The 56,751-nt window shown below is 62.8% G+C and carries 55 protein-coding genes (2 of these 55 only partly in view); 12 read left to right on the top strand and 43 right to left on the bottom strand.

The genetic code is table 11. From position 1 onward, the window contains the following. The 12 genes from NO932_RS05930 to NO932_RS05875 form a co-directional block, all read right to left on the bottom strand. Window positions 1-1,490 carry the 5' portion of an ABC transporter ATP-binding protein/permease gene (locus NO932_RS05930; RefSeq protein ID WP_309210169.1) on the bottom strand. Its footprint begins 403 nt before the window's first position, so 1,490 of the gene's 1,893 nt are visible here — the first part of the coding sequence; the start codon lies at window positions 1,488-1,490; the stop codon falls past the left edge of the window. 95 nt (window positions 1,491-1,585) lie between these two features. Beyond that, the gene (locus NO932_RS05925) at window positions 1,586-1,912 is read right to left on the bottom strand and encodes a metalloregulator ArsR/SmtB family transcription factor (RefSeq protein WP_309161967.1); all 327 of its coding nucleotides are present in this window, start codon (window positions 1,910-1,912) and stop codon (window positions 1,586-1,588) included. A gap of 85 nt (window positions 1,913-1,997) precedes the next feature. Continuing rightward, a complete protein-coding gene (locus NO932_RS05920; RefSeq protein WP_309210168.1) occupies window positions 1,998-4,226 on the bottom strand; it encodes a LysM peptidoglycan-binding domain-containing protein in 2,229 nt (742 codons plus the stop codon). 216 nt (window positions 4,227-4,442) lie between these two features. Continuing rightward, window positions 4,443-6,029, bottom strand: a complete 1,587-nt coding sequence (gene cimA, locus NO932_RS05915; protein WP_309210166.1) for a citramalate synthase — start codon at window positions 6,027-6,029, stop codon at window positions 4,443-4,445. A 26-nt stretch (window positions 6,030-6,055) separates the two neighbouring features. Beyond that, the gene (locus NO932_RS05910) at window positions 6,056-6,430 is read right to left on the bottom strand and encodes a VOC family protein (protein WP_309163635.1); all 375 of its coding nucleotides are present in this window, start codon (window positions 6,428-6,430) and stop codon (window positions 6,056-6,058) included. A 2-nt stretch (window positions 6,431-6,432) separates the two neighbouring features. Beyond that, entirely contained in the window at window positions 6,433-6,897 is a 465-nt protein-coding gene (locus NO932_RS05905; RefSeq protein WP_309210164.1) for a GFA family protein, read from the bottom strand. Next, entirely contained in the window at window positions 6,894-7,394 is a 501-nt protein-coding gene (locus tag NO932_RS05900; protein ID WP_309210163.1) for a GFA family protein, read from the bottom strand. The genes NO932_RS05905 and NO932_RS05900 overlap by 4 nt, the downstream gene beginning before the upstream one ends. Next, a complete protein-coding gene (locus NO932_RS05895) occupies window positions 7,391-7,870 on the bottom strand; it encodes a GFA family protein (RefSeq protein WP_309210162.1) in 480 nt (159 codons plus the stop codon). The genes NO932_RS05900 and NO932_RS05895 overlap by 4 nt, the downstream gene beginning before the upstream one ends. After that, entirely contained in the window at window positions 7,863-8,243 is a 381-nt protein-coding gene (locus NO932_RS05890) for a DUF559 domain-containing protein (RefSeq protein ID WP_309210161.1), read from the bottom strand. Before NO932_RS05890 ends, NO932_RS05895 begins: the two co-directional genes overlap by 8 nt. 212 nt (window positions 8,244-8,455) lie before the next feature. Beyond that, a complete protein-coding gene (gene cysS / locus NO932_RS05885) occupies window positions 8,456-9,853 on the bottom strand; it encodes a cysteine--tRNA ligase (protein WP_309210160.1) in 1,398 nt (465 codons plus the stop codon). Between the two features lie 372 nt (window positions 9,854-10,225). Next, complete coding sequence (locus tag NO932_RS05880; RefSeq protein ID WP_309210159.1) at window positions 10,226-10,981, bottom strand: ABC transporter permease; 756 nt, start codon at window positions 10,979-10,981, stop codon at window positions 10,226-10,228. Window positions 10,982-11,008: 27 nt separating this feature from the next. Beyond that, complete coding sequence (locus NO932_RS05875; RefSeq protein ID WP_309210158.1) at window positions 11,009-11,971, bottom strand: ATP-binding cassette domain-containing protein; 963 nt, start codon at window positions 11,969-11,971, stop codon at window positions 11,009-11,011. A gap of 179 nt (window positions 11,972-12,150) precedes the next feature. Here NO932_RS05875 and NO932_RS05870 point away from each other — a divergent pair, with 179 nt between their 5' ends. Further along, window positions 12,151-12,924 carry a TetR/AcrR family transcriptional regulator gene (locus tag NO932_RS05870; RefSeq protein ID WP_309210157.1) on the top strand — a complete coding sequence of 258 codons (774 nt, stop codon included), beginning with the start codon at window positions 12,151-12,153 and terminating at the stop codon, window positions 12,922-12,924. A gap of 4 nt (window positions 12,925-12,928) precedes the next feature. Here NO932_RS05870 and NO932_RS05865 read toward each other — a convergent pair whose 3' ends face one another. Together NO932_RS05865 and NO932_RS05860 are read right to left on the bottom strand one after the other, a co-directional pair. Then, window positions 12,929-13,810, bottom strand: coding sequence for a siderophore-interacting protein (locus tag NO932_RS05865; RefSeq protein WP_309210156.1), 882 nt, complete (start codon window positions 13,808-13,810; stop codon window positions 12,929-12,931). Between the two features lie 66 nt (window positions 13,811-13,876). After that, complete coding sequence (locus NO932_RS05860) at window positions 13,877-14,884, bottom strand: fumarylacetoacetate hydrolase family protein (protein ID WP_309210155.1); 1,008 nt, start codon at window positions 14,882-14,884, stop codon at window positions 13,877-13,879. Between the two features lie 159 nt (window positions 14,885-15,043). Here NO932_RS05860 and NO932_RS05855 point away from each other — a divergent pair, with 159 nt between their 5' ends. Continuing rightward, window positions 15,044-16,126: a DUF2865 domain-containing protein gene (locus NO932_RS05855; protein WP_309210154.1), complete on the top strand. Its 1,083-nt coding sequence runs from the start codon at window positions 15,044-15,046 to the stop codon at window positions 16,124-16,126. Here the strand turns inward: NO932_RS05855 and gltX are convergent. From gltX to rpiA, 7 genes are all read right to left on the bottom strand, one after another. Then, window positions 16,071-17,399 carry a glutamate--tRNA ligase gene (gene gltX / locus NO932_RS05850; protein ID WP_309210153.1) on the bottom strand — a complete coding sequence of 443 codons (1,329 nt, stop codon included), beginning with the start codon at window positions 17,397-17,399 and terminating at the stop codon, window positions 16,071-16,073. The genes NO932_RS05855 and gltX overlap by 56 nt on opposite strands. Next, on the bottom strand, window positions 17,396-19,066 hold the full coding sequence (locus tag NO932_RS05845) for an NAD+ synthase (RefSeq protein WP_309210152.1): 1,671 nt from the start codon (window positions 19,064-19,066) through the stop codon (window positions 17,396-17,398). The genes gltX and NO932_RS05845 overlap by 4 nt, the downstream gene beginning before the upstream one ends. A 126-nt stretch (window positions 19,067-19,192) precedes the next feature. Then, window positions 19,193-20,125, bottom strand: coding sequence for a hypothetical protein (locus tag NO932_RS05840; RefSeq protein ID WP_309210151.1), 933 nt, complete (start codon window positions 20,123-20,125; stop codon window positions 19,193-19,195). Window positions 20,126-20,255: 130 nt separating this feature from the next. Then, window positions 20,256-21,632: a class II 3-deoxy-7-phosphoheptulonate synthase gene (locus NO932_RS05835; RefSeq protein WP_309210150.1), complete on the bottom strand. Its 1,377-nt coding sequence runs from the start codon at window positions 21,630-21,632 to the stop codon at window positions 20,256-20,258. A 333-nt stretch (window positions 21,633-21,965) separates the two neighbouring features. Beyond that, a complete protein-coding gene (gor, locus tag NO932_RS05830; RefSeq protein WP_309210149.1) occupies window positions 21,966-23,345 on the bottom strand; it encodes a glutathione-disulfide reductase in 1,380 nt (459 codons plus the stop codon). Window positions 23,346-23,450: 105 nt separating this feature from the next. Continuing rightward, entirely contained in the window at window positions 23,451-24,035 is a 585-nt protein-coding gene (locus NO932_RS05825; RefSeq protein ID WP_309161990.1) for a DUF2059 domain-containing protein, read from the bottom strand. A 28-nt stretch (window positions 24,036-24,063) separates the two neighbouring features. Further along, window positions 24,064-24,768, bottom strand: coding sequence for a ribose-5-phosphate isomerase RpiA (gene rpiA, locus NO932_RS05820; RefSeq protein WP_309210148.1), 705 nt, complete (start codon window positions 24,766-24,768; stop codon window positions 24,064-24,066). 110 nt (window positions 24,769-24,878) lie between these two features. Here rpiA and moaA point away from each other — a divergent pair, with 110 nt between their 5' ends. Both moaA and NO932_RS05810 read left to right on the top strand, forming a co-directional pair. Continuing rightward, complete coding sequence (moaA, locus tag NO932_RS05815) at window positions 24,879-25,901, top strand: GTP 3',8-cyclase MoaA (RefSeq protein ID WP_309210147.1); 1,023 nt, start codon at window positions 24,879-24,881, stop codon at window positions 25,899-25,901. 14 nt (window positions 25,902-25,915) lie between these two features. Continuing rightward, a complete protein-coding gene (locus tag NO932_RS05810; protein WP_309210146.1) occupies window positions 25,916-26,515 on the top strand; it encodes a hypothetical protein in 600 nt (199 codons plus the stop codon). A 6-nt stretch (window positions 26,516-26,521) separates the two neighbouring features. Here the strand turns inward: NO932_RS05810 and NO932_RS05805 are convergent, their stop codons facing one another. Next, window positions 26,522-26,998 carry an Lrp/AsnC family transcriptional regulator gene (locus tag NO932_RS05805; RefSeq protein ID WP_309161995.1) on the bottom strand — a complete coding sequence of 159 codons (477 nt, stop codon included), beginning with the start codon at window positions 26,996-26,998 and terminating at the stop codon, window positions 26,522-26,524. Window positions 26,999-27,315: 317 nt separating this feature from the next. Here NO932_RS05805 and NO932_RS05800 point away from each other — a divergent pair, with 317 nt between their 5' ends. Further along, window positions 27,316-28,839, top strand: a complete 1,524-nt coding sequence (locus tag NO932_RS05800; RefSeq protein ID WP_309161996.1) for a HAMP domain-containing sensor histidine kinase — start codon at window positions 27,316-27,318, stop codon at window positions 28,837-28,839. Between the two features lie 224 nt (window positions 28,840-29,063). Here NO932_RS05800 and NO932_RS05795 read toward each other — a convergent pair whose 3' ends face one another. Then, window positions 29,064-29,747 carry a glutathione S-transferase family protein gene (locus NO932_RS05795; RefSeq protein WP_309210145.1) on the bottom strand — a complete coding sequence of 228 codons (684 nt, stop codon included), beginning with the start codon at window positions 29,745-29,747 and terminating at the stop codon, window positions 29,064-29,066. 80 nt (window positions 29,748-29,827) lie between these two features. Beyond that, window positions 29,828-30,844, bottom strand: coding sequence for a nicotinate-nucleotide--dimethylbenzimidazole phosphoribosyltransferase (cobT, locus tag NO932_RS05790; RefSeq protein ID WP_309210144.1), 1,017 nt, complete (start codon window positions 30,842-30,844; stop codon window positions 29,828-29,830). Between the two features lie 64 nt (window positions 30,845-30,908). On the opposite strand from cobT, the gene NO932_RS05785 reads away from it, so the two are divergent. From NO932_RS05785 to NO932_RS05775, 3 genes are all read left to right on the top strand, one after another. Next, entirely contained in the window at window positions 30,909-31,691 is a 783-nt protein-coding gene (locus NO932_RS05785; protein WP_309210143.1) for an adenosylcobinamide-GDP ribazoletransferase, read from the top strand. A 16-nt stretch (window positions 31,692-31,707) separates the two neighbouring features. Then, window positions 31,708-32,394 (top strand): TIGR02281 family clan AA aspartic protease, encoded by a 687-nt coding sequence (locus NO932_RS05780; protein ID WP_309210142.1) that lies wholly within the window; start codon window positions 31,708-31,710, stop codon window positions 32,392-32,394. A gap of 189 nt (window positions 32,395-32,583) precedes the next feature. After that, window positions 32,584-33,207: a class I SAM-dependent methyltransferase gene (locus NO932_RS05775; RefSeq protein ID WP_309210141.1), complete on the top strand. Its 624-nt coding sequence runs from the start codon at window positions 32,584-32,586 to the stop codon at window positions 33,205-33,207. A gap of 2 nt (window positions 33,208-33,209) precedes the next feature. Here the strand turns inward: NO932_RS05775 and dusA are convergent, their stop codons facing one another. From dusA to NO932_RS05715, 12 genes are all read right to left on the bottom strand, one after another. Further along, window positions 33,210-34,205, bottom strand: a complete 996-nt coding sequence (dusA, locus tag NO932_RS05770; protein ID WP_309210140.1) for a tRNA dihydrouridine(20/20a) synthase DusA — start codon at window positions 34,203-34,205, stop codon at window positions 33,210-33,212. Window positions 34,206-34,300: 95 nt separating this feature from the next. Next, window positions 34,301-35,467: a mandelate racemase/muconate lactonizing enzyme family protein gene (locus NO932_RS05765; RefSeq protein WP_309162008.1), complete on the bottom strand. Its 1,167-nt coding sequence runs from the start codon at window positions 35,465-35,467 to the stop codon at window positions 34,301-34,303. Window positions 35,468-35,496: 29 nt separating this feature from the next. Next, window positions 35,497-36,225: a GntR family transcriptional regulator gene (locus tag NO932_RS05760; RefSeq protein WP_309162011.1), complete on the bottom strand. Its 729-nt coding sequence runs from the start codon at window positions 36,223-36,225 to the stop codon at window positions 35,497-35,499. Between the two features lies 1 nt (window position 36,226). Further along, window positions 36,227-37,738, bottom strand: coding sequence for a tripartite tricarboxylate transporter permease (locus NO932_RS05755; RefSeq protein ID WP_309210139.1), 1,512 nt, complete (start codon window positions 37,736-37,738; stop codon window positions 36,227-36,229). 31 nt (window positions 37,739-37,769) lie between these two features. After that, the gene (locus NO932_RS05750) at window positions 37,770-38,240 is read right to left on the bottom strand and encodes a tripartite tricarboxylate transporter TctB family protein (RefSeq protein ID WP_309210138.1); all 471 of its coding nucleotides are present in this window, start codon (window positions 38,238-38,240) and stop codon (window positions 37,770-37,772) included. Between the two features lie 46 nt (window positions 38,241-38,286). Further along, on the bottom strand, window positions 38,287-39,243 hold the full coding sequence (locus NO932_RS05745) for a tripartite tricarboxylate transporter substrate binding protein (RefSeq protein ID WP_309210137.1): 957 nt from the start codon (window positions 39,241-39,243) through the stop codon (window positions 38,287-38,289). Window positions 39,244-39,426: 183 nt separating this feature from the next. Next, window positions 39,427-40,113, bottom strand: a complete 687-nt coding sequence (locus tag NO932_RS05740) for an RES family NAD+ phosphorylase (protein WP_309210136.1) — start codon at window positions 40,111-40,113, stop codon at window positions 39,427-39,429. Further along, window positions 40,110-40,520 (bottom strand): MbcA/ParS/Xre antitoxin family protein, encoded by a 411-nt coding sequence (locus NO932_RS05735; RefSeq protein WP_309162022.1) that lies wholly within the window; start codon window positions 40,518-40,520, stop codon window positions 40,110-40,112. The genes NO932_RS05740 and NO932_RS05735 overlap by 4 nt, the downstream gene beginning before the upstream one ends. A gap of 92 nt (window positions 40,521-40,612) precedes the next feature. Continuing rightward, entirely contained in the window at window positions 40,613-41,194 is a 582-nt protein-coding gene (locus tag NO932_RS05730) for a DUF6969 family protein (protein WP_309210135.1), read from the bottom strand. Continuing rightward, window positions 41,194-41,610, bottom strand: a complete 417-nt coding sequence (locus tag NO932_RS05725; protein WP_309210134.1) for a hypothetical protein — start codon at window positions 41,608-41,610, stop codon at window positions 41,194-41,196. The genes NO932_RS05730 and NO932_RS05725 overlap by 1 nt, the downstream gene beginning before the upstream one ends. After that, window positions 41,607-42,821 carry a YeeE/YedE family protein gene (locus NO932_RS05720; RefSeq protein WP_309210133.1) on the bottom strand — a complete coding sequence of 405 codons (1,215 nt, stop codon included), beginning with the start codon at window positions 42,819-42,821 and terminating at the stop codon, window positions 41,607-41,609. Before NO932_RS05720 ends, NO932_RS05725 begins: the two co-directional genes overlap by 4 nt. An 87-nt stretch (window positions 42,822-42,908) precedes the next feature. Then, a complete protein-coding gene (locus NO932_RS05715) occupies window positions 42,909-43,811 on the bottom strand; it encodes a sulfurtransferase (RefSeq protein WP_309210132.1) in 903 nt (300 codons plus the stop codon). Between the two features lie 224 nt (window positions 43,812-44,035). Between NO932_RS05715 and NO932_RS05710 the strand changes: the two genes are divergently transcribed. Then, the gene (locus tag NO932_RS05710) at window positions 44,036-44,971 is read left to right on the top strand and encodes an AEC family transporter (RefSeq protein WP_309210131.1); all 936 of its coding nucleotides are present in this window, start codon (window positions 44,036-44,038) and stop codon (window positions 44,969-44,971) included. A 13-nt stretch (window positions 44,972-44,984) separates the two neighbouring features. Here the strand turns inward: NO932_RS05710 and cfa are convergent, their stop codons facing one another. Further along, the gene (gene cfa / locus NO932_RS05705) at window positions 44,985-46,100 is read right to left on the bottom strand and encodes a cyclopropane fatty acyl phospholipid synthase (RefSeq protein WP_309162033.1); all 1,116 of its coding nucleotides are present in this window, start codon (window positions 46,098-46,100) and stop codon (window positions 44,985-44,987) included. 90 nt (window positions 46,101-46,190) lie between these two features. Continuing rightward, window positions 46,191-46,448: a hypothetical protein gene (locus NO932_RS05700; protein ID WP_309210130.1), complete on the bottom strand. Its 258-nt coding sequence runs from the start codon at window positions 46,446-46,448 to the stop codon at window positions 46,191-46,193. 178 nt (window positions 46,449-46,626) lie between these two features. On the opposite strand from NO932_RS05700, the gene NO932_RS05695 reads away from it, so the two are divergent. The 3 genes from NO932_RS05695 to NO932_RS05685 all read left to right on the top strand — a co-directional run bounded on the left by NO932_RS05695 (window position 46,627) and on the right by NO932_RS05685 (window position 48,789). Then, window positions 46,627-47,001: a YciI family protein gene (locus NO932_RS05695; RefSeq protein WP_309162037.1), complete on the top strand. Its 375-nt coding sequence runs from the start codon at window positions 46,627-46,629 to the stop codon at window positions 46,999-47,001. Next, window positions 46,998-48,263 (top strand): RNA polymerase sigma factor, encoded by a 1,266-nt coding sequence (locus tag NO932_RS05690; protein WP_309210129.1) that lies wholly within the window; start codon window positions 46,998-47,000, stop codon window positions 48,261-48,263. The genes NO932_RS05695 and NO932_RS05690 overlap by 4 nt, the downstream gene beginning before the upstream one ends. 127 nt (window positions 48,264-48,390) lie before the next feature. Continuing rightward, window positions 48,391-48,789, top strand: a complete 399-nt coding sequence (locus NO932_RS05685; RefSeq protein WP_309210128.1) for a VOC family protein — start codon at window positions 48,391-48,393, stop codon at window positions 48,787-48,789. Between the two features lie 1,279 nt (window positions 48,790-50,068). Here the strand turns inward: NO932_RS05685 and NO932_RS05680 are convergent. The 5 genes from NO932_RS05680 to NO932_RS05660 form a co-directional block, all read right to left on the bottom strand. Continuing rightward, window positions 50,069-51,616 (bottom strand): carbon-nitrogen hydrolase family protein, encoded by a 1,548-nt coding sequence (locus tag NO932_RS05680; RefSeq protein ID WP_309162042.1) that lies wholly within the window; start codon window positions 51,614-51,616, stop codon window positions 50,069-50,071. Between the two features lie 150 nt (window positions 51,617-51,766). Continuing rightward, complete coding sequence (locus NO932_RS05675) at window positions 51,767-52,792, bottom strand: TRAP transporter substrate-binding protein (protein ID WP_309210127.1); 1,026 nt, start codon at window positions 52,790-52,792, stop codon at window positions 51,767-51,769. 129 nt (window positions 52,793-52,921) lie between these two features. Further along, window positions 52,922-54,061 carry a PQQ-dependent sugar dehydrogenase gene (locus NO932_RS05670; RefSeq protein ID WP_309210126.1) on the bottom strand — a complete coding sequence of 380 codons (1,140 nt, stop codon included), beginning with the start codon at window positions 54,059-54,061 and terminating at the stop codon, window positions 52,922-52,924. 91 nt (window positions 54,062-54,152) lie between these two features. Beyond that, window positions 54,153-54,863 carry a D-lyxose/D-mannose family sugar isomerase gene (locus NO932_RS05665; protein WP_309210125.1) on the bottom strand — a complete coding sequence of 237 codons (711 nt, stop codon included), beginning with the start codon at window positions 54,861-54,863 and terminating at the stop codon, window positions 54,153-54,155. Between the two features lie 21 nt (window positions 54,864-54,884). Continuing rightward, window positions 54,885-56,751, bottom strand: the 3' portion of a protein-coding gene (locus NO932_RS05660) for a glycoside hydrolase family 2 protein (protein ID WP_309210124.1). Its footprint extends 605 nt past the window's final position; 1,867 of the gene's 2,472 nt are visible here — the last part of the coding sequence; its start codon lies off the right edge, out of view; it ends in the stop codon at window positions 54,885-54,887.

Raw genomic sequence — 56,751 nt, 5'->3', positions numbered from 1 at the left:
CGCTCGCCCACCTGCGTGTCGTAGCCATGCGGCAGGCTTTCGATGAAGGGGCCGATCTGGGCCATGTTGGCGGCAGCTTGCACCTCCTGATCGGTGGCATCGGGGCGTCCGTAGCGGATGTTGTAGGCGATGGTGTCGTTAAAGAGCACCGTATCCTGGGGCACCATGCCGATGGCGGCGCGGAGCGATTGCTGCGTCACCTCGCGGACATCCTGGCCATCGACGGTGACCCGGCCCGCCGTCACGTCATAGAAGCGGTAGATCAGACGCGAGATCGTCGATTTGCCCGCGCCCGAGGGACCGACCACCGCAATGGTCTTTCCGGCGGGCACCGTGAAGCTCACCCCTTTGAGGATCGGGCGATCGGAATCGTAGTGGAAATAGACGTCTTCGAAGGCAAGGACAGGCCCGGAAATCGCGAGTGGCGTGGCGCCGGGATTGTCTTCGATCTCGGGGTTTTGGTCGAGAAGGCGGAACATCTCCTCGATATCGGCCAAGCCCTGGCGGATCTCGCGGTAGACGAAGCCGATCTGGTTGAGGGGGCGGTAGATCTGCATCATGAAGGTGTTGAGCAGGACGAAATCGCCCACCGTCAGGTCGCCGTTCATGACGCCGAGGGCAGCCATCACCGAAAGCACGATCATGCCGAGCCAGAAGATCACCCCCTGGCCGAAATTGAGCCAGCCGAGCGACGTCCAGATGCGGGTGGCGGCGCGTTCATAGCCCGCCATGGCCCGGTCGTAGCGGCTCGCCTCCAGGTTCTCGTTGCCGAAGTATTTGACGGTTTCGAAATTGAGCAGGCTGTCGATCGCCTTTGCGTTGGCGTCGGTGTCGCTCTCGTTCATGTCGCGGCGGATGGCAATGCGCCAATTGGATGCCCGGACGGTGAAGATCATATAGGCTGCAACGACGACCGCCAGAACCAGCACATAAGCCCAGCCGAACAGCCAGCCGAAGATGACGCCGACGATCAGAAACTCAACGAGCGTGGGCGCTGTGTTGAGCATCGTGAAACGCACGATGGTTTCGATGCCCTTGGTGCCGCGCTCGATCACCCGGCTCAGCCCACCGGTCTTGCGCTGCAGGTGGAAGCGCAGGGAAAGCCGGTGCACATGGGTGAAAGTGCGGTAGGCAAGCTGGCGCACCGCATGCTGCCCCACCGACGAGAACAGGATGTCACGGAGCTGCTGCAGGCCGGTATCGATGATCTGGCCCACGCCATAGGCGACAACCAGGATGATCGGCACCGAAAGCCCCAGGATCAGGGCCGCGTCCGGACCCGATGTGCCCAGCGTATCGATGATGCCCGCATAGGCGAAAGGCACCAGGGTGCTCGCCACCTTGGCGAGCAGCAGCGCGCCGATGGCAAGGACAACGCGCATGCGCAGATCGGGCCGATCCGCGGGCCACATATAGACCCACAGATTACGGATGGTCGAAACGATGGCGCCCTCGTCGGCGCTGACGGTGGATTTTGGCTCCTGGGCCATGGGGGGCTCCGGTGAGGGCTGGAGCGCTTCCAGAAAGCGCGGACAAAAATGTTCCAGCCTCTGTCAGCCAGACAGAGGCCAGGTGAGGAAATCGATCAAGACGCAGCCAGGAGCGAGCGTTCGCAGCTTTGATCCTGCGGGGTCAGATCGGCAAGGTAGCCGGTGAAAGCCGTGTTGAACGCGGTAAGCCGATCGGTGCGCACCCGATAGTTGTTGCGCGTTCCCTGGGCCTTGCGCTCGATGATGCCGGCATCGAGCAGGACCTTGAGATGCTGGGAAACCGTGCTCTGGGCCAGCGACAGGCAATCCGTGACGTCATTGCAGCAGCAGTTCTCGGGCCGCTGGGCCAGAATGCGCAAAATCTCGAGCCGCACCGGGTGTCCCAGGGCGCGCATCATGGTGGCAATATCGTCTTCGTTCATCGGCGCTGCTTCCATCGTCAGATTACGATAAGTGAAAGCGCGCGCCGATGCAAGGCGAGGCGCACGTTCCTCCCGCCATCACGGGCTACCGGACGGCGGAACTCTCCGTCTCCTCTTGCCCGACGACCTGATCGGTGTCGGGAAGATCGAAGACCTGGCCGGGATAGATGAGGTCCGGATCGCGGATCTGGTCGTTGTTGGCTTCGAAAATCTGCGTGTAGCGGATGCCCTCGCCATAGACCCGGCGGGCGATGGTCCAGAGATTGTCCCCCGACCGGATGATCGCCAGCCCGGACGTGGTGCGCCCGGCCTCGTCGGTTACCCCAACCAGGGTGGGGACCTCCCCGGCGCTGGGCTCGGAAGGCTCCGCCGGCGCCTGTGCAGGTTCGGCGGGCGCCTGTGCGGGCTCGGCGGGCTGTGCCGGTGCCTGTGCGGTTTCCTGCGGCCCGGAAAGTTCGGGCGCAGCATCGATCGGAGGCGAGACCGGCTGTTCAACCGTTTCAGTATCGGCGGGAGCCTGACCTTGCGCCACGATCTGTTCGGCGGGTTGCTCGACGGCCGCTTCGCGGGTGGGCTCCTCGGGCGAAGGCTGCTCGGTAAGTTCGTCCGCAGGTTGCTCGGCCAGAGGTTGCTCGGCGGCGGGTACCTCGGCCGCAGCTTGTTCGGCAGCGGGTTGTTCGGCGGCGGGTTGCTCTGCCGCAGGCTGCTGGTCCGCCTGAACGGCCTCAGCCTCCTGCTCGGCGACGGCGAAATCCTCCTCGACCGCTTCGGGAAGATCGAGAACGAAATCGACTTCGGCACGGGCGACCACGGTTCCGTCCTCGGCCAGCATATCAATGCGCACGCGTTGACTTGCCTGGTCCAGAACGCCAATCGCTTCGACCAGCCAACGCCCATCGGCAACCTCGGTGCTTCCCACCACCTGGTTGTCGACATAGAGCCGCACGGTCATCCCGTCAGTCCCGGCGCCGGCAAAGAAGTTGCGATCGCCATCGATCTCCACAGCATCGATGCTCGGCTGGATGAAATCCGGGGCCGGTTGCGCAGTCGTTGCAGGCTGCTCGGGCTGAGGAGACGGCTGTTCGACGACGGGCACTTCAGCCACCTGCTGCTCGCCGGCCGGCTCGTCGCTCGGCCGCTCCTCAGGTGCGGGAGCTTGCGGTGCCGGCTGTTCGGTTGCTTGCTGCTCCGAAGCCGGATCATCGACAGGCTGCTGGTCATCGGCCTCGCTCTCTGACACACCGACTGCAGATTCGGGCTGCTCCGGCGCTGCATCGTCCGGCTCGATAGGAGCTTCAATCTCCCCGGTCTGCGGCTCGGGCTCAACAGCATCGGCGGGCTCAGGGACACCGGCAGGTTCAGAGGCTTCGACCACTGTCTCGGGCTGAGCCACCTGCGCATCCTGTGTTTCGTCTGGAACGTCTTGCTGAGCAGCACCCTCACCGGCAGGCTCTTGGACGTCGGTTTCCGGCGCGGCCATGGGCGCGACGGGCGCCGCCGGCGCGGGAGCCTCTGGCGCAACCTCATCGGCCATTTCGGCGGGTGACGGCATCTCCACCTGCGGGGTGACGCCGCCGGGCGTGGGTTGCGGGGCCGCCGTCGCAGCGGTTTCGCCAGCAGGCGTGCCGGGCGTTTCAGCGGCGGGTTCGGCGGGGGCCGGAGCGTTCGTCTGAGGAGCGACCTGTGGCGCGGGCGGCGGTGTTTCTGCCGGGGTGGCCGGCACATCGGCCTCCGCGACGTCCATCGTCTCGGGTTCGTCGGCCGGCGCAGCGGCTGCGCCCTCGGGCGCTTGGGCAGCGGCTTGGGGTTGCTCCAAACCCTGCAGGATCTGGCTTGCCTCGCCCGGTTCGGACGCAACCACGATCGGCTCGCTCGCTAAATCGTCCTGCACGACAACGACTACCGATTCCTCGGCGTAGGTGTCGGTCTCCACATCGAGAATGCGCAGTTCCACCCCGCCGGGAGGCAGCGGCTCGTCAGTCACAAAAGCAAAGTCGCCGCTGGGTTCGGCGATTTCGGTGCCGATCTGCTCCTCATCGGCAAAAATGCGCACTTCACCATCGGGCGTTGCAGTGCCGGCGATAACGGCGGAGCCGTCCGGCTCGACGCGCACCAGCCCGAAAGCGGGAAGCACGGCCTGGGAAACGCTGGTCGCAGTCTCTTCCGAGTTCGTCGGCTGCTCACCATCGGCATCGGCCGCAGCGGCCGGCGCTGTCGAGGCGGTTTCCTGATCGGCCTGAGCAACCGCCACCTCCTCTGTCGGCGTGGAGTCGGCGGCTGGCGTCAAGCCATTGCCAAAGAAGGTCTCGCCCATGCAGGCGGAGAAATCGTCGCTCTGGAGGCAACTGTAGGTCCCAGGCCCGAGGACCACGCCGATAACGATGATGCCGGTCGTAGCCGCTGCGCCGATGGCGAGAGCAATGGGAGAAAGGGGACCGGCCAGTGGAGCCTCCGTTACGTGTTACCGGGCCGCCGCGTCGGCCTTAGATTTCGATTCGTTTTATCTTCGCAGTCGTTTGAACTATAACGACTATGCAGTCTTCATCAACTTATAGGTGAAGGACTCATATAGCGCCTCGAAAGACGCATCAATGATATTGGGGGAAACGCCCACGGTGAACCATCTTTCCCCCGTCCCGTCCCGGCTTTCGATCAGCACACGGGTGACCGCGCCCGTGCCGCCGTCCAGGATACGCACCTTGTAGTCCACAAGTTCAAGATCGTCGATACGGCTCGAATACTTGCCGAGATCTTTGCGCATGGCGAGGTCGAGCGCGTTGACCGGGCCGTTGCCCTCGGCCACCGACATCAGGATATCCCCCTCGACATCGATCTTGACCACCGCCTCGCAAACGGTAACCAGTTCGCCGCGCGCATTGTGCCGGCGTTCCACCGCCGTGCGATAGCTGGTGACGTCGAAAAAGCGCGGCAGCGAACCCAGGAGCTTATGGGCGAGCAGGCAGAACGAAGCCTCCGCCCCATCATAGGAATAGCCGCGCGCCTCGCGTTCCTTGACCTGACGCAGGAGCTTGTCGAGGCGCGGATCGTCCTTGGCGAGTTCGATGTCGAAGCGCTTGAGCGAGGTCAAAAGGTTCGATTTCCCCGCCTGCTGGGAGACCATGATGGCGCGCTCATTGCCCACCGTTTCGGGGGCGACGTGCTCATAGGTCGAAGGGTCCTTGGCGATGGCGGAGGCGTGGATGCCGGCCTTTGTCGCGAAGGCCGAAACGCCCACATAGGGCGCGTGCCGGTTGGGCGCGCGGTTGAGGATCTCATCGAAAGCGCGCGACACGTGGGTGAGCGTTTCGAGCTTTTCGGGCGTGACGCCGGTTTCGAAACGCTCCGAAAAGAGCTGCTTGAGCACCAGAGTGGGAATGATGGTCATGAGGTTGGCGTTGCCGCAGCGCTCGCCCAGCCCGTTGATCGTGCCCTGGATCTGGCGCACCCCTGCCCTCACGGCCGCCAGCGAATTGGCCACCGCCTGGCCGGTATCGTCATGGGCGTGGATGCCGAGCCTGTCGCCGGGCGCCACCGTCAGCACATCGGCGACGATGGCTTCGACCTCCGAAGGCATGGTGCCGCCATTGGTGTCGCACAGCACCACCCAGCGCGCGCCGGCCTCGAGCGCGGTTTTCACGCAATCAAGCGCATAGGTCCGATTGGCCTTGTAACCGTCAAAGAAGTGCTCGCAATCGACGAACGCTTCCTTGCCGCCCGCGATCGCCGCTCGGATGCTTTCGGCAAGGCTTTTGAGGTTTTCCCTGGTCGAAATGCCCAGGGCGAGCTTGACCTGATGGTCCCAGGCCTTGGACACGTAGCAGACCGCATCGGCGCCCGAATTGACCAGATCGGCGATGCCGGGATCGTTCTCGACCGAGCGCCCCGCCCGCTTGGTCATGCCGAAGGCGACGAACTGGGCCGCCTTCGTGCGCTTTTGGGCGAAGAACTCGGTATCGACGACATTGGCGCCGGGATAGCCGCCCTCGATGTAATCCAGCCCCAGCCCGTCCAGCAGTTTCGCAATGGCGATCTTGTCCTCAAGCGAGAACTCGACGCCCGTGGTCTGGGCGCCGTCGCGCAAGGTGGTATCGAAGAGGTAGAGACGGTCTTTAGTCATGAGGCTTGAAAAATCGCTTTAAAAAGTCAGGCGGGCGCGTGGCACACCGCCTCGATGTTGTGGCCGTCGAGGTCGTAGACGAAGGCCCCGTAATAGTTGGGATGGTAAATCTCTCGGATACCCGGCGCTCCGTTGTCGCGGCCGCCGGCCTCAAGCGCAGCGGCATAGAAGGCGTCAACCTCGGCGCGGGATTTGGCGGCAAAGGCGAAATGGAGGTTGCCGGTGCAACGGCCGCCGCTGCTGAGCCAGAAATCGGGCTTGTCGGCGCCATAGCCGGCGATCATCCCCTGGGGAATGGGAAATTCCGCCAGTTTGCGATAGCCCAATGGCGCCAGCGCCTTGTCATAGAAGGCGCGTGACTTTTCGTAGTCGGCAACGCTCAGTCCGAAATGGTCGATCATGCTCATTTGGCTCCTCCCTTAGGCCAATGGTCAGTCTCGTGGTCGGGGTGCTGGTGAGAATCGGTGCGTTCATCCATGCGCTCCTCCCGCAGCAGATGAATATTTCCAAACCACGGCATGCGCGATTCCACCCCGCCCTGATATTCGGGCGCGATCCGCTCGGGATGGTCAAGCGTTGCGAGCGCAATGTCGATTGTATTGGCGTAGCGGTGCTTGAAGGTCAGCGGCGTGCCGCACCTGGCGCAAAAGCCGCGCATGGCGTTGGCCGAGCTTTCGAAATGTGCCGGCTCGCCGCGCGTCCAATGAAGCTCCGCCTCGGGCACGGACGCCCAGGTGACCGCCGGCGCGCCATGGGCCTTCTGGCACATGCGGCAATGGCAGATCTCGGGGTTTTCGAGCACCTCGGCCTGATAGCGGATAGCCCCGCACTGGCAGCCGCCCGAGAAGGTCTGGCCGTGCGTGGTCATGTCTCCCTCCCAGTCGGCTGCCATTGGGAGGTGTCATGGTCGGGGTGCTGGTGGTTGGAAGCCTTGATGGCCGCTGCCCACTCCTCGCCTTCGGCTTCGGTCGTGCCGCCATCCTCGATCTGGGTGATGGTTTTGAACCAGGCGACCTGCCCTTCGGACCCCGTATTGGCGTGGGGCGGGAAATTGTCGGGATTGTCGAGCGAGCCGATGGTCAGATTGGTGCGGCCATTGTTTACGTCGTGATAGAACAACGGCGTGCCGCAATTGGCGCAGAAGCCGCGCTCCACATGTTCCGAGCTGCGCCATATGGCCGGCTCGCCGCGCGTCCAGATCAGCTTGTCGTCCGGCGCGGCGACGAGGGCGGCGAAGATGTTGCCCACCGCCTTTTGGCACATGCGGCAATGGCACAGATGCGCGTTATCGAGCATCTGGCTCGTGTGGTAGCGCACGGCGCCGCATTGGCAGCCGCCGCTCACCTCCATATCGATGCGGTTCATAGCTCCTCCTCTTCTTCCTCTCGCGGGGGCCAGTCAGACGTATCGTGGTCGGGATGCTGATTGGAATGAATGCCGGCCATGAAGTTGCGCCATTCCTCGCCGGGATCCTCGACCAGCGGCAATTGGCTCAGGCTTTCGAAAAACGGCACCTTGTCGTGCGGGTTGACCTGGATTTCGGGCGGTACGCGCTCGGGCTGATCGAAGGCGCCGATGGCCAGTTCGAGCCCGAACTTGGTCTGATAGGCCAAGGGCGTTCCGCAATCGGCGCAAAAGGCGCGGCGGGCTGCATTCGAGCTTTGAAACCATTTGGGCTCGCCCCGCGTCCATGTGCCGTCATGGGCGGTGACCAGCGGTCCGAAAAAGCTGCCGAACGCCTTCTGGCACATGCGGCAATGGCAGATCGAGCCGCGTCCGTAAAGCTTGGTGGAAAAGCGCACGGCACCGCATTGGCAGCCGCCGGTGAGTTCATCAGCCATGATGGGATTCCTGCAGATTGTGCCAAAGGGCATCGAGCACGGCTTCGCGTTCGGTGACTAGTTGGTTGTTCCAGACACGGAGGACGCGAAAGCCTTTCGAATTCAGCCATGCGTTTCGGTCGGCATCCAACTGCTCGCCGTGTTGGCTTCCATCGAGTTCGACGATCAGGCGCGAGGCGTAGCAGACGAAGTCGGCGATATAGGGACCGATCGGGACCTGGCGGCGGAACTTATATGCGGCCAGCCGCCGGTCCTTGAGAAGCATCCACATCTGGCGCTCGGCTTCCGTGGGATTGCGGCGCATGGATTTGGCGAAGCCGCGATTTCGTTTTGGAATCTGATGCCGCCAGTCAGCGCCGGCGGGTTTCAGCAACGCTGCGCACCCCTCATCCGACCTTTCGCTTCGCGAAAGCCCACCTTCTCCCTCAAGGGGAGAAGGGAAGCCTGTTGCGGGCTCCCGGGTCAATTGCAACGGCGATTTTAAAGCAGGTGCCGCAACAAGAGCCCCCCTCTCCCCTTGAGGGAGAGGGGCCGGGGGTGAGGGGTGCGCTGAGGTTGCCGGGCTCGCAGGAGCTTGCAGGCGTTTCACCGCGCTACCTCCCATTTCGTCTTCCGCTCGCCCGTTTCGGGGTCCTTGTAATCCATCAACTGGATGCCTTGTTCGAGCAGTTCGGCGCGGATGGCGTCGGCTTTGGTGAAATCCTTGGCTGCGAGCGCGGCGAGGCGTTCGGAGACTTTTTGCGCCGTGGCCTCGTCGCCCTCCTGCCGGATCAGGCTATCGAGGGGGAAGCCGAGGAAGGTGAGCGTTGCGGCGAGGCAGTGAGCGGCGGAGGTTTCGCCGCGATTGGCTTTGCGCGCCATGGCGTCCAACACGGTCGCGGCGCGGGAAAAGTTGAGGTCGTCGGCCAGTTCGGCGAGCGTCGCCGCGTCCGGAGGCGTGGCCCCGCTCGCCCGGGCAGCACGCTGCCAGCCGACCAGGCGGTTTTCCGCCTCCTCCAGCCTTGCGACCGAAAAATCGATGGGCTCGCGATAATGCGTCATCAGCATGGCTAGCCGCAGCACTTCGCCCGGCCATTTGCGGCCGCCGAATTTTTCAGTCTCCAGCAGGTCGTGGATGGTGATGAAATTGCCCTCGGACTTGCTCATCTTGCGGCCTTCGACCTGCAGATAGCCATTGTGCATCCAAATATTGGCCATCATGTCGGTGCCGTGGGCGCAGCGCGACTGGGCGATTTCGTTTTCGTGGTGGGGGAAAATGAGGTCCAGCCCGCCCCCGTGGATGTCGAACGTCTCGCCCAGCAGCTCTTTGCTCATGGCCGAGCACTCGATATGCCAGCCGGGACGGCCACGGCCCCAGGGGCTGTCCCATCCCGGCTCGTTTTCGCTGGACGCTTTCCAGAGCACGAAATCGGCCGGATTTTCCTTGTGGCTCTCCACGGCGACCCGCGCTCCGGCGATGTTGTCCTCGAGATTGCGGCCCGAGAGCTGGCCGTAATCGGGCATGGAATTGACACGGAACAGCACTTCGCCACCGGCCTCGTAAGCATGGCCGCGCGCGATCAGGCGCTCGATGATTTCGATCATTCCCCCGATGTGCTCGGTGGCGCGCGGCTCGACCGAAGGCGGCAGGCAGCCGAGCGCGGCGACATCTTTGTGGAACTGGCTTGCCGTGGTTTCGGTCACCTGGCGGATGGCCTCGTTGAGCGGCAGATCGGGGAAATCGCGCAGGGCGCGCGCGTTGATCTTGTCGTCCACGTCGGTGATATTGCGCACATAAGTGACATGGCTTTCGCCATAAACGTGCCGCAGCAGCCGATAGAGCAGATCGAAGACGATCACCGGGCGCGCATTGCCGATATGGGCGAAATCGTAAACCGTAGGCCCGCAGACATACATGCGCACATTGGCCGGATCGATGGGGACGAAGTCCTCCTTGGTCCGGGTGAGCGTGTTGTAGAGCTTAAGGCTCGGCTCTTGCGACATGAAATGGTCCCCAGGCGTAAGCGTATGTCACGCTGGCAGCGGGTCCACTCCTACAAGTCGGGATGATGAAAACCGCGCCGCCAACACTTGTTAGCGGATAATGATGCAGCCGATAATGCAGATCTGGCCGACGGTCTTCATGGCGCGCACAATGGACGCGAAAATCGGGCAAATCAAGCACGAAAAAGGGGACGGCGCCGACACGCCGCCCCCAGAACGGAGACCTTGGAGCAGTCTGAAAATGGTTGCCATCCGAAGGCGGATGACGCGGGGGCGCCGGGCGATTCCCACACCTTGACCCTGCCATGTAAAAATCGGCGCGGCCACTGCCTCACGGACTTGTTACGCCAAGGCCTTGCGGCTCGCAGGCAATCACAGGCTCGCCCGCTTGATGGTGGCCGCGCCGACGGCATGGCCCACGACCGCCACGACGCCCGAGACGAGCGCGCCCCAAAGCACAGTTGTGGAAAACAGTTCGCCCATGAACAAAGCGCGTTCAGCTTCAACCAGATAGGTCAACGGGTTGAAGCGGCTGGCGATATAGAGCCAGTCCGGCGCCATCTGCATCGGCAGCAGCACGCCGCCGAGCAGCATAAGCGGCAGGGAAACCGAGTGGGAGACGAGATAGAACAGGCTCCCATCGTTCTTGGACGCAATGGCCAGGGCGTAGGACAGCGACGCCACGCCGACGCCGAAGACAAGCAGGAACAAGAGCCCCACCAGCATGGGCAGAGGGTGCAATTGCAGCCCGAAGGGCACCGCGACGACGATCAGGATCAGCGCCTGGATGAGGAGCGGCGCCAGTTCCTTGAGAGCGCGACCGACGAGCAGCGCCGGACGGCTGGCGGGCGTGGCCAGGAACCGCTCGAAGCTGCCTGAGAACAGTTCTTCGGTCAGCGCCCAGCCGCACGAGACGGTGGTAAACAGCACCAGCATCACCACCATGCCGGGGACGAACCATTGGAGCGCATTGCCCTCGCCGGCGATCGGCATGGTGCCCAGCAGCGGCACGAACAGGCCGAGATAGAGCAGCGGCTGGATGACCCCGAAGATCATATAGTACCAGCTTCTCAACGTCGGCCCGATCTCTCGGCGGAAGGAGAGGACGGTGTCGGAAACAAAACTCATTGCAGGACCTCTTTCGATCGGATTTCGTCAGGCAGCGACCGCGTTCTCGCGCAGCGAGCGGCCGGTGAGGCCGAGGAACACGTCATCGAGGGTTGGCCGGCGGACATTGGCGGCGGCGATATCGATGCCCTTGTCCTGAAGGGTACGCAGAAAAAACGGCAGCACCGCCTCGCCATCCTTGACCGTTACCGTCAGCGCCGTGCCATTGGGGAGGATGTCGCGCGCCTGCGGCAGGTGCTGGGCGATTTCGGCGGCGGTCGTCACCTCGCCCGGACTGGTCAGGTCGACGCGGATGGCATCGCCGGCCAGATCGGCCTTGAGCCGCTCGGGCGTGTCGTCGGCGATCATCGTGCCGTTGTCCATGATCATCACGCGTTCGGCCATGGTGTCGGCTTCATCAAGATAGTGGGTGGTGAGGAAGATGGTCATGCCCGTTTCCTCGCGAATGCGCAGGATGTGCTCCCAGAGATTGGCGCGGCTGTGCGGATCGAGCCCGGTGGTGGGTTCATCCAAGAACAGGATGGCCGGCGTATGCATCAGACCCAGGGCCACATCGAGCCGGCGCTTCTGGCCGCCCGAAAGCGAAGCGCAATCGCGCTTGGCCAGCGCTGTGAGTTCGAGCATTTCGAGCAGTTCGTCGGCGCGCTTGCGGGACGCCGCCTCGCTCATGCGCTGCGCCCTGCCCTGAATGACGAGTTCGTCGCGCACGCGGTGATAGGGGCCGGAAGCGGTCTTCTGGCCGACATAGCCGATCTTGCGGCGCACCAGCGCCGGCTCGCGGGCCACGTCATGGCCGGCCACATTGGCGCTTCCCGAACTCATGGGGAGCAGCGTCGTCAACATGCGCACCGATGTGGACTTTCCGGCACCATTGGGACCCAGAAAGGCGACAAGCTCGCCTTCGGCGACATCGAGGCTCAAGCCTCTCACCGCCTCCACCGGACCGGTCTTGGTCTTGAACGTTCGTGTAATGTCGCGGGCATGGATCATCGCTAAGCTCCGGGTTGACTTGCGGTGGGCAAAGCCTAACCAATCCCCCCGACAAAGCGTGTCAGCAGGCGATCGGCGGCAGACTGGATCGATAGGGCGGCACAGCGGACTTAATGCTGTACAGTGAACAAGGTTTAGCATAACTTTGTTCGGTGTAAAGAGTTTTATTTGGAGAATGAATGGCACAGGACATCGCCGGCCGGGGTGACCCGGTAAAGCTGCTGGAGCTGATGTGGGGAAAGGACAAAGCGGGACGCCGTGGCCCCAAACCCAAGGTCGGGCTCGAGCAGATCGTCCGGGCCGCGGTCGAAATTGCCGATGCCGAGGGCATCGAGGCCGTTTCGACGCGCAAGGTGGCCGAGGCGGTGGGGATTTCACCGATGTCGTTCTACACTCACGTCCCGTCCAAGGCCGAGCTTCACGACCTGATGCTCGATCATGTAGCCGCGCCGGGCAACAACGCGCCGCCCGACTGGGACGAGATGGACTGGCGCGCCCGCATGACGGTGATCGCCGGGGCAATGTGGGGATTTTATCTCCAGCACCCCTGGGTGCTGCAATTCCAGACGCATCGTCCGGTGCTGGGTCCCAACACCCTGGCCTCTTATGAGGTGGCGCTGAGCGCAGTAGAGGGGATCGGGCTCGATGAAATCGAGATGGACCTCTCGGTGACGGCGCTCATGGATCTCGTGGCCGGGGCGGTCCGCAACGCGGCGCGGCAGAAGTTCGTCCACGAAGCCACGGGCATGAGCGACGATGAGTGGTGGTACAAGATCGAACCGTTCCTTGAAACGCTCGACTACAGCCCCTACCCCATCTCCTCACGCGTTGGCCCGATCACCGGCGCCGAGTACGGGCCGGGCGATCCCGAACGCGCCTTCAAGTTCGCCCTCGAGCGGTTCCTCGACGGCATGGAGGTGATGCTGGCGCGCAAACGCGGGGAGAAGCCCTGAGGCGTCAGAGGCCGTGCGTCTCGAGGATGTTGTGCCAGGTATCGGCAATGTCGTCGGGGTCGCGATCGGATGCCCAGAGGGCATCGATCTCTTCCCTGACCGCAGGATCGAGCGCGTCCCAACGGCTGCGCCAGACTTCCTTGTTGTCGAGCCAGTAGCGGACGACACTGAAATTGCGCCCCGTGAGCTTGAGATCATTGCGGATGTGGCGCCTGATGGCGCGTGAGGCCTGCATTTCGCCGGCCATCCAGATATAGCCCTCGCCCTGGGGCAATTGCAGCGCCCGCAGATTGGACAAGAGATTGCTGGGCCCGATGCCGTTGCCGCTGCCATAAAGCCAGCGCATCTCCACATGTTCCCCAACGGGGAGCTCCTGGCGGTGGGCAGCTTCGGCGACCTCGACGATCGCTATGGTTTTGATGTGAGCTGGCGTTTCTTCGGCGATCCGGCTAAGCGCCGGCAGTCCGGTGGCGTCGGCCAGGAGCACCTGCCAGGCCATCGCCTCGGGCGGCTCGTAGCAGAAGCGCGCCTTGCCCAGGACGATGCAATCGCCCGGTTGCGCTTTTTGCGCCCATTCGCTCGCCAGCCCGCCGTCATGCACGACGAAATCGATATCGAGCTCGCGCGCTGCCTTGTCGATGCGGCGGATGGAGTAATATTCGGCGTGCGGTTCCTCGATCCCCTCGGGGAACACCGCCCGTCCGGCGTCATCCTCTTCCGGCACTGGCAAGTCGCCGGTCATCGGATCGGGGAAGAAGACGCGCACGAATTCGTCGGCGACGCCGCTGTCCTTAAATTCCTCGATTTCTTTGCCGGCGAGGGTAACCCTCACCATGCCGGAGGTGACGGAGCGCCGGTGGGCCACACGGGCTTTGACAAAGGACATCGGAGGGCTCCGCAGGCGCACGTTGAAATCCGCGCTTGCGTAGCAAAGCTGATAACGAGCGTCAACTTAGCGGTTGAGTGGCTTGACCGTCTGCTCGATCGAACCGAACACCGACCGGTTCTCGGCATCCACCGCGTTGATGCGCACGGTGTCGCCAAAGGCGAGGAATGGGGTGCGAGCCTTGCCCAGCATGGCCTTTTCCGCCGTGCGCGCCTCGGCAATACAGCCAAAGCCGATCCCGTCATGCTTCAACGGCAGGATATCGTCATGGGCGTTGGCCACGGTGCCCGAGCCGATGATGGTGCCATTGCCCAATTCGCGTGTCTGGGCTGCAGCGACGATCAGGTCGGCGAAGTCGAAGCGCATGTCCTTGCCGGCATTGGGCTGGCCGTAAAGGCTGTTGTTGACGTGAACGCGGACCTTCAGGTGCAGGCGATTGTCGCGCCAATTGTCGCCCAGTTCGTCCGGGGTGACGAAAACCGGCGAAAAGCTGGTGGCCGGCTTGGCATGGAAAAAGCCGAAGCCGTTCTGGAGGTCTCCCGCCACCAGCCGGCGCAGCGAAACGTCATTGCAAAGGCCAACGAGACGAATCGCGGCGCTGGCCTCGTCCTTCGTGGGACGCATGGGGACATGGGCGGTGACCACCACAACTTCCGCCTCGAAATCGACGGCCAGATCGTCCTCCGGCACGATGATGGGCGCATTGGCGGCCACGAGGCTGTCCGAGCCGCCCTGATAGAGCAGCGGCCGCTCGTCCTGAAGCTCGGCGTCCTTGCTGCCCTTGAGCGAACGGACACGGTCGAGATGCACCATATAGCCGGCGCCGTCGATCCACTGATAGGCGCGCGGCAGGGGCGCGAGCGCTTCGGAGGGCTCGAATGGCATGCCGGCGATTTCGCCATTGTTGAGCTGTTCGCTGACCGCGCGCAGGATTGGCGCGCAGCGATCCCACTCGTCGAGCGCTCCCTGAAGATTGGGCGCGATGCGGCCGGCAGAGGCGAAACGGGTCAAATCCCTGGAGACGATAACCAGGTGTCCGTCGGGACGGCCGTTGCGCAGGGTGGCGAGCTTCATGGGTGGAAAAGACCGGGACGTGATTGGCGTTGAGGGCTAAGATGGCGCATAGCTCGTTCCAGTTAAAGCCTCCACGTCGTCCCAAAAGCCTGATAGGCAGGATCGGATAGGTCGCGGCGGCGTTTGATGAACACCATGACTTCAGATCGTTGTTTCTTTATGGCTTTCACCCGTTTCCTGCTCGTGCTTATGGCGACCTTTTCGGCCGTTCTCGGGAATGTCTCGGTGGCAATGGCGCAGACACAGAACTGCGCCCAGCTCGCCGCCATCCTGCGCGGCATCGAAAACAACGAGATGTTCATGAGCTACAATGGCATCGTGGGAGAACTGCAACGGCGCCAGGGCGAAGTCAATGAGGCCGAGGCGTTGTGGAGCCGCAGCGGCTGCCAGCAGATTCTCAATTCCGGCCAGGCGCTGAGCGGGCAATGCCAATCGATCGCCCGGACCATCACACTGGGCCGCAGCCAGGTCGAGCAGTTGACCTCCATGGCGCGCGAGGGCCAATCAATGGCCCAGAACTACCAGCAGATGATGAATGACTTCAACCGCGCGGGCTGCGATGCCGGCCAAGCAGGCGTCATGGCCAGAGGGAACCTGCTCGACGGCATGTTCGGCGGCGGCCCGGGCTATATCAATCAGCCCTCCCAGCCCTGGAGTACCCAGCAGACGCGCCGCACCGTGTGCGTGCGCACATGCGACGGCTTTTATTGGCCGATCAGCTTTTCGACCACTGACGATTATGTGGCCCAGGATGCCATACGGTGCCATGAAATGTGCCCGGGCACGGAAGTGGCGCTGTTTTCCTACCGTAATCCGGGTGAAGAGCCCGAAGACATGATTTCGCTCTCGGGCACGCCCTATCGCGCAATGCCTTATGCTTTCCGGTTCCGTGAGGAGATCGACACCGATTGCTCCTGCCAGACGCGGGAAACCGTCGGCACAGTCGCCCTTGCCGAAGAGCAGGGTGAGCAATCCCGCGCCGTGATCGATTTCGGCGACCTTTCCTTCCCGCTGCCCCAGCGCGACCCTCGCGGCGATACCGTGGCCGCCGTGGTGGCCGAAGCGATCTATGTCCCCCTGCCCCGCCCGCGGCCACGCGCCGACGGTACGGCCGAGGCAACGGTCGCGCAGCAGGCCGAAATCGACAGTCCCGACATGCGGATCGTGGAATTCGGCGACAGGGAAGTCAGGATAGTCGGGCCAGAGACGCCTTACGTCCCAGAACCGGAAGAAGAGCCTTAAGCTCGGGCCCTTCGGTCTTGCCCGTCAGCGCCAGCCGAAGCGGCAGGAACAGCGCCTTGCCCTTGCGGCCAGTGGCCTGCTTGAGCGAGCCGGTCCACTGCCCCCAGGTGTTTTCGTCCCAAGGCTCCTCGGGCAAAAACTCGCGCGCCGTGGCGATAAAATCCCGGTCTTCGTCGGTGACGACCGGCTTGGCGTTGACAACGATATCCTCGTAAAGCGGCCCCAGCTCGGGAAGACGCGAGACATTGTCGCGCAGGGCAAGCCATGCCGCTTCGGTAAGCCCCTCGAGCTGCGGGAAGCGCTCACGCACCGCCGCGAAATCGTAGTGGTGAACCAGCCTTGCGTTGAGCGTATCGAGTTCCGCCGGATCGAAACGGGCCGAACCGTGGGAGATCATCGAAAAATCCAGCCGCTCGGCAATGGCATCGAGGCTCGCATAGGGTTCCACCGGCAGGGAAGTCCCGGTCAGCGCCGCGACGATGGCGACAGCGAGAGGTTCATACCCCTCCTCGCGGAGCTGGGCCAGCGAGAGCGAACCGAGACGCTTTGAGAAACCCTGCCCCTCGGCGTCGGTCAGAAGGTTATGGTGCGCGAAGGTCGGCACGGCGCCACCGAGCGCCTCGAAAATCTCGATCTGCGTGCCGGTATTGGAAACGTGGTCTTCGCCCCGGATGACATGAGTAACGCCGAGATCGATGTCGTCGACCACAGAGGGGAGTGTATAAAGATAGGTGCCATCCTCGCGGATCAGCACCGGGTCGGACATCGACGCGGTATTGACCGTCTGCTCGCCCTTGATGAGATCGGTGAAGGTCACCGGCCGGCCGTCGAGCTTGAAGCGCCAATGCGGCTTGCGGCCTTCGGCTTCCAACTTGGCCTTGTCCTCATCGCTGAGGTTGAGAGCGGCCCGATCGTAGATCGGCGGCTTGCCCAGAGCGCGAGCGCGCTTGCGCTTGCGGTCGAGTTCGTCGGCAGTCTCGTAGCACGGGTACAGGCGCCCAGCGGCGATCAGCCTGTCGCGCGCGGCGTCATAGAGCCCGAAGCGGTCGGACTGACGCACCTTGAGGTCGGGCGCGATGCCGAGCCAAGCCAGGTCCGTTTCGATGCCTTGCGCAAATTCCTCGGTGGAGCGCGCCGTGTCGGTATCGTCGAGCCGCAGCACGAACTTGCCGCCATGGCTTTTGGCGAACAACCAGTTGAGCACAGCCGGGCGGGCATTGCCCAGGTGCAGACGGCCAGTGGGAGATGGTGCGTAGCGGACAGTAACGCTCATCGGGCAATGCTCCCGTCACGATAACCATTGGTGATGGGGTATTTCCGCCCGATGCCGAACGCCTTGGGCGTTAGCTTGGGCCCGGGCGCCGCCTGGCGGCGCTTGAATTCGGAAATGTAGATCAGCCGCTCCACGCGCTTGACCAATTCGGGATCGAAGCCCCGCGCCACGACTTCGGCGGCCGACATTTCTTCCTCGACCAGATCGGAAATGATTGCGTCGAGGACCGGATAGGGCGGCAGCGAGTCCTGATCGGTCTGGTCGGGGCGCAATTCCGCGCTGGGCGCCTTCTCGATAACTTCGGGCGGGATGACGATGCCGGCGGGGCCAAGTACGTCAGTGGGCTGATAGCCGTTGCGCCATTTGGCCAACTCGTAAACCTGTGTCTTGAGCATATCCTTGATCGGATTGTACGCCCCGTTCATGTCGCCATAGATCGTGGCGTAGCCCACCGCCATCTCGGACTTGTTGCCGGTGGTGATCAGCAACGAACCCAGCTTGTTGGAAATGGCCATGAGGATCGTGCCGCGCATACGCGATTGCAGGTTCTCCTCGGTAATGTCGGGTTCGCGTCCGGCAAAAAGCGGGGCGAGGTTTTCGTTGACCGCATCGACGGGCGCGCCGATCGAAACGATGTCATAGCGCACGCCCAGCGTTTCGGCGCAACGCTTGGCATCGCGCAGGCTCGCCTCGGACGTGTAGCGGTAGGGCAGCATGACGCAATGGACGTTTTCGGCCCCCAGCGCATCGACGGCGAGCGCGGCGACCACGGCGGAGTCGATGCCTCCGGAAAGCCCCAGCACCACCGATTTGAAGCCATTCTTGTGCACATAGTCACGTAAGCCCAGCATGGCCGCATGCCAGGGCGCCTCATTGACAGGCACGAGTTCGGTAACGTGCCCCTTTGCGCAACGCCAGCCGGCCTCGGTCTTTTCCCAATCGGAGATCACCATGTCATCGACAAAGCTCTTGCCCTGGAAGGCGAGCGAGCCGTCGGTATTGATCCCGAAGCTGGCGCCGTCGAATACCAATTCGTCCTGACCGCCCACCTGATTGGAATAAAGGATCGGCAGGCCGGTTTCCCTGACCCGCTGGCGCACGAGGTCGAGCCGCACCCGCTGCTTGTTGCGCCAATAGGGCGAACCATTGGGGCAGAGCAGGATCTCGGCGCCCTTTTCGGCCAATTTTTCGCAGACCGGCTCATGCCAGACGTCTTCGCAGATGGGCACGCCGACGCAGATGCCCTTGATGGTTACTGGCTCAGGAAGCTCGCCGGGCGTGAAATAGCGCTTTTCATAGAAGATATCGTCATTGGGGAGCTCGACCTTGTTCCGCCGGTCGATGATCGCCCCGTCCTCGGCGAGAATGACGCTGTTGTAGAGCTTGCCACCGGCGCTCCAGATGGTGGGCAGCAGCACCGAGACGTTGAGACCCTTCGTATCCCTGGCAAGTGCCTTGGCCGCCTCCATCGCTTCGGTCACGAACTGGCGCTTGAACAGCAGATCCTCGGGGAAATAGCCCGTGAGGTAGAGCTCGGTGAACATCAGGATATCGGCGCCCGCCGCCTCAGCCTCAGCCAGCGCCCTGCGCGCGGCGGCAAGGTTATCGGCAACGGCGCCGACCTTGGGATTGAGCTGGGCGAGGGCAATGCGGAGGGTGTCGGTCACGGGCAACCTTCAAGATCGGAAAGGCGCGGCCAGACTTATAGCGCGCGAGGCGCGAGAGCAAGGCGGGCAAAGCAAAGCCGGGCAGCGAAACTGCCCGGCTCGAATGCATGATTGCGAAATGCGTTCCTAGAAGGTGCCGGTCAGTTCGATCACCGGACCCCAGCGGAAGAGTTCTGTTTCACCCTCCAGGATGTAGCCCTGAGCATTGCTGCCGTCGGCATCGCGCGTCTCAAAATAGGTTTCGGTCGGCCCAGTCAGATAATAGCCGCGCAATCCACCGCGAATGGCGAAATTCTCATGCGGCTTGAACCCAACCATCGCTTCCAGCGCACCACCCCAAAGATGTCCCGTTATGTCGGCCGCCGAGCCCTGCCCACCGGCAGGGGTGGTGCCGATGTCGAAAGCACCATAGGTGCCGTTCAGCGCAGCATAGGGGATAGCGGCCGCATCGACGCGGATGTCGAAAACGTCGTTGAACTCGGCGCGCCCGGTTATGCCGAGGCGCAGGCCATGAACTTCGAGAAGGTTGGCCGCGCTGTCCCCGCCACCCGAGGACGTATAGTATTCGCCTCGCCCGATATCGAGGGACTCATTGAGATATTGGTAGCCGATGAAACCGCCAGCACTAAAGCCCTCGCCCTTCAGCGGAAGATAGCCGAAATCAGCGCCGCCATACGCGATGGTGCCGGAATCGGTGGATTGCGGCCCGCCGCTGGTCGGAGTTTCATAGTCGCCATCGATTATCGCTGCATAGCCGATATTGCCCTGCACGTAAGTGCTGGTCGAATGGTCATCGATCCTGCCGTGGAGTTCGACGAAATGGCTCCCGTCATCGGCGGAATAATCGAGCGGCCCAATAGAGGTCCGCTGCCCGCCCACCCCATAGAAATACCGAAGCCCCGCCTCGAAATCGAGGCTGTCTTCCATTGGAGCCATATCGGCGGGATAAGCAGGCCGGAAAAACGTATCAGGACCTGTGGGCCAATCGGCGGCGGAAGCCTGCCCGATTGCGCCCATGGCCATAGCAGCCATGGCGAAGCCAGTAAAAACGCGGGACATCAAGCCCTCCGAACCCCAAAACTATTCATCGGCAGTTATGGCGTCGTTAGGGTTAATGTTGACTAAAGACCCAAAGCAAAAGGCGCTACCCGAAAGCAGCGCCTTTTGCGTTCAACTGTATCGGGGGTTCTTAGTATCCGACTGCCTTGGGCGTTTCCTGCGTACGCTGGCCCGCCAGTTCTTCGGCTATGAGGAAAGCCAGTTCCAGCGCCTGGCTGGCATTCAAGCGCGGATCGCAATGGGTGTGATAGCGATCCGACAGCGAGGCTTCGGTCACCGCCGAAACGCCGCCGGTGCATTCGGTGACGTCCCGGCCCGTCATCTCCACATGTACGCCGCCGGCGATGGTGCCCATCTGGCGATGGACGTCGAAGAACGACTTCACCTCCGACAGAATCCGCTCGAAAGGCCGCGTTTTGTAGCCAGAGGAAGCCTTGATGACGTTGCCGTGCATCGGATCGCAGCACCAGACCACGGTGCGGCCCTCGGCCTTCACCGTCTCGATCAGGCGCGGCAGGTGCTCCTCGACCTTGTCGGACCCGAAGCGGGCGATCAGCGTCAGCCGCCCGGCCTCGTCCTTGGGGTTGAGAATGTCCATCAGGCGCTTGAGATCATCGGCCGCCATGGAGGGCCCGCACTTCACCCCGATCGGGTTCTTGATGCCGCGGAAATATTCGGCATGGGCATGATCGGGATTGCGGGTGCGATCGCCGACCCACAGCATGTGGCCCGAGGTCGCGTACCAGTCATTGGTGATCGAGTCCCGGCGGGTCATCGCCTGCTCATAGCCGAGCAACAACGCTTCATGGCTGGTGAAGAACTTGGTTTCACGCAGCACCGGCGTGTTTTCCGGGTTGAGCCCGAGGGCGCTGAGGAACTCGATGGCGTTGTCGATCTTCTTGGCCACCTCTTCATAGCGCGGATACCAGTTGGAATCCTTCATGAAGCCCATGGTCCACTCATGGACACGGGCGAGGTTGGCAAAACCACCGGCCGAGAAGGCGCGCAGCAGGTTCAGCGTCGCCGCCGACTGGCGGTAGGCCTCGAGCTGGCGGTTGGGATCGGGAATGCGCGCTTCGGGGGTGAAATCGATGCCGTTGATGATATCGCCCCTGTAGGAAGGCAGCTCGACGCCGTCGATCGTTTCGGTATCGGAGGAACGCGGCTTGGCGAACTGGCCGGCAATGCGGCCGACCTTGACCACGGGCTTGGATGCCCCATGGGTCAGAACCACCGCCATCTGCAGGAAGACGCGGAAGAAGTCGCGAATGTGGTCGGCGTGATGCTCGGCAAAGCTCTCGGCGCAATCGCCGCCTTGCAGCAGGAAGGCGCGGCCTGCGGCGACTTCGGCCAGATTGGCTTTCAGATCGCGCGCCTCGCCTGCAAAGACCAAGGGGGGAAACGAAGCGAGCCGGGCCTCGACCGCCTCGAGCTCTGTCTGGCTCGGATAGGTCGGGACCTGCAGGATCGGTTTCGTCCTCCAACTGTCAGGTGTCCACGTGCTCATCGTTTCACTCGCTTAAAAAGGGTTTCGCCCACCCGGCCGGGCCGGAGGGGGTTAGGCGGCATACCAAGCCGGGCGCCGCATGCCAAGTATTCTATAGTATTGTGATCGGAGTGTCGGGGTGAATTCGGTCCACCGGGACGATGGTTATAGCCGAAAGGCTGCGCACCCCTCATCCCCGGCCCTTCTCCCTCAAGGGGAGAAGGGGGCTCTTTTGGCCCATGTCAGTTCTCTTGCCGAAATGCTGCAACGTGCTCCCCTTCTCCCCTTGAGGGAGAAGGTGGCCGCGAAGCGGTCGGATGAGGGGTGCGCTGAGATCGCGGCAATCCACAACCTCTAAGGATTGCACTTCTCCCCATCCACCACGCGATAGCTGGGCGATTTGAACGTCACAAGCTCCTCGGCGGCCGTCGGATGCACGGCGATCGCGTGGTCGAAATCGGCCTTGGTGGCGCTCATGCCCAAGGGGATGGCGACGAGCTGGATCATCTCCCCTGCCCCCGGCCCGACAATGTGGCACCCCAGGATCCGCCCGCTGTCGGTCTCGGTGATGAGCTTGAGCATCATCTTGTCCTGCTTGTCCGAAAGCGTATTCATCATCGGGCGGAAGCGGGTGAGATAGACGTCGATCGAGCGGTGGCGCTCGGCGGCGATTTCCTCGGTCATGCCGACCGTGCCGATCTCGGGCTCGGAGAACACCGCCGTCGGGATCAGGTGATAGGGCACCGTGGTGGGCGTGTTGTTGTAAATGGTCTGGGCAAAGGCCATCCCCTCGCGGATGGCCACCGGCGTCAACGCCGCGCGGCCGGTCACATCGCCAACCGCAAAGATCGATGGCACGGACGAGCGGGAATATTCATCCACGACCACCGCGCCGGTCTGGTCGAGCTGGACGCCCGCATCCTTAAGCCCGAGATTTGCCGTGTTGGGATGGCGGCCGGTCGCGAACATCACGGCGTCGAAGGTTGCTTCTTCGCCGTGCGAGAAGGAGACGCACACCCCCTCCCCATCCTGGCGCAGTTCTGAGATGTGGTAGCCATAGCGGAAACGGATGCCGCGCTCGCGCATGGCGTCTTCCAGCCCGTCGCGGACGTCGTGATCGAATCCGCGCAAGATCTTGTCGCGGCGGTAGACGAGCGTGGTATCCACGCCCAAGCCGTTGAAGATGGTCGCGAACTCGACGGCGATGTAGCCGCCCCCCTCGATCAGCACGGTGCGCGGCAGCTTTTCGAGATGGAACGCCTCGTTTGAGGTGATGCCCAATTCGGCGCCCTTGATATCAGGCTTGAACGGCGCCCCACCGGTGGCGATCAGGATGCGCTCGGCCTCCAGCTCTTCGCCCGTCGTGAGTTTGACCGAATTGGGGCCGGTGAGCGTGGCGCGGGCCTTGAAGATGGTCACGCCCGCGCCATCGAGCAGCGTTTCGTAGATCTTTTCGAGCCGGGCGATTTCCTTGTCCTTATTGGCGAGCAAGGTCGGCCAATCGAACGATGCGTCGACCGTCCAGCCGAAGCTAGGCGCAACGTCGAAGAGATCGTTGAAGCGCGAGGCGTAGACGAAGAGCTTCTTGGGCACGCAGCCGCGGATGACGCAGGTGCCGCCATAGCGGTATTCCTCGACGATGGCGACCTTGGCGCCGAGTTGGGCGGACACCCGCGCCGCGCGCACACCGCCCGAGCCCCCACCGATCACGACCAAATCAAACTTCTCGCTCATGGGGGCTCCGCTTTTTGGATCAGGACGCAAGGATATAGGCGGCAAACGCGCACAAAAAAACCCCCGTCGGCTGGACGGGGGTTGTCGATGGGTTCTGCGGCGCCGTTACTGCGCCGTTTCGCCCTCGGCTGGAGCCTCGCCTTCCGCGGGTGCCTCGCCCTCGGTTTCGATGGCCGGAGCGTTATAGCCCTGGTTGCGCAATTCGGTGCGCACGCGAGAGAGGAACTCGTTGGCGGTATTGCGCCGCCAGATGCCGAGCACGGTCGTCAGGTCCTGATTGATCGAAGGATTTTGATCCAGCAGACGCGCACCGACGGGCGTGGTGTAGAAATCGATGATCTGCTGAAGTTCTTCCTCGTTGAAGCGGATCGCATAGATGCGGGCGAACTGGTTGTAGAGCGCGTCGCGATCGTCCAGATAGCTGTCATATACGGTCTGGAGCGCCTCGAGCAGCGGTTCGCGGAGCGAGGGGTCCTCCTGGATCATCACCCGCATGACCTGGAGGCCCATATCGGCGACCGTACGCTCATAGAGCTGGACGGAATCGGTGATGTCCACATATTCGCGCGCCTTGGCCAGGTGCTCGGGCGAAATCTCCTGCTGAGCCTGAACGGGAGCGGCCGAGATGAGCGCTGTGCCGGAAATGACGAGCGCGGCGGTGAGCCGGCGCAGGATGGGCAGGAAGGTCATTGTGCGAACGGTCCCTTGCGAATGACGGTTATGACTTTACGTGCTCCGAGAGCTTGATAGTCCCCTCGGGCGTAGCAAGATAGGCTTCGGAACACAAATCGATAAACAGGCCGTGCTGGACCACGCCTGGAATCTCCAGCAGCGCCTGCGAGAGCGCTTCTGCGTTCGAAATGCGGCCAAAAGATGCGTCGATGATGTAGTGTCCACCATCGGTGAGATAGGTGGCGCCATCGCCCTGTTTGCGTAGCATCTTGCCGCCCTCGGCACGGAAATCGGCCATGACGCGGGCAATGGCCTTGTCCGTGGCCGCGAGCCCGAACGGATTGACCTCGATGGGCAGCGCGAACCGGCCCAACGTTTCGACCAGTTTCGATTCATCGGCGATCACAACCATGCGATCGGACGCCGCCGCAACGATCTTTTCGCGCAGCAGCGCGCCGCCGCCGCCCTTGATGAGCTGGAAATTGCCGTCGATCTCGTCGGCTCCGTCGATGGTAACATCGAGGCCATCGATCTCGTCGAGGGTGGTAAGCGGAATGCCGAGCCCCCGCGCCTGGGCGGCCGTCGCCTCGGATGTGGGCACGCAGAGACATTCGAAGCCGCGCGCCACCTCGGCCCCCAGCAGGTCCACGAAGTGCTTGGCGGTCGAGCCGGTTCCCAGCCCGATACGCATGCCGGACCTGACCTCGGCCATCGCCGCTTCGGCCGCCCTGCGCTTGAGATCGTCGCTCATGGTTCCCCCTCTCGTCGGATTTCCGGCTGTAAGACGCCAGTTCGGCGGAGATGTCAACGCAGTGCAGCCACCCGCTTTGCCAAATGCACTATGGCCTCTATAGTGCTCCCATGAGTTCGAGCCCCTCGCCTTCCGCACCGCGCCCGCTCGTCGACGGTTTCGGCCGTCACGTCACCTATCTGCGCGTCTCGGTTACCGACCGATGCGACTTCCGCTGCACCTATTGCATGGGCGAGGACATGGTGTTCCTGCCCAAGAGCGAAGTCCTCAGTTTCGAGGAAATCCAGACGGTGATCGGCGCCTTCGTGGCGCGCGGAGTGCGCAAGGTGCGCCTCACTGGCGGCGAGCCGCTGGTGCGGCGCGATATCATGAAATTGATCGAGACGCTTTCGGCCCAGCATTTGGCGACCGGCGCGCTGGACGAGTTGACGCTCACCACCAATGGCAGCCAATTGGCCAAGCACGCCACCCAGCTCGCCGAACTCGGTATTCGCCGGGTCAATGTCTCTCTCGATACGCTCGATGCCGAAAAATTCGCCGCCATCACCCGTCGTGGCCGGCTGCCCCAGGTGATCGAGGGCATTGAAGCGGCCAAGGCCGCAGGCCTTGCGGTCAAGCTCAACATGGTGGCGATCAAGAATGTCAACGAAGACGAGATCGTCCCGATGCTCGAATGGGCGCATGCCCAAGGGTTCGAGCTGACGCTGATCGAGGAAATGCCTTTGGGCGAAGTCTCGTTCGATCGCGCAGACACCCATCTTTCGTTGCGCACCGTTAGGGATCGGTTGGCCGAGCGCTATACGCTTACCCCGATCGCCAAGCGCACCGGGGGACCGGCGCGGTATATGCAGGTGGCCGAGACCGGCGGCACCATCGGCTTCATCACCCCACTCAGCCATAATTTCTGCGAAAGCTGCAACCGCGTGCGACTGACCTGCACCGGCCAGCTCTATATGTGCCTGGGCCAGGAGGACCGCGTGGATCTGCGCGCCGCCTTGCGCGAAGGCGGACCCGAAGGGCTCGATGCGGCGCTCGAACGGGCGATGATCCTCAAGCCCAAGGGACACGATTTCGTCATCTCCCGCCGTTCGGCGCCGGCGGTCGAACGGCATATGTCGGTGACAGGCGGCTAGGACGGAGCGACAGCGTGGCGGGCAACAAACGATTTGGCAGCCGGCTTCTCGCAGCCCTTTTGATGGCGACCTCCGCCCTTCCTGCCCATGCCCAGGATGAAACGACGCTTATTCGCGGCACCATCAATTTCGCGCGTGATGGCGGGATGATCGGGCTGGTCATGGAAGTGCTGACCGCAGAACAACAGGCGGTTTACATCTACCTCGATAACACCTTCAAGGTCGCCCAAGTCGAACCCACCGCCATCGAAGATGTCGCCGTCGGGGATCGGGCCGCGATCCCAGCGCATGGCGACGCAGCGAGCGTGGTCTGGCATCTCGCCGAGGGGGATTTGTTGGATGAGATGCCCTGGCCGCTGCCGGACGGAACGGAACTGACGGCTGGCGAGGTGACGGCGAGAGCCGACGATGCGATCGCGATTGCCACGTCCGATGGAGAGCTGACGGCCGAGATCGGCGCGGAGACGGCGGTGGTCGCAACCACGGCGGAAAGCAGCAACATGTCGCTGCTGCAGGAGGGAGCGCCGGTCGTCGTCATTGCCGAGCGCGCCGCCGACGGCACGCTGAGCACCGGCCGGATATATATCGGTTCGGGCGAGGAGCTGCCGCTTTAGCTCACCTCAATCGTCTACCACCGCGAATTCGAGCGGCAGGGCGGTGGTGTATTTGATTTGCTCCATGGCAAAGGACGAGCTCACATCCGAGAGCGCGATCTTGGCGATCAGCTTCTTGTAGAAGACGTCATAGGCCTGGATCGAGGGCACGACGACCCGCAGCAGATAGTCCACGTCCCCGCTCATGCGGTAGAATTCGACCACTTCGGTGAAATCCTCGACGACCGCTGCGAATTTGCGCAGCCAGGCGTCGTTATGCTCGTTGGTCTTGACCGCAACGAAGACGGTGACGCCCGCGTTCACCTTTTCGGGATCGAGCACCGCAACGCGACGCTTGATGACCCCCTCTTCCTCCATCTTCTGGATGCGGCGCCAGCACGGCGTGGTCGAGAGCCCGACCTTGCGGCCGATCTCGGCGACCGGCATGGTCGCATCCTTTTGCAGAAGTTGCAGAATCTTGCGGTCGAGTTTGTCGAGCGCCATGCGTGCCCCTGAAATAGAATTTCTCAAAACAACGAAAATTTCCCGGATACTGGAAAATCGTCCGCCCCAAACCAGTATTTGGCGCGGCGCCGTTGCCGGTGTCAAGGCAATCCGCGCATGCATTTTTCTCCGGCAATCCGGCGTTTAACGGCTCGCTGCCCATGCTTCGGGGCCATATGGTGAAAATTGCGTCTAAACCGTTGATGGGCCTCAACGGCCTGTTAACCACGCACGCCTTAGCGTTGGCCTGTCGCGTACGGATCGTGTTCAAGTTTGAGCTGATCCGATGAGTAGTTTGGTAGCGTAACGAGAGTTCGATGGCCTCCAGCCAGGCAAGCCGTGCATCCGAAGCGCCGCGCCCGCGTGAGAAGCGACGTACGGTTCAGCGCGCCGTCCTCGATGCCCGCCAGAAGCTCACCTCGAGTTCGGGCACCCGCGCCACATTTGATTATGAACTGCTCGACGATTACGCCGATGCGCGCCTGACCAGCTTGATGCCCACCCTTTTGCTGCTGGGCATCCTTTCGATCGCCGCCGTTCTCTGGATTCCGCCCACCATCGCCGCGCTCTGGGCATTGGTGGTGTGCATCTCCAACCTTGGCGCCGCGTTCATCTGCCGCCGGTTCCGCAACGAGCGGGGTGGCAAGTTCAACCCGCGCCGCTGGACGCAAACCTTCGTCCTGGGTGAAACCATCAACGGGCTGGCCTGGGCCACCCTGCCGGTGCTCACCATCGCCGGCGGCGGGCAGGACATCCAGATCATCATCTTCGCCATGCTGCTGGTCGGCATCGCCGCCAATGCCGTTGCCACCCGCACGCTTCCCAGCGCGACCCTCGCGGCGACCCTCCCCGCCACGGCGAGCGTTGCCGCCATGCTGATCCTTGCCGGCGGCACGCTCAATTACGCCATGTCTGTCGTCGCCATCGGCGCCTTTTTCTTTTTTCTGTTCCTCACCCGGCAGTTGCACAAGTCCGAGATCGGCAACCTCGAGCACCAGCTCGAAAAGGACAGCCTGATCCTCGAACTCGAGGAGGCCCGCGCCATGTCCGACGAGGCGCGGCGCCAGGCCGAGCAGGCCAACATCGCCAAGTCGCGCTTCCTGGCCACCATGAGCCATGAATTGCGCACTCCGCTCAATGCCATTATCGGCTTTTCCGAAGTGCTCAAATCCGAACTTTTAGGCCCGCACGCGGTTGCCCAATACAAGGAATATGCCGGCGATATCCACGCCAGCGGCCAGCACCTCCTCAACCTCATCAACGAACTTCTGGACCTTTCGCGCATCGAGGCCGGCAAATACGACCTCAATGAAGAAGCGATCTCGCTGGTCGATATTTCGGACGATTGCCGCCGGATGCTGGACATCCGCGCCCGCGCCAAAAACCTCGATCTTCAATTCGACGCCGGCGAGGCCATGCCCAAGATCTGGGGTGACGAGCGTGCCGTCCGCCAGGTGGTTCTCAACCTGCTCTCCAACGCCATCAAGTTCACGCCGCAAAACGGAAAGATTGTGCTGACCGTCGGCCGCTCCGCCGATGGTGGGCAGTTCATTTCCGTGGTGGACAATGGCCCCGGCATTCCCGAGGACGAGATCGAAACGGTACTCTCCTCGTTCGGACAGGGCTCGCTGGCCCAAAAGACCGCCGAACAGGGCGCCGGTTTGGGCCTGCCCATCGTTCAAAAGATCATGGACCTGCACCAGGGGCGCTTCGACCTCTTCTCCAAGCTCCGCTTCGGCACCGAAGTGATCGCCACCTTCCCCCGCGCCCGCGTCATGGAAGGCATGGCTCCGGTGGTGGAGAAACGCAACCGTCTCGAGATTTATTCCGAAGCGTCGTGAGCGGTAGCGGCTTGCGCCGCCGCATCGACAAAGCCGATGCGCACCCCTCATCCCCGGCCCTTCTCCCTCAGGGGGAGAAGGGGGCTCTTGGAGAAGCGTTTGCGGTCCAGCCGAAGCGTAGCCACGGACTGCCCTTCTCCCCTTGAGGGAGAAGGTGGGCTTTCGCGAAGCGAAAGGTCGGATGAGGGGTGCGCAGCGCTTGCGTCAGGATTTCACGGAAGCGACTAAACCGCCCGCAAATCCTCGATCAGCACCCCCACTTGCGGGATTTCCGCATCGTGCGGCTCGTCACGGATGGTTTCGGCCACGCCCGCCTCATACCACTCCTGCATGGCCGGCAGCGCCAGCAGCCGTTGGGCGTAAGCCATGGCCGCATCTCCGAGCTTTACGCCATAGGTCTGGATACGGAACGCCACCGGGCAGAAGAAGGCATCCACGGCGGTGAATTTCTCCCCCGCCAGGAACGGGCCGCCGAAGCGGTTGAGCCCTTCGTTCCAGAGCTCGTCGAGACGATCGAGATTGGCCCGGAGCGCGGCGCTTTCCTCGTGCAGCCGCACGCGCACACCGACATTCATGCCGCAAATATTGCGCAGGGCGGAAAAGCCCGAATGCATCTCCGCTGATGCCGAACGCGCCCAGGCACGCGCCTTCCAGTCGGCGGGCCAGACCTGCAGGTGGGTTTCGGCCAGATATTCGGTGATCGCCAGCGAATCCCAGACGGTTACATCGTTCTCCACCAGGCAAGGCACCAGCCCGGTGGGCGAGAACTTGCGGAATTCCTCATAGCTCGACCCCTGGAGGAACGGCACGAAGCGCTCCTCGAACGGAATGCCAAGCGTCTTGAGCAGCACCCAGGGCCGCAGCGACCATGAAGAATAGTTCTTGTTGGCGATATAGAGCGCGTACATGAGCACCTCCTTTTAGGTAAGCACTGCTTACCTAATAGCAACAGCGTAGGGCAAGAACCAGTTCACCCCAATTTCGAGGTTCAGGCATTCTTCCCGTCCACGGCGGCTTCGGCGAAGGTCGCCATGTTCTTGTGCAGGTGCAGCGCCGTGTTGCACAGAACGGCGGCCAGCGCGGCGCCGGTCCCCTCGCCCAGCCGCATTCCCAGGTCGAGCAACCCCGTCTTGCCCATGCTTTGAAGCGCCTTCGCGTGTCCATGCTCCGCCGAGACATGCGCAAAAAGGCAGTGATCGATGGCTCCCGGCGCCACCGCATGCGCGATAGCGGCGGCGGCAGTGGCAACGAAGCCGTCGACGATCACCGGCACCTTCTGGTGACGCGTGGCGATGATGGCGCCAACCATTGCCGCGATTTCCCGCCCCCCCAGATTGGCGAGGATTTCGAAGGACGTATTGAGCCGCCCCGCATGACGCGTCAGCGCGCGGTCGACAGCGTCGGCCTTGCGCTTGAGGCCCGCATCGTCCACCCCTGTGCCGCGCCCCACCCAATCGGCGCCGGTGCCGCCATAGAGCGCCGCATAAACCGCCGCCGCAACCGTTGTGTTGCCGATTCCCATCTCGCCGATGCAGAGCAGATCCACATCGCCGGCGATCGCCTCCATGCCATAGGCGATGGTGGCGGCGCAGGTGCGCTCGTCCATCGCCGGAACCACGGTGATATCGCCGGTCGGCATGTCGAGGGCCAGCTCGAACACGCGCAGATTGATCTCATGGAGCGCGCAGATTTGCGAAATCGCCGCGCCGCCCTTGGTGAAGTTGTTGACCATCTGCTTGGTCACCTCACGCGGAAAGGCGGAAACGCCCTGATCCGTCACCCCATGATTGGCGGCAAAGATCGCAACCATAGGGTCCTCGACGGTGGGGCTCTCCTTGCCCTGCCAGCGCGCCAGAAATTCCACCAGATATTCGAGCTGCCCGAGCGATCCGGCCGGTTTGGTGAGTTGAGCGTCGCGCGCCCTCACGGCCTCCACCGCTGCTTCGTTCCCATCGGGTCCGAGCATCAAAAGATCCTGGAAATCGGCGAAGGCTTGGGCGGACATGGCGGCTCCCGGATTCGGATGGTAAGAGGGGTGCACTTTTGGGCCAAGCCGAGGAAAAACGCAATTGAGGGCGTCCGACGACAATCCCATCGCCGGTTTCGTTATGGCCATCCGCTTTTTTTCGCGCCTCCCAACGGGCTCGAGCCCGCATGCGACCCCGAATCTCGACAGAATCGCGAGGGTATTGCCGTTCGCCAGTCTCGCCATCGCAGCCTTGCCCGCCCTTCTCCTGTTCGCCGCCAGCCGCGCCGGCCTCGACCCGCTCTTTTCCGCATTCCTCGCCGCCGCGCTGTCGGCGATCGTCACCGGCGCGATGAGCGAGGACGCGGCCGCCGACGCCGCGGACGGCCTGTTCGGCGGGTCGACGCGGGAGCGCCGGCTGGAAATTTTAAAAGACAGCCGCCACGGCACCTATGGCGTGCTGACCATCGTCTTCGTCGTCGGGCTCAAGGTCGCCGCGCTTTCGGCTCTTGCGGCGCACGATGCGCTGGAGGGCGCCCTTGTCTGGCTCGCCGCCGCCGTACTGGCGCGCTCCGGATCGATCTATGTCGCCTTCGCCCTTCCCCCTGCCCGCGCGACGGGCGCGGCCGCTACGGCGGGTCAGGTTTCCGGGAACGGATTTGCGATCGGGCTCGTTCTCGCCCTTGCCTTGGCATCGGCCCTCGCGCTGCCCTTCGTTGGCATCTGGGGCGGTGTCATTGCTGCGGCTCTGGCTGTTCTCATCGGCTGGGGCTGGACACGGCTTTGTGACCGGCTGGTGGGCGGACAGACCGGGGATCTGATCGGAGCGCTCAACGCCCTGCTTGAAATCGCCCTATTGGGCACCTTTATGCATATGGTCGGTTGAGCTTTTCGGATTCCGCATGCTGTTTGTCGCCTTCGCCATCCTCATCACCGTCGGCCTCGCCATCGCGATCAGCGCCGATGCGGGGGCCGTATTCGGGCTGACGCAGGCACAAACCGCGAGCGCCATCCCGCTGGTGGTGATCGGCACGCTGCTGGCGAGCGCATTGGTGGGGCGCCGCCACAGGCTGGGCGAAATCCTCTCGGGCTTTCTCGTCTGGCTCGCCATCGGCGCCGTTCTCATTCTGGGCTACACCTATCGCGGCGACCTGCAGCGCATGGGCCAGCGCATCGTGGGCGCACTGCAACCGGGCGTCGCCATCGTCGATCCGCAATCGGGCAACGTCCACATTTCGCGCTCGTTCGGCGGCAGCTTTCGGGTGGATTCCGTCGTCAACGGCGTCCCCGTCCCGATGATCTTCGATACCGGCGCCAGCGCCGTGGTCCTCTCGCTGCGCGATGCCCAGGCGGCCGGCATCGATACGGCCTCGCTCAACTATTCCGTTCCCGTGCAGACGGCCAATGGCGAAGGCCGGGCCGCGCCCATCCGCCTCAAGACCATCGAAGTGGGCAATATCCTGCGCCACGACATCCGGGCTTTCGTCGTCGAGGACAACGCGCTCGACACATCTCTTTTGGGCATGACGTTCCTCGAAACGCTCTCGCGCTACAGCGTCAGCCAGGATTCGCTGGAGCTGCATAACTAGAGCGTGTCCAGCAAAAGCATGTCCCCGGCTCGGCCGGGGATGGAACGGTTTTGCGGTTCGGACACGCGACAAAACAAAAGGCTGGAGCCGAGGACTTGATGCAATCAAATCCTCGGCTCCAGCGTCATTCAAATTCAGCATCGGATATGCAACTCTCGGACACGATCAGGCACCGGGGGAGATCCGATCATGGCCGAAGCGAGTGGGTTCTGGAACAAGCTAGCCAGCCGCTACGCAGCATCACCGATTGCGGACGAAGCGGCCTATCAAACCAAGCTGGAAGAGACACGCAAGCTTCTGCGCCCCGGCATGCGGCTCCTCGAGTTCGGCTGCGGCACCGGCGGCACCGCGATCCGTCATGCTCCGCATGTCGCCCATATCCGGGCCATCGACTTTTCCGAAAAGATGCTCGAATTCGCCCGCGCCAGGGCACGCGAGGCCGGGGTCGAGAACGTAACGTTCGAATTGGGCGACATCACCACGCTTCCGATGCCTCAAGAACGCTATGACATGGTGCTGGGCCTGAGCATCCTGCATCTGCTCGAGGACGTCGATGCCGTCATCGCCAAGGTGCGCGAGATGCTGGTGCCGGGCGGCTATTTCGTCTCCAGCACGGCTTGCATGAACGACATCATGCCCTGGTTCAAATATGTCGCTCCGCTCGGCAAGGCCATCGGCAAGCTGCCTCATCTCACGTTCATGAGCGCGGACGATCTCGTCGGCAAATTTCAAGCTGCCGGCTTCACCATCGTCCATCGCTGGCAACCGGGTAAAAAGGCGGCGCTGTTTCTGATCGCCCGGAAGCCAGGCTAGACTTAAGCAACGTTGCTCTCGGACACCCCGCGCACCTGCGCGAACGCCGCTGCGATCACCTCCGGTCCAGCGCCCTGCTTGCAGGCCTCCACCGAGAGGATCTGCCGGAATCGCCTCGCGCCGGGCAGCCCATTCGCCAGCCCCAGCATGTGCCGCGTGATCTGGTTGAGCCGTGTGCCCTTGCCGCGCTCGCGCTCGGCATAGGCGGTCATGGCTGCTTCGATTTCGTCGAGGCTCTTGGGCTCGCTCGTCTCTCCGAAATAACGGGCATCGACCTCGGCCAGGATCATCGGCTCGTGATAGGCGACGCGGCCGAGCATCACGCCATCGACGCGCTCGAGATGACCGTCACACTCATCGAGCGTCTTGATGCCGCCATTGATCATCACCGGAAAGTCGCCCAGCCGCTGCTTGAGGCGATAGACCCGGTCGTAGTCCAGCGGCGGGATATCCCGGTTTTCCTTGGGCGAGAGCCCCTTGAGCCAGGCTTTGCGCGCATGCACGTAAAGCGCGTCGATGCCCGTCGGGATCACCGCGTCGACGAAGCGGTTGAGATCGGCTTCCGAATCCTGATCGTCGATTCCGATCCGGCACTTGACGGTGACCGGCGTATCGGTCGCCCCGCGCATCGCCTTGAGGCATTCGGCCACCAGATCCGGCTCCGCCATGAGACAGGCGCCGAACTTGCCCGACTGCACCCGATCGGACGGACACCCGACATTAAGGTTGATCTCGTCATAGCCGAACCGGTCACAGATCGCGACCGCCAGCGCCAACTCTCGCGGATCCGAACCCCCGAGCTGCACGGCGACGGGGTGCTCGCTGTCATCATACCCCAGCAAGCGCTCGACATCCCCACGCACCAGCGCCGCGCTGGTGACCATCTCGGTAAACAACAGCGCGCGGGACGACAGTTGCCGATGAAGATACCGGCAGTGCCTATCTGTCCAATCCATCATGGGCGCGACGGAAAATTTGCGGGACTGTTCGAGTTCCATGTACCTGGTCGGGTGCGAAATGATCGGAAAGGCGCCAACGCCACGCCTTTCCCTCACTTAATCGCGCATCGCCCGATACACAACCCGCCGCCGGGCTAGTGTCTGGACTTGACCGAATATTCCTCGATCAGTCCGTCCTTGGGATCGAGCCCCAGGCCCGGCTCCTGCGACACTTCGAGCCAACCATCGACCGGCTGGGGCACCGCCTTGAAGATAGCGTTATAGGCCATCCACTTGTGGAAGTGGTACTCGACTAGGCCGCCATGGGCGACGCCCGCATGCAGCGCGATATTGTGCGGCCCGTTGCCGTTGCCATGCCCGAGCGGCACGTTGTAGGCGCGGGCCAGGGCCGCGATCCGCATGCCGGCAGTGTAGCCGCCATCATTGTTGACGTTGGGCTGTAAAATATCCACCGCATCGGCCTGCAGCAGCGCGAGGGCTGAGAACTTCTCGTTTTCCGCCGCCGCCACCGGAATGGTTGTCCGGGTGCGCAAATGCGCGAGGTTGCGCGGATCGTTGTAGTGGATCGGCTCCTCGATGAAGGCGATGTCCAGCTCTTCGCAAAGATTGCAGAGCTTGATCGCCTCGGGCAGCGACATGCGCAGATTGCCGTCCATGGAAAGCTTGACGTCCGGTCCCACCGCCTCGCGCATGGCCGCCATCCGGTGATAGTCATCCACCGGATCGGGAATGGCTTGGCGCCCGACGGTGTTCTTAAGATGCGTGTTGCCCAGCTTGACCAGATGTGCCGCCTCGGCGGCGAGTTCCTCGCGCGAATAGACCGGCGCACCGTCATAGGCCGCGCCATGGGTGACATAGACCGGCACCCTGTCGCGCGCGCCGCCGAGCAGGTGGTGCACCGGCTTGCCCAGCGTCTTGCCCTTGATGTCCCAGCACGCGATATCGATCATCGCAAGCGCCGCCACCAGCATGCGGCCGAGCGGACGTTCCCAGGTGTGGCGGTCGAAAAGCTGAATGATCCGGTCGGTCCGGAACGGGTCGCAGCGGTATTCGATGATGCGCGGCGCCACCCAATTCTCGAGGAAATCGATGGCGGCATGATGGGTGTAGCCGCTTGTCGAATAGCCCTTGATCCCGTCATTGGTCTCGATTTCGAGCAACAGCGCGGCTTCCTTGTTCGGCTTGTCGCGATAGGGCGGCGGATCGATCGGGATGTTCTGCAGGTTGTGAATGGTCATGCGCGCGATCGTCTGTTTGGCTTCGACGACTTCGGTCTCGTGCATGTAGGTCTGGTTGAGCATGGGCTTTCCGTCCGTAACGAGTGATTTATTCAGTCTTTGAAAGGGCGCAGTTCGTCCGCCTGCTCGCTGGCGGCGGCGTTGGTCGTGTAGGCCTTGAGACCTTCGCGGATGTGCTGGCGCATGGCGCGTTCGGCCGCCTCCGGATCGCCGGCCTCAATGGCGTCGACGATGTCGCGGTGTTCGTGCGAGCGATGCACCAACCGCCGCCCGTCGGTGGCGTTGACTAGGCGGTAGCGCGCCAGGGCAAGCTGCAGTCCGGCATGAATGCGCACCACACGCCCCATGCCGCTGGCGGCCACAAGGGTGGCGTGGAACTGGGTGCCCAATTCGAAGATCCGGTCGATCCGCCGCGCACCTTCAAGGCGGTTTTCTGCCTGTTCAAGCTGCTCGATGATGTTCCAGAGCTGCTGCGTATCCGCCTCGCCCAGCGCGACCAGCCGGGTCACTTCATAGGCCGCCAGCCCCTCGAGATGCTCGCGCAGCCGCACGAGTTCGATGAGTTCGGCGCTTTGGAGCGGAGCGACCCTCAGCGTCCGGTTGCGTTCCCGCACGATCAGTCCAAGCTCCTCGAGCTGCTTGATCGCCTCGCGCAGCGGCGTGCGGCTCGCGCCAAGTTCCTTGACCAGCGCCTCCTCGGTGATCTTGGCGCCGGGCGACAGCCGCCCCTCGATGATCCGGCGCGAGAGTTCCTCGAAAGCCCAGGACGAAACCGACTGGTTCTGCGAGAGGCTGGTTGCGTTGTAATGTTCGATGCTCAAATCATGCCTCCTGAGCGCGTTTGCCCATCGCCGACTTTACCGCCGGCCAGATCACGCCATAGACGAACAGCACGATTGCGGCGCCAAACACCACGACCGAGATCGCGCTGCTGAAGAATATCCCCACGTCACCCTGCGATATGATGAGGCTACGCCGGATCGCCCGCTCGAGCAGCGGCCCAAGGATGACGCCAAGCAGGATAGGCAGCATCGGGTAGCGTGCCTTTGTGAAGACATAGCCGGCGAGCCCGAACAGCGCGGCGATCACCACATCCATCACCGAATAGCCGACCGAATAGACGCCGAAGAACACAACGCCGATGACGATCGGGAACAGGATCGCGTTCTTCAGGAACACCAGCGCCGCCAGAACCGGAATGAGCGCCAGCGTAAGGAAAACGAGGCTGATATTGCCGATATAGAAGGTGCCGATGAGCGACCAGATGAATTCTGGCTGCTGGGAGAACAGCCGTGGCCCCGGCTCCAGTCCCAGCATCAACAGCCCGCCCAGCATCACCGCCGTTGTCCCCGAGCCGGGAATGCCCAGGGTAAAGAGTGGGATCATCGCCGAATAGGACGCAGCGTTGTTGCTCGCTTCGGGGGCCGCCACGCCCTCAATGGCGCCCGAGCCGAATTCCTCGGGTGTCTTGCTGGTGCGTTTGGCGACGGCATAGGAAAAGATCGTCGCCGCCGTCGCCCCCGCCCCCGGCAGGATACCCACCACGAAGCCGATCAAGGAGGACGTCACAAGCGTCCATTTGCACTTCAGAAAATCGGAAAAGCGCGGGAACAGGCTCTTGAGGGTATAAGCCGCCGTCTCGGCTTTGCCGCCCTGCCCTTGGCCCAGCGCGGCAAAAATCTGGCCGAGCCCATACATGCCGACCACCACTATGGTGAAGTCGATGCCTTCGAGAAGATGGAAATTGTTGAAGGTGAAGCGCGGCGTGCCGCTGACCGGATCGAGGCCGATCATGCCGATCCAGAGGCCGAAACCCAGGCCCAGGTATCCCTTGAAAACATCATCCTCCCCCAGAACCGTCACAAGACACAACGCCAGGACGATGATGGCCGTCATTTCCACCGGGCCGAAGGCCAGCGCGGTCCGCGCCACCGGAGCGCTGAGGAACGTCATCAGAACGAGACTGATCAGGCCGCCGACAAAGGAGGCATAGACCGCCATGCCCAGTGCCCTGCCCGCCTGCCCCTTCTTGGCCAGCGGATAGCCGTCAACGATGGTCATCATGGATGATGAATCGCCGGGCACACCGATCAGGATCGAGGTGACGGCGCCGCCATACATGGCACCATAGTAGACACCGGCCAAACCGGCGATCGCGACGGTCGGGTCGAGATTGACGATGGCCGGCAAAAGGATCGCAACGCCTGCGGCCGGGCCCAGGGCGGGCAAAGCCCCAACGGCAAGACCGAGCAGCACTCCGATCAGGACGGCAATCAGATTGTCGAACGCCAGCGCGCTGGCCAGTCCCTGCAGGAGAAGGTCGAGGGTTTCCATTTCATTGATCTCGCTTGTTGCTCGCCTGCGCTCAGAACCCTAAAGGTCCGGTCGGCAGCAGGACGCGCAGGAACACCGCAAAGACGAGGTAGCAGACCACCGTAAAGCCCAGCGCCAGCGCCCCGAGTTGGGCGAGCCACATCGGATCGGTCCGCCAGTGGATGATGAGGCTGCTGCCGATAATCAGGAACGGCAGCGGCAGGAAGGCCCCGAGCGGCTCGAAAGCGGCGATGTATAGGCCCAGCAGCGCCAGAAGACCGGCGACTCGGGCCGCCTCTCCAATTCCAATGGCTGCCCCGGGCGCATTCTCGCGCCGCAATGCGCGGTAAAGGGTGCCGCCGGCAAAGACGGCCATCAGCAATCCCGCAATCAGCGGAAAGGTCCCCGAACCCGGCCCCGTATCGCTGGTGATCCCGAATGCGAAAGCCGAGCCGATCACATAGAGCCCGAACGCCAGGAACAGCGCGGCCAACACGATATCGAGCAGCTTGATGCTCATCATATCCTCCCTTCGGGATGGCCCTGAGGCCATCCCGTTGCCCGATCGGTTAGATCAGGCCGGCTTCGGTCATGAGGGCATCGAAGGTCGCGTTCGTCTGGTCGAACAGCGCCTGGAGCTCCTCGCCGGCAACGAAGCGCGCTTCGAGATTGTGACGATTGACGTATTCCTCGCGCCAGAGATCGCTGGTCGCCAGCGCTTCAAAGCGCTCGACCCAATAATCGAGGGCCTCCTGCGGCACGTCGGCGGGCATCACGATGGCGCGGAGCTGTACGTGCTCGATGTCATAGCCCTGCTCGATGAATGTCGGCACGTCGGGCATGCTTTCGAGCCGCTCCGCCGTCGAAACCGCCAGGGCACGCAATTCACCAGCTTCGATCTGCTCGCCGATTTCCGAGGGATTACCGAAAATCAGATCGACGTGTCCACCTAGTACTGCGCTCATCTCCTCGCCCGAGCCGTCGAACGGAACGTTGCGGATTTCGATGCCCGCCGCTTCCGACAGCAGGGACGACAGGATCGTCTGGTCGTTGACCACGCCGGTGGTGCCGGCCGTAAGCGATCCGGCGTCCTTGAGATCCTCCAGCGTCTGGATCTCGGACTGGCCATTGACGGCCAGCACATAGGGATCGCCGGCGATGGCCGCGACAGGCGTGAAATCATCAGGTCCAACCGGCGATTGGCCGAGCAACGGGGTGGTGAAAAAGCTCGAGGCAATAGTCTGGAGCACATAGGGGTTGCCCGCCTGCCCCGCCGTATAGGCATAGGCCACGGTTCCCGAACCGCCGGGGCGGTTTTCGACGAGCAGCGCGCGCTCGACCAGTTCCAGTTCGGACATCTGGGCGGCGATGGTTCGGGCAAAGATGTCGCTGCCCCCGCCAGCCGAACTCTGCACCACCAGCGTCACGTCACGCTCGGGATAAGCTTGTGCCCAAGCGACAGCACTCGAGCCGATACCGGCCAGCATGGCAAATCCGGCCAGCGCAAATCGGGAAAGTTTTGGCATGAGGTCCTCCTACCGTTTGCCAATCTCGGACACGTCCTCCTTGTGTCCTTGAATTTTTGTATACAGGAATTCAGATCCTGTAAAGGCGTGTATCGACCATGTCCACACAAGCGCTGGATATCTCGGAATTCGCGAAAGGAGAGGCTGCGTGCGCTCCGGTTGGGTCGCCCAACCGGAGCATCTTCAAAGGGCGAAGATGGCGCCGGTGCTGCAGTTGCGGACCCGGTCGACCCGCATGCCGTCCCAATGGAAGTCGAAATGGTCGCCCTGTACGGGCGGCGGCATCAGGTCAGGCCAGAAGATGCCGACGCATTCGCCGTCGGGGCATCTCACGCTGCGATAGATAACCCCATTGCTCCCCTGCCCGCGCAATTGCCGGCCGATGGCTTGCGACGGGCCGTAATCGTCGGGCCTATGGCAGTCTTCCCGTTTGCGAAGATCGTGAAGATCGAGATCGAGCGCGTTCATCAGCACTCGGAATTGCGAGGTCCAGCCCGGTTCCTCCGCGCTGGCGGCCATGGCCCTGCCGTGGTGATAGGCGACCTCGCGGATCGCCACCTCCTCGCGGTTTCCGGCGCTGTAGACGCCATAGGTGCCGTTGGTAAACCGGCCGGGCCGTTCGGTGCTGACATGGACGAATGGCGCCATCAGAAAGCTCGTTCCCGGGCCGCTGACGCGCCGCGCCGGAGGCACGAGGTCGAGACGGCCCAAATGCTCCCAGATGCGCGGATTGGTCTTCGCTTCGGCGGATGCCAGCGCTTCCCAATCGGCTGGATCGGCGATGTCTTCGAAGAGGTCGATGGGTGGATGGATCGAGCGGATGATCCGGAAGGCGCGCGCCCAGCGGACGCGGGTGGTGGGAATGCTCACCAGCCGCCCCGCTCGGCATCGAGATACGCGCGTATGCGCGCCAGCGCAAAGATGCTGCCTTCGGCCATGACATCGACCGGAGCGCGACCCCCAAAGACCGTATTGGGCTTTTTAACCCAGCCATAGCCGCGCGCCGAATCGGAAAAGAGATAGCGCAAGCCCTTGTGAATGCCCATGAGCAGCGAGAGCCGGGTCGCAAGGTCGCGATCGATCCGGCCCACCTCGCCCGCCTTCCAGCGCGCATAGGTGCGTGCCGTCAACCCGCCGAGGATCTCGCGCGCTTCCGCGTCCGAGAGATCCCACCGCGCGAAGAGATTGACCACCGCACGCGCCATCGCGGCGGCTTCGGTGTCCGTGATCTGGGGCAAGTCTGGCGCGGCAACCGCTCGGGGAAGTTCATGCAGCATCATTTTTCACCTTTTGGCGTAAAATAAGCTGTTTCATGCCATTTGGCAAGTTGCGGGATGAAGTGCCACTTAGACTTGCGCCCGCCCCCTGCCTAGAACCGCAATTCGGAGGTTACTTCCAATGCCCGATCATCGCGTACCGCCACGTCGCTTTCGGGCTGATGCGCCGCCAGCGTTCTGTCGCGTTCGCGTATGAGGCTCGCGATTTCATCCTCATGGACCGCCAGAACCGCCGTCAGCCAGCGATTGACGAGATAGGAGGGACGCGGCATGTGCACGTCGAATTTGTCCAGCAGGGCGATGGTCGGCTCGGCTTCGAGCCAATCGTCACCCACCACCCATTGATTGACCGTGAACAGCCGCACGAGCTTGCCGTAGGGATCGACCCCCACGGCGATCAGGTGATGGATCGGGCCTGTGGCACCTTGGGGCCGCACGAAGCAATGAAAGTGCCCGTGCTCGATGGCTCCGTCCGGATCGTCGGTGGGATGGCTGTGATAGAACCACTGTGCGCCCGTCGCGGGATCAAAAACGTCGTCCTTGGGGTAATGCGTCCAGACCGAAAGGTCGGACGCATCACGCAGGGTTTCGGTCAGGACAGTGAGCCCGCCCTTGGCGAGCACGGCTTCGCAAAAGGCGATTTCGCGCTGGGCCTGTTCGCGGGCCTCACTCATTACTCGACCACCAGATCGGGTGCTTCGGTTGCCCCTTCCGGCATCGGCGCCGGCGGCGGGGGTGGAGGGGCCAATTCCGGCTCGGCCGCGGGCATGGGAGCCGGCGGAGGCGGCGGAGCCGCCAATTGCTGCCCGCCCTCTTCCGGCATGGGAGCTGGTGGAGGGGGAGGAGCAGCCAGCGGTGCGCCAGCCGCACACGGAGCTGCGGCGACCGGCGCTCCGGCCGCACAGGGAGCCGCGGCTGGCGCACCGGCGGCACACGGCGCACCTGCGGCGCATGGCGCGGCGCCGGCGGCGCTTTGAGCAGCGGGAGCGGCAACGCGCGTTATGGGATTGGCGATGTAGTCGGCAGCGATCGCCGCCGTACCGACGGCCAGCGCCGCACCGAAAAGAAGGGTGTTACGTCCAGTCGTCATTTCTTGGCAAATCCATCAAGTCCAAACAGCGGGCGCGCCCAGATGCCGGCCAGCGAGCCGACGAAAGCGCAGGCGAACCACAGCCAGCCATGCAGACTGCCCGAAGCGATGCCCGAAAACAGCGCGCCGATGTTGCAGCCGAACGAAAGCCGCGCGCCGTACCCCATCAACAGGCCCCCGACAACCGCGGCAAGGAGCGAGCCGAGCGGAAGCTTGGCCTTGGGTGCGAACTTTCCAGCCAGGGCGGCGGCAAGCCCGGCGCCCAGAATGATCCCGAAATCCATGACCGAGGTGGTATCGAGCAGCACAGAGGAATTGAGCGCCTGCGCCTGAGCCGGCCAGGTCCAGAATTCCCAGGTGGCGACCGGAATGCCCACGGCATCGGCAATCTTGGCACCCCAGAGGCCGAACCCATAGGTGATGGTCCAGGGATGCCCTGCCGTCAGAAGCGTTGCGATGTTGAGCAGCGCGAGCACAAGCCCTGCCCCGACCAGCGGCCAGGGACCATAAAGCAGCCAGCTCCAGCCCGGACGGCGCGGTTCGGGCTCGGTTTCGAGATTGCCATGGGCGCGCTTTTCGATGACCGCGGTAACGATGGCGACAGCAGCCAGGCCGATGATCGTCAGCCCGATCGCGGCGGGGAGACCGAAATTCAAGCGCAGATCGACCACCCCGATATTGGGCTGGTTCAGCCACCATGGCAGATGGGCGGTGCCCAACAGCGCTCCGACGATGAAGAACGCAAGCGTAACCAGCATACGCGCAGACCCGCCGCCTACGGTGAACAGCGTTCCCGAGCCGCAGCCGCCACCCAATTGCATGCCGAACCCGAAGATCAGCGAGCCCAGGATAACCGACACGCCGACCGGGCCGGTCATGCCGACCAGCGGCTGACCGCCGAGATTGCCGGCGGCGAGCAGCGGCATCATGACGATTGCCGTGACGCCGATCATCAGCATCTGGGCGCGCATGCCGCGCCCGCGCTTTTCGACCACCATGCGGCGCCAGCCGCCGGTGAAGCCGAACGAACCGTGATAAAGCGCGGCACCCAGACCACCGCCGATGGCGAACAGGGCCGCCTGGCGCAGGTCCACGAGATACCAGATGGCGATAAAGCCGATCACAAGGCCCAGCGCCGTCACCCAAGTGGGCGCGCGGTCGGAAACCGCGGCAGGGAGATAGCTGGGCCGATCGAGTGCAACGTCAGACATTTCGATCTTTCGGTATAAGCTTGAAATCAAAAAACAGATGCCCCGAAAACCGGGGCACCTGCAAGGTCAAGGGAGAAGCGACCTTGTTTATTCCACCGGGCGCGAGGCGTCCTGCGTCCATTCGGCCATCGAGCCGTCATACATGGCCGCATTCTCGTTGCCGAGCACCTCGTGCAGCCCGAACCAGGCGACCGACGCCCAATGCCCGGTGTTGCAGAAGACGATGTTTTCCTCGTCCGCCCCGACATTGACCGCTTCGAGCAGGGCCGCGACGGTTTCGGGCTGGGCGAAGCGGGCGTATTCGGCGCTGTAGAATTCCGAATGCGGGATGTTGACCGAGCCGGGAATGGTTCCCAGCGAGGCGACGACCGGGCTCTTGGACTGGCCCTCGAACTGTTCGACCGGACGGCCGTCGATCAGCGTCACGCCGTTTTCCAGCGCCGCGAGAACGTCATCGGTGGTCGCGCGGAGGTTTTCCTGCACCTCTGCGGTAAATTCGGCCGCCTCGGGCGCTGCCAGTTCGGCAACCCGCTCGCCGCCCGCCGCATCGTACTGACGCCAGCCGCCATCGAGAATCGAAACTTCCTCATGGCCGAGATATTTGAAGGTCCAGTAGACGCGGGTGGCGCCGCCGATCTCCGAGGAATCGGTGCCCCAGGGCACGATCACCACATGATCGTCATTGTCGATGCCCAGGCCGCCGATCAGTTCGGCAACCTGCTCGACCGGCGGGATCTGGCCCGGCACGCCCTCGATTTCCGTGCGCCAGCCCGCCGAAGCGTAGGGCGCGACGACCGAATTGGCGATATAGGGCAATTCACCGAGATCGGTGCCTTCGATCTCGTCGCGGATGTCGAGGATCACGAGGTTTTCCGCCCCCGCATTGGCCTTGAGCCATTCGGCATCGACCAGCGGCGTGATTTCGGATTGCGCGACGGCCGGCGCGGTAAGAGCCGCTACAACGGCGAAGGCTGTGAACGCCAGACGCATGATATTTCTCCCGGAACAAAATGTGATCCGCATTTTCGCTCAACACCGGCAACAGCGCGAGGACTCGGCAATCAAAATTACAACCTCGCGCAAAAAAGCCTGCCCCGAAACGCCCGGTTATGAGCATGTCTTGCCATCTTGGGCAAAACCCGACCGATCCGGTCGCGCTTGGCGACGGCGCGCGCTGGGGCTAAGAGGAAAGAGACCACCTCAGACGGCCGTTCATGCTCGCTCTCATCTTCTCAGCCTTGCTGCCGATCGCGCTCATCATCGCCCTCGGCCATCTGCTCAAGCGGTTCGGCTTCCTCAGCGAACCGTTCTGGCCACAGGCCGAACGCCTTGCCTATTTCGTGCTCCTGCCCTTGCTGTTTGCCCACGGGCTCTACCGTGCGGACCTTTCCGGCGTGCCCATCGCATTGATCGCCGCCGGTCTGGTCGGCCCTGCCGTCGTCGGCACGCTCGCCCTGCTCGCCGCCAATCGCTTCACCCGCTTTGACGGGCCCGTTCTCACTTCGGTCATCCAGGGCGGCATTCGTTTCAACAACTATGTCGGCGTCACCGCCGCCGTCGGGCTGCTGGGTGTCTCCGGCGCCGCGCTCGCCGCCGTCGCCAACGCCATTCTGGTGCCCACCGTCAACATCCTCTGCGCGCTCATCTTCGCCCGCTTCGGCACGCGCCAGCCCACCGCATTGGGCGTGGTCAAATCCATCGCGCTCAATCCGCTGATCCTGGGCTGCCTTGCCGGCGTCCTGCTGCGGCTCACCGGCATCGCGCTGCCCGCCGGCATCGAGGGTTTCATGCAGGCCATGGGCCAGGCCGCCCTCCCCGTCGGCCTGCTCTGCGTCGGCGCGGCCCTCAATTGGGAAGCTCTGGGGCGCGGTTTGAAATCCGTCCTCGTCGCCACCGCAACGCGTTTCGTCCTCGTCCCTGCCGTCACCGCCGCGATCTGCCTTGCCGTGGGGCTGACCGGCCCCGCCGCGCTGGTGGTGCTGCTGATCCAGTGCCTGCCCACCGCTTCGTCGGCCTATGTCATGGCCCGGCAACTGGGCGGCGATGCTCCGCTCATGGCGGGCATCATCGCCTTCCAGACCGTGGCCGGCGTGGTCACGGTCCCGATCACGCTGGTGCTGATCGCGCCCTTGGTCGGAGCCGGAATCTGATGTCGGTCGGCGCCTAACGCACCGAGAGATACCCGCCCTGCAGCCCGTTCTTCGAATAGACGATCTGCCACAGATGCACCCAGCGCGCGCGGAACACCGCAGCGCACAACAGCAGGTAGTAGCGCCACATCCTGTAGAACCGCTCGCCGTATTTGTCCTTCAGTTCGGGCCACGCCGCCTCGAACCGCTCATGCCAGGCCATCAGCGTGCGATCGTAATCGGCGCCGAAATTGTGCCAATCCTCCATGATCAGCTTGCCTTCGACCGCCGATGTCACCTGCTTGGGCGATGGCAGCATGCCGTTGGGGAAGACGTATTTTTCGAGCCAGGGATCGCCCACCCGGCGCGTCAGGCTGCCGCCGATGGAATGGAGCAGAAACAGCCCGTCATCGGGCAAAAGCTCATGCACCTTTGAAAAGTAGGCGTTGTAGTTCTTATAGCCCACATGCTCGAACATGCCGACCGAGACGATCCGGTCGAACTGCCCGTCGAGCTCCATATAGTCCATGAGCCTCGTCTCGATCGGCAGGTTGCCGCGGATGTCGTTGGCAAGCGCCATCTGCTCCTTGGAGACGGTGATTCCGACGCCCGACACGCCATATTTCTCGGCGGCGAACTTCAGGAGCCCGCCCCAGCCCGAACCGATATCGAGGATGCGCATCCCCTCCTTCAATCCGATCTTGCGGCAGATCAGGTCGAGCTTGGCTTCCTGCGCCTCCTCGAGCGTTTCAGCTTCGCGCCAATAGCCGCACGAGTAGATCATGCGCGGATCGAGCATGCGCTTATAGAGATCGTTGCCGATGTCGTAGTGCTTTTCGCCCACTTCGCGCACATTGAGTCGCTGCGGGTTGAGCAGGACGCCCTTGATGGTCAGGAGCGCCAGGGCGAAATCGAACTTGATGCGCTTCTGAAGCTCGCCGGTAAGCACGCGATAGAGGAACTGATCGACAGCGCCGGCATCCCACCAGCCGTCCATATAGGCTTCGCCCAGCCCCAGCGAGCCTTGCGTCATGACCCGATTGTAGAGCCGGTCGTCATGCACCTGGATATCCCAGGGCCGCGAACCGCCAATTTGGATGTCGATTTGAGAAAGAAGATCGGAGATAAAAGACTTGAACTTTGCAGACATTGGCCCGCTCAGGCAAAATAGTGGCGCACGACGGCGCGGGGAGGAAAGACTCCCACCTCACTAAAATTTGTCAGCCTTGTCCAGTCTCTATCACGCCCAGTCGTCAGCACTCTGAATGGGCGCCGAGTATCCCTCATCGTCATCGGCGGTTTCCAGGATCCCGATCAGTTCGGCGACCTTGCCCGTGGGCAAATGATCCCCATCATTGACCAGGGCTTCGTCGGATTGAAGCCAGGCCAGCGCCTTGGCGAGATCGGCCGCCGTCGCATCGGTCGCGGCGATCTCGGCAGCCAATTGATTGTCGATCGGGCCGAGCAGCCGCTCGATTTCCTCGCGCGTTAAGGCCATCGCACTCTCCCACAATGCCGTCCACATCCCTCCAATGCCCGAACGGTGTGGGCGGTTGCAAAACGACTCGCGTTTGGCGCGCTCTCGGGGCAGTCTCCCACCGCTCATGCAAAAAAATTCGCCCGGACTGTCGGCAAGCGGCATCCGGGTCCGTCCTCGGCTTACAGGGAGATAGGCCATGCTCTATGCGATCCTTTGCTACAACGACGAAGCTGCCGTGGGCGGCTGGTCGAAAGAATATGACGACAAGGTCATGGCCGACCTCGTTGCCGTTCAGAAACCGCTCGTGGAAGCAGGCAAGATGGGACCGGTGGCCCGCTTGATGCCCACCACGGCCGCGACCACGCTGCGCAAGACGGCGGGCGAACCCATGGTTCTGGACGGGCCTTTCGCCGAAACCAAGGAACAGTTCCTCGGTTTTTACGTCATCGACGCGGAGAGCCTCGAAGAGGTCGTGCAGGTTGTGCGCGATCTCGCCGAGGCCAATCCGGGCATGGGGTCCTATGAGATCCGCCCGGTCCGCGAGTTTTATCCCGGAGCAGCAGCAAAGTGAACGACAAGGAAGCCGACTGGATTGGTCTTACCCTGGCCGGCGCCCGCCCCAAGGCGGTCGCCGCGCTCTACAGGTACTTTCGCGACCTCGACATGGCCGAGGAAGCGTTCCAGGAGGCTTGCCTGCGCGCGCTCAAATCCTGGCCCCGCAACGGGCCGCCGCGCGATCCCGCCGCCTGGCTCATCCTTGTCGGACGCAACACCGGCATCGATAGCGTCCGTCGCCGCGCACGGTTCACCGAACTGCCCGACGAGGAGCGCATCTCCGATACCTCGGACGCCGAGACCGACATCGCCGACCGGATCGACGAATCCCATTATCGCGACGATATCCTGCGGCTCCTGTTCGTCTGCTGTCATCCGGACCTGCCGGCCACCCAGCAGATCGGTCTGGCCCTGCGCATCGTTTCCGGCCTATCGGTCAAGCAGATTGCCCGCGCCTTCCTCGTCTCCGAAGCGGCGATGGAGCAGCGCATCACCCGCGCCAAGGCCCGCATCGCCAAGTCCGGAGCCAGCTTTGAGACCCCCGACGCCGCCGACCGGGCCGAGCGCGTGGGCGCCGTCGCGGCCATGATCTATCTGGTTTTCAACGAGGGCTACACCTCGGCCGGCGAGCGCGCCGAAACCCGCAACACCTTCGCCACCGAAGCCATTCGTCTCGGCCGCCTGCTGCTGGGCCTGTTCCCCACCGGGCCCGAATTGATGGGGCTTTTGGCGCTGATGCTCATTCAGCAATCGCGCGACGCGGCCCGCTTCGATGCGGACGGCAACATCATCCTGCTCGACGATCAGGACCGCACCCTCTGGGACCGGCGCATGATCGACGAGGGTCTGGCGCTCATCGACAAGGCCATGCGCCATCGCACTCCGGGCGTTTTCCAGATCCAGGCAGCCATCGCCGCCCTGCATGCCCATGCGGAAAAGCCGGAAGACACCGATTGGGAAGAGATCGAGTTGCTCTACCGCACGCTCGAGCTCATCCAGCCTTCCCCGGTGGTGACTCTCAACCGTGCCGTCGCCGTCTCCAAGCTCGCCGGCCCGCAAGCCGCACTCGACCTCATCGAACCGCTTGCCGATGCGTTGGGCGGCTATTTCTACTTCCACGGGCTACGCGGAGGATTGCTCAAGGAACTCGGCCGCATCGAAGAGGCCCGCACCGCATTCGATGTCGCCATCGCCCATGCCAACACCACTGCCGAGGCGGTGCACATCCGCGCCCATCTCGACAAGCTTGGCGGACCGCCTTCAGGGCAACAAACCTAGGCCTCTCTCTCTGGTTCACAACCAGATTCAATTGGTTGATAGTCGGATTCAGGTGTATCATGGCCTGAATCCGGATTTTACGCTTAGTCTTTGATACTACAAATCTTTTGGCGCGGAGGAGGCCAGCTTGAAAATCAACCCCTATCTCAACTTTGCCGGCGATTGCCGCGAGGCGTTCACCTTCTACCAGACGGTCTTTGGCGGCGAACTCGAACTGATGGCGCACAAGGACACGCCCGCATCCGAACACGTGCCGCCCGAGATGCAGAACCAGATCATGCATGGCAGTCTTACGATCGGCGACACGGTTCTCATGGGTTCGGACGCCCCCATGGCGACCGCCAATTCATTTTCGGGCACCTACATCTCGGTCCACCCCGACACGCCCGAGGACGCCGACCGCATGTTCGCCGCGCTCAAGGAAGGTGGTGAGGTCGAAATGGAGCTCGAGCCAACCTTCTGGGCCAAACGCTTCGGCATGCTGCGCGACCGCTGGGGCGTCAAATGGATGTTCAACGTGGAGTGAGCCTCTGACGGTTGCCGGGAGCAAATCCGGCACCCGCCGCCGACCTAGGCAGAAGACCTTCACACGGCTTAGAGACCTGCCCGCCTCTCACACCACTGGGCAGGCTGCGGATCGTCGGATCAAGCCGACGGTGACGAACTGGAGGTGGAGTGCCTGAAAAACGTTTCAAGCTTCCACCCGCCTCCTCCACTCCCACCGTGTCGCCTCGGGGCAAGGTATCCGCGCCGCTCCCGGATCTTTCTCCCGCATTCCCCGCCTTTACGACGGGGAGCCTAGAGTCAACGAGCGAAGAGATTCTCGCGGCAATGCTTCCCCAATCGCCCTCTCCCCTTGAAGGAGAAGGTGGATCGCCCAAAGAGCGAGACGGATGAGGGGTGCGCTGAGGTTGCGTCATCGCAAGAGCCGAGAACGGCGCGCATACCTTGCCCCGGGTCAAGCCCGGGGTGACACGCTGGGGGTGAGGGTAGGACGCTGCCCAATCTCCGGCCTTCCAGGCTCACCACCGAGGTTTTCAGCAGCCCGACTGCTTATCCCCACCGTCACACCACCCCCAACCGTCATCCCGGCCTTGAGCCGGGATCCAGTACACTCAGCGCCTGAGCCTCAGCCGCAACGTTCCCCCAAGAGCCCCTTCTCCCCTGGCGGGAGACTTCGAACCGTCCTTTAGCCAATCGTGCCGGTGGCACGATTGGAGGTGAGAAGGCCATGAGAGCGGAGCCTGCCCCTCGCGAAGGCGGGGGCTCGAATGGCAGGGGATGAGGGGGGCGCTGAGCTTCCATAGGCACCCGCGCCAAAAACTTATCCCCGCCCTCTGCACTTCCCCCATACTCCCCCTCACGACCCCGCGCATATGGACGCAAGCGCTACGAACGTTTGGGCGGGATCGGTTCGGGTTCCTCAGGGGTCGCCGTGGGGAAGGCCCAAAGCGGACAGATGGCCGGATGTGGATAAAAGGTGTGAGCGGACCACCAATCCAATCACTCCCACGTCGAACCGGGGAAACCCGGAGGGGCAGCGGGAAACCATCGGCAACGGTGGCTTCCCAACAACCCCCAGCCCGAGACGCCGCCATAAGCCCAAAATCCCGGACGCAAGGGGCGATGATCGCTTCATACTAACAAATACAGCACGAGGCGTTCATCGCCCCAGGCCGTCTATCGGGAGTGTTCCCAGGAAAAGTGGGAACCGGTTTTCCGGTTCGGGAACACGACCAATCAAAGTTCACAACCGCAGCGGGCGCCGCGTGCGGAGCTTGCGCACGCCCTTTATAAGCGGAAACTTATCCGCCATCCTTCCAGCGGATGCGATAAAGGTCGAAGCGGCGATCGCGCAAATTGCGCACGGCTCCCTGCGCCCGCGCCCATTGCAGTGTCGAGACATTGAGGTCACCCACTACCACCATCTCGACATTCTCGCTCGCTTCCGCCGCGATGCCGTCGCGGGCGAACGGCATGTCGGAGGGGGTATAGATCGCCGAATGGGCATAGTTGATATCGAGGTTGTCGACATTGGCCAGATTGCCGGTGATGCCCGAGGTCACCACGTAGCACTGGTTTTCGATGGTTCGCGCCTGGCAGCAGTATTTCACCCGCAAATGCCCCTGCCGCGTGTCCGTGCAGTACGGCACGAACATGATCCGCGCGCCCTGATCGGCCAACCGCCGCGCCACTTCGGGAAACTCGCTATCATAGCAGATCATCACCCCGATGGGCCCGCAATCGGTGTCGATCACATCCACCGTATCGCCGCCCACGATGCCCCAATAGTCCCGCTCGTCGGGGGTGGGATGCATCTTCTCCTGCGCGTGGATCGTCCCATCGCGCAGGAAGACGTAGCAGACGTTCTGGATGTCCTCATCCTCGGTGATCGTCGGATGAGAACCACCGATGATGTTGATGTTCCACTTGAGCGCCATCTGCTGCATGCGCTCGATGAATTGTGGCGTATATTCGGTCAGCCGCAGGATCGCCTCGTGCGGCGGCTTCTCCGGTTCGCTCGAAAGCAGCATCAGGGTGAAGAGTTCCGGGAACACCACGAAGTCCGACGCATAATCGGCCGCCACCTCTACGAAATACTGCATATGCTCGAAAAACGCCTCGGCATCGGCAAACCGCCGCGCTTCAAGCTGCACGGTGGTCACGCGCACCGTCTCCCGGCTGCGCCGATGCGCCGGCCGCCGTTCATCCTCTTCGTCATAACGCGGATTTCGCCACACCATCAGCGCCGCATGGCCACCGGAGGCCTTGTCGTCGGGATGGTAGTGGCGCAGCAGCATTTCGGGCTCGAACCCCAGCTTCATCTGGAAGCTCGCCACCGGATCGCGCACTTCGCGGTCCTTGACGGCCTGGAAATATTGCGTGATGCGCGGATAGTCCTTCTTGTTGCGCCGGAACCCCGGCAGCCGCCCGCCAAAGGCAATCCCCTTGAGCCAGAGTTCCTCGCACAGGCGCTGGCGGGCTTCGTACAGCCGTCGCCCGATCCGGTTGCGCTGCCGGCCGGGATCGACGCAGACTTCGACGCCATAGAGCCACTCGCCCTTGGCGTTGTGAAGGCTCGCATAGCCAGCCCCTGTGATGTTCTCCCAGGTGTGCTGGCGGAAAATCTGCTTCTCGCTGAGCTGCAGCGTCGCCGCATAGCCTACGATCTGTCCGTCATAGACGGCCACGAACTGCCCCTCCGGAAAGGCGTTGATTTGTCCCCGTATGGTGCCGGCCAGGTAGGGTCCTTCCTCGGGATAGACCCGCTCGGTCAGCTTGATGATGGCCGGGATGTCGCGAATCTTGGCTGTCCGAACCTCGAGGAGGGGCTTGTCGGAAAGTTTGGGCACAGGGTGGTCTCACTGATTGAGCGGCAGGCTTTCCGGTTTAATGCACAGCCGATCGGGCAAGTTCAACCGTTGTCATTCCGGGATCGAGTGAACCCTTCCACGCTTCGCTCGATTTATCCCGCCCCCTCCCTCTGGGCGATACTGCCGAATTTACGAACCGCTCTCCTCGTCCACCAGTTCCACGGCCCGCACATAAAGGCCTCGCCCGTCGATCCCGGCCGCTTCGGTCTCTGCGAACCAATTGTCGATGGTCACCTGCGCCGCCGCGCGCCAACGCTCGGTCTCATCGGCGCCGAGCGTCACGATCGTATTGCCCGCCGCCACCGCAGCCGCCCGCGCCACCACATCATCGGCATCATTGGCGGCGCCGAACCGCCCTGCCCATTCGATCCCCATATTGGCGTCGATCACCGCGCGCAGGTCGTCGGGCAGGCGGTCATAGGCGTCGCGGTTCATCACGAAGGCGAAGGTTTGCGTATAAAGCCCGTGATCGCCCGCGAACTCGGTGTGATGCCCGACGATCTCGCTGGTCCGCAGGGCCAGCGTCACCTGCCAGGGAATGGTCGCCGCATCGATCGTTCCCCTTAAGAGCGCCTCGGGCACTTCAGGTACCGGCATGCCGATCGGCTCGGCCCCGAGATCGGCCAGCATGGCGCTGATGACACGCGAGCCTCCCCGGATCTTCATGCCCTCGATATCCTCCAGCGCGGTGATGGGATCACGCGAGTGGAAAATCCCAGGTCCATGCGTGTGGACGGCAATGAGCTTGACGCCCGCAAATTCGTCCATGGCGTGTTCTTGAACGAAGCGCTGGAACGCCCGCGAGGTATCCTCGGCATTGGTCACCAGAAACGGCATCTCGAACACTTCGGACTTCGGAAAACGTCCGGGCGTGTACCCCAGAACCGTCCAGGCGAGGTCCACTACCCCGTCCCTCGCCTGATCGAAGAGATTGGCCGGCGCTCCGCCGAGCATCATGGATGGGTAGAACTCAATTGCGATCCTGCCGCCCGATTGCTCCTCGACCGCTTCGGCCCATGGGACCAGTCCGTCCCGGGGCACGCTGTCGGTCATGGGCAGGAAGTGGTGCAGCCTCAGCGTGACGTCCTGGGCCGAAACGGGCAAAGCAAGGCAAACGCCGACGAGCGCTGCCGCAACGGATTTTCTGAAGAACATGAAAGGTCCCTGCATGCGCGGGACCAGCAAGGATGCCTCTCACCCTGTGCGAGTTCGATCCCGCTCCGGGTACTGGACATGATGACCCGGGCACCGGTTCCCCCGATGCCCGGATTTTCTAGCGCAGGCTTATTCGGCGCTCAACCGCAGAATTTCGCCGGCTTCCGCGTCGGTCACCAGATAGATGGCGTCATCTGGACCCTGAACGACATCGCGGATGCGATGAGGAAATTCGTCACCGAACAGGAACTCGTCGCCTAGAACCTCTTCGCCGTCGAGGTCGACGCGGATCACATCGGTACCGGCCAGGGCACCGAAGAACGCATCGCCCTGCCACTCGGGGAACATCTCGCCGGTATAGAACAGAAGACCGGAGGGAGCGGGCGAAGGCACCCAGGTGCGCTCGGCCGGAATCAGGTCCTCGGGCAGCTCTTCCGGCGGATTGATGGGATCGCCGGTATATTCGGTGCCTTCGGTCAAAAGCGGCCAGCCGAAATTGCCACCCTCGACAACCTTGTTGAGCTCGTCGCCACCACGCGGACCGTGCTCGGCAACCCAGAGCTGACCGGTTTCGGGGTGCAGATCGGCGCCCTGCATGTTGCGGTGACCGTAGCTCCAGATTTCAGGCAGCGCGCCTTCGGTATCCACGAACGGGTTATCCTCGGGCACCGTGCCATCTGGCAGAATGCGGATCATCTTGCCGAGGTGGGAATCGAGGTCCTGCGCCTGGACGCGGAACTCGGCATCGGAGCGCTCGCCCGTGGTGATGAAGAGGTAGCCGTCATTATCAAAGGTCAGGCGCGAACCGAAATGAAGCGTGGAGGGCAGTTTGGGTTGCTGGGAGAAGATGACCTCGACATCGGTCAATTCCGTCATGTCTTCGCTCAACACGCCGCGTGCCACGGCGGTCGAGTTGGTTCCCTCTTCCTGGCCGGCTTCGGCGAAGCTGAGATAGACATAGCGGTTGGTTTCAAATTCGGGATCGAGGGCCACGTCTAGCAGCCCGCCTTGTCCTTCGTAAACCACCTCGGGAACACCAGCGATCGGCTCGGAGATTTCGCCGTCCGCCGTCACGTGACGCAGATTGCCGGGCCGCTCGGTCACCAGCATGCTTTCGTCGGGGAGAAAGACCAGTCCCCATGGGAATTCCAGGCCTTCCACGAATGGCTCGAGCGTTACCGCTCCGTGTTCGGTTTCATAGGTCTGGGCAAGAGCGGGCGTCACCAACGCGGTCGCACATGCCAAAGCGATAAGGGATGTTTTAAACACACTGACCTCCTCAAAGTTTATTGCGAACACGCAATAAGGGAGGGGCAAGTTTGTTCCGACAATGGCGATCACGAATTAGTCAGGAAAAAAATCAGTAGCCCGAGCGGCCCGCCGCGCCGAACCATTTTTCATAGTCGGAAACGAGCAGGTGGATGGGGTCCACGTCCTCCTCGATTGCCGAGAACCGGCCAATCGGATCGAGGAACGTGTTGTCGGTGCGGTCGTCGTTGACCGTCGAGACCTCGCCGATCAGCACGTCGCCGCCCTCTCCCCAGAATTTGTGCCAATTGCCCGGCAGCAGCGTGACGCTTTCCCCCGGCGACAGCTCGAGAATGCCGCCGGCGGGCAGCACGCGACGGATGCCATCGGTGAAAACCGTGACCTCGCCGGTGGTGTCGATACCCGTCCCGGTGCCGTCGTCGTTGTAAAGTTGCAGCGCCAAGGTGGCGCCGCCGCGATTGATAATGTCCTCGGCCTTGATGGTATGCCGGTGCATCGGGGAAATCTGATCCTGGCGCGAAATCATGATCTTTTCGGCGTAGAGCATTCCGCGCCCCTTGCCGAGATCGGCCGCATCGCCATTGCGCACGGTGAACAGGAACAGCCCCAGGGCATCGAAATCGCCCTGGCCGTAATCGGTCACGTCCCAGCCTAGGCCGCCCCTGACGATGTTGCCGATTTCGTCGGCGCGATCCTTCATCTCGGACGGCGTCCAATAGGCAAAGGGGGGCAGAATATAACCGAAGGACCGGATGAACTCGTCGGCCTGGGAGATGATCTCATTGACGCGGGATCGCTTCATCCCCAGTGCTCCATAAATCAGTCAATAGGTCTGCGCCAAATGGCTGATCCTCAAGCTGTTTTGGAGATCGTCCAGACTTGGTGCCGCGCCTTTACGGGGGATGAAGCTAAGGGTAACGCCGCGCCCGGGCAAGAGCGTCACACAGTTGTCCGAGAAATATCCCGCGCAATCGGAGTGCGCCGTGACAAAGAAGGCACAGGCGTCCGATTGCAGGGTCAGGTGGTGGCCAGTGTCGTCGCTATGCCAAGCGGCGCTGACCTGCGCGGCGGGCAGATTGTAGTACTTGTATGCGCGCGGAAAAAAATCGTTGGTCCCAATCAGATTTCCATCGCGGTCCCGCCATTCGAGCAGAACGAAACGATCCTCACCGACGGCCTCGAGCGGCACGCGAACCAGTTCGGATGCAGATTCAAGCCCCAGGGAAATGTCGAGCCTATGCAGAGGGTTGGCCTGGCCATCCATTCCAACGAGCGACACGTCGAGGATGATATCGGTGGCTGCCGGCCCATCGTTCATCCCCTTGATGACGATCTCTCCGCCCTCGGGCACGGCGACAATGTTGATCGGCGCGAAGAAGCGTTTGGCGAGGTAGTGCAGCAGCTTCCACTGCCCGCCATAGTCGAGGCTGGACCAGCTCGCCACGGGCCAGATGTCGTTGATCTGCCAATAGAGCGTACCCATGCAGCGCGGTTTCGTGGAGCGCCAGAACTCGATGGCCGTCTTGATGGCAAGCCCCTGCTGGACCTGGGAGAGGAACACCATCTCCTCAAAGCCCTTGGGGAAGCGGAAATAGCGGCACATGGTTTCGAGAATGCGCGCATTGCCGCCATCGTTGCGCTGGTGCGTTTCCATCACGGGCGAGGAGGGATTCCGGTCTCCAGGCTCGGTGAAGGTCTCGATGACATTCATCGAGGTGAAGGACTGAAAGCCGAATTCGGACGCAAAACGCGGCTGGACGGTGCGGTAGTGCTCGAACGGCTTAGCCGAGTGCCAGACGTCCCAGAAATGCATGTCGCCGCGCGTGTCTACATGCCAGCCATCGGCGAAATCCATATAACCCAGCGAAGGCGAAGAGGGCCAAAAGCGCCGCTGCGGATCCTCGTCTGCGACGATGTCGGAGAGGAGCTTGGACATGCGGTCGTAGTTGGCGAGGTGGCGGTCGCGATTGGCACGGGTTTCCGGATACCAATTGAGCGAACCGATCACCTCGTTGTCGCCACACCAGAGGGCGATCGAGGCATGGTGGGAAAGCCGACGCACCTGCTGGGTGATCTCGGTCGCAACATCAGCCAAAAAAGCGCGGTCGGACGGGTACGGCATGCAGGAGAACATGAAATCCTGCCAGACCAGCAGGCCGAGTTCGTCGCAGAGATCGTAGAACCAATCCGGCTCGTACTGGCCTCCGCCCCAGACACGCAGCATATTGTAATTCGCAGCCTTGGCGCTTTCGAGGAGATCTCGGACCGTTTCCGGCGTGATGCGCGAGGGAATGGCATCTGCCGGAATCCAGTTGGCGCCCATCATGGTGATGTCACGGCCGTTGATCCGGCATTTGAAGCTGTGATCGATGGCGTCGGGCTCGACCACCCATTCGAGCTTGCGCAGGCCGATCTTGCGGACGGTCACCTCACCGTCGACATCGGTTCTCAGATCATAGAGCGGCTGATCCCCCTGCCCGCTCGGCCACCACAGTTCCGGATCGTGGACGACGAGCATGTGAGTAAAGAGGTTCTCACCCTTTTTGACGGCAACGGAGCCACCGATTTCCTGCCCGTCGAAGGTATGGATGAGGGTGATTTCACCATCGCCGAAGGCATGGACGCGGGTTTTGATTTCCAGCGTCACCGCTCCGTCCTCGTGATGCTGATCGACCTGCACGCTCTCGGTG

Origin of the sequence: Pelagibacterium sp. 26DY04 (genome assembly GCF_031202305.1) — a bacterium.
Taxonomy (GTDB): Bacteria; Pseudomonadota; Alphaproteobacteria; order Rhizobiales; family Devosiaceae; genus Pelagibacterium.
This window is presented reverse-complemented; position numbering and strand designations above follow the sequence as displayed.

Excerpts from the sequence above, each read along its gene's own strand:
- NO932_RS05875 (WP_309210158.1), bottom strand. The coding sequence starts at position 11,971 with ATGATCCATGCCCGCGACATTACACGAACGTTCAAGACCAAGACCGGT.
- NO932_RS05765 (WP_309162008.1), bottom strand. The coding sequence starts at position 35,467 with ATGCTCAACCAGACCTACATGCACGAGACCGAAGTCGTCGAAGCCAAA.
- cobT (WP_309210144.1), bottom strand. The coding sequence starts at position 30,844 with ATGTCCGCCCAAGCCTTCGCCGATTTCCAGGATCTTTTGATGCTCGGA.
- NO932_RS05910 (WP_309163635.1), bottom strand. The coding sequence starts at position 6,430 with ATGATCGACCATTTCGGACTGAGCGTTGCCGACTACGAAAAGTCACGC.
- NO932_RS05925 (WP_309161967.1), bottom strand. The coding sequence starts at position 1,912 with ATGAACGAAGACGATATTGCCACCATGATGCGCGCCCTGGGACACCCG.
- NO932_RS05800 (WP_309161996.1), top strand. The coding sequence starts at position 27,316 with ATGGCCTCCAGCCAGGCAAGCCGTGCATCCGAAGCGCCGCGCCCGCGT.
- NO932_RS05665 (WP_309210125.1), bottom strand. The coding sequence starts at position 54,863 with ATGAAGCGATCCCGCGTCAATGAGATCATCTCCCAGGCCGACGAGTTC.
- NO932_RS05730 (WP_309210135.1), bottom strand. The coding sequence starts at position 41,194 with ATGAGTGAGGCCCGCGAACAGGCCCAGCGCGAAATCGCCTTTTGCGAA.
- cimA (WP_309210166.1), bottom strand. The coding sequence starts at position 6,029 with ATGACTAAAGACCGTCTCTACCTCTTCGATACCACCTTGCGCGACGGC.
- NO932_RS05920 (WP_309210168.1), bottom strand. The coding sequence starts at position 4,226 with ATGGGCGAGACCTTCTTTGGCAATGGCTTGACGCCAGCCGCCGACTCC.
- moaA (WP_309210147.1), top strand. The coding sequence starts at position 24,879 with ATGAGTTCGAGCCCCTCGCCTTCCGCACCGCGCCCGCTCGTCGACGGT.
- gltX (WP_309210153.1), bottom strand. The coding sequence starts at position 17,399 with ATGAGCGTTACTGTCCGCTACGCACCATCTCCCACTGGCCGTCTGCAC.
- NO932_RS05675 (WP_309210127.1), bottom strand. The coding sequence starts at position 52,792 with ATGTTCTTCAGAAAATCCGTTGCGGCAGCGCTCGTCGGCGTTTGCCTT.
- NO932_RS05745 (WP_309210137.1), bottom strand. The coding sequence starts at position 39,243 with ATGCCAAAACTTTCCCGATTTGCGCTGGCCGGATTTGCCATGCTGGCC.
- NO932_RS05865 (WP_309210156.1), bottom strand. The coding sequence starts at position 13,810 with ATGTCCTTTGTCAAAGCCCGTGTGGCCCACCGGCGCTCCGTCACCTCC.
- dusA (WP_309210140.1), bottom strand. The coding sequence starts at position 34,205 with ATGGAACTCGAACAGTCCCGCAAATTTTCCGTCGCGCCCATGATGGAT.
- NO932_RS05855 (WP_309210154.1), top strand. The coding sequence starts at position 15,044 with ATGGCTTTCACCCGTTTCCTGCTCGTGCTTATGGCGACCTTTTCGGCC.
- NO932_RS05825 (WP_309161990.1), bottom strand. The coding sequence starts at position 24,035 with ATGACCTTCCTGCCCATCCTGCGCCGGCTCACCGCCGCGCTCGTCATT.
- NO932_RS05695 (WP_309162037.1), top strand. The coding sequence starts at position 46,627 with ATGCTCTATGCGATCCTTTGCTACAACGACGAAGCTGCCGTGGGCGGC.
- rpiA (WP_309210148.1), bottom strand. The coding sequence starts at position 24,768 with ATGAGCGACGATCTCAAGCGCAGGGCGGCCGAAGCGGCGATGGCCGAG.
- NO932_RS05710 (WP_309210131.1), top strand. The coding sequence starts at position 44,036 with ATGCTCGCTCTCATCTTCTCAGCCTTGCTGCCGATCGCGCTCATCATC.
- NO932_RS05860 (WP_309210155.1), bottom strand. The coding sequence starts at position 14,884 with ATGAAGCTCGCCACCCTGCGCAACGGCCGTCCCGACGGACACCTGGTT.
- NO932_RS05905 (WP_309210164.1), bottom strand. The coding sequence starts at position 6,897 with ATGACCACGCACGGCCAGACCTTCTCGGGCGGCTGCCAGTGCGGGGCT.
- gor (WP_309210149.1), bottom strand. The coding sequence starts at position 23,345 with ATGAGCGAGAAGTTTGATTTGGTCGTGATCGGTGGGGGCTCGGGCGGT.
- NO932_RS05835 (WP_309210150.1), bottom strand. The coding sequence starts at position 21,632 with ATGAGCACGTGGACACCTGACAGTTGGAGGACGAAACCGATCCTGCAG.
- NO932_RS05755 (WP_309210139.1), bottom strand. The coding sequence starts at position 37,738 with ATGGAAACCCTCGACCTTCTCCTGCAGGGACTGGCCAGCGCGCTGGCG.
- cfa (WP_309162033.1), bottom strand. The coding sequence starts at position 46,100 with ATGTCTGCAAAGTTCAAGTCTTTTATCTCCGATCTTCTTTCTCAAATC.
- NO932_RS05840 (WP_309210151.1), bottom strand. The coding sequence starts at position 20,125 with ATGTCCCGCGTTTTTACTGGCTTCGCCATGGCTGCTATGGCCATGGGC.
- NO932_RS05805 (WP_309161995.1), bottom strand. The coding sequence starts at position 26,998 with ATGGCGCTCGACAAACTCGACCGCAAGATTCTGCAACTTCTGCAAAAG.
- NO932_RS05700 (WP_309210130.1), bottom strand. The coding sequence starts at position 46,448 with ATGGCCTTAACGCGCGAGGAAATCGAGCGGCTGCTCGGCCCGATCGAC.
- NO932_RS05900 (WP_309210163.1), bottom strand. The coding sequence starts at position 7,394 with ATGAACCGCATCGATATGGAGGTGAGCGGCGGCTGCCAATGCGGCGCC.
- NO932_RS05720 (WP_309210133.1), bottom strand. The coding sequence starts at position 42,821 with ATGTCTGACGTTGCACTCGATCGGCCCAGCTATCTCCCTGCCGCGGTT.
- NO932_RS05715 (WP_309210132.1), bottom strand. The coding sequence starts at position 43,811 with ATGCGTCTGGCGTTCACAGCCTTCGCCGTTGTAGCGGCTCTTACCGCG.
- NO932_RS05725 (WP_309210134.1), bottom strand. The coding sequence starts at position 41,610 with ATGACGACTGGACGTAACACCCTTCTTTTCGGTGCGGCGCTGGCCGTC.
- NO932_RS05735 (WP_309162022.1), bottom strand. The coding sequence starts at position 40,520 with ATGCTGCATGAACTTCCCCGAGCGGTTGCCGCGCCAGACTTGCCCCAG.
- NO932_RS05750 (WP_309210138.1), bottom strand. The coding sequence starts at position 38,240 with ATGATGAGCATCAAGCTGCTCGATATCGTGTTGGCCGCGCTGTTCCTG.
- NO932_RS05895 (WP_309210162.1), bottom strand. The coding sequence starts at position 7,870 with ATGGCTGATGAACTCACCGGCGGCTGCCAATGCGGTGCCGTGCGCTTT.
- NO932_RS05880 (WP_309210159.1), bottom strand. The coding sequence starts at position 10,981 with ATGAGTTTTGTTTCCGACACCGTCCTCTCCTTCCGCCGAGAGATCGGG.
- NO932_RS05870 (WP_309210157.1), top strand. The coding sequence starts at position 12,151 with ATGGCACAGGACATCGCCGGCCGGGGTGACCCGGTAAAGCTGCTGGAG.
- NO932_RS05795 (WP_309210145.1), bottom strand. The coding sequence starts at position 29,747 with ATGTACGCGCTCTATATCGCCAACAAGAACTATTCTTCATGGTCGCTG.
- NO932_RS05775 (WP_309210141.1), top strand. The coding sequence starts at position 32,584 with ATGGCCGAAGCGAGTGGGTTCTGGAACAAGCTAGCCAGCCGCTACGCA.
- cysS (WP_309210160.1), bottom strand. The coding sequence starts at position 9,853 with ATGTCGCAAGAGCCGAGCCTTAAGCTCTACAACACGCTCACCCGGACC.
- NO932_RS05780 (WP_309210142.1), top strand. The coding sequence starts at position 31,708 with ATGCTGTTTGTCGCCTTCGCCATCCTCATCACCGTCGGCCTCGCCATC.